General features: G+C 63.9%; 58 protein-coding genes (2 of these 58 only partly in view). 39 read left to right on the top strand and 19 right to left on the bottom strand.

Annotated features, from left to right (window positions below):
- The 4 genes in view from hslU to hslV are tightly spaced (at most 4 nt apart) and all read right to left on the bottom strand, a layout consistent with a single transcriptional unit that may run on beyond the window.
- Positions 1–341, bottom strand: partial view of an ATP-dependent protease ATPase subunit HslU gene (gene hslU / locus NKH35_RS06950; RefSeq protein ID WP_023672325.1) — the start only. It extends 973 nt beyond the left edge of the window; the window shows 341 of its 1314 coding nt (coding positions 1–341); it begins with the start codon at positions 339–341; its stop codon lies beyond the left edge, outside the window.
- A gap of 4 nt (positions 342–345) precedes the next feature.
- Entirely contained in the window at positions 346–945 is a 600-nt protein-coding gene (locus NKH35_RS06945; protein ID WP_352913907.1) for a DUF2585 domain-containing protein, read from the bottom strand.
- A gap of 4 nt (positions 946–949) precedes the next feature.
- On the bottom strand, positions 950–1477 hold the full coding sequence (locus NKH35_RS06940; protein ID WP_352913905.1) for a GNAT family N-acetyltransferase: 528 nt from the start codon (positions 1475–1477) through the stop codon (positions 950–952).
- Positions 1467–2018 (bottom strand): ATP-dependent protease subunit HslV, encoded by a 552-nt coding sequence (hslV, locus tag NKH35_RS06935; protein ID WP_023672322.1) that lies wholly within the window; start codon positions 2016–2018, stop codon positions 1467–1469. The genes NKH35_RS06940 and hslV overlap by 11 nt, the downstream gene beginning before the upstream one ends.
- Positions 2019–2255: 237 nt before the next feature.
- On the opposite strand from hslV, the gene hisB reads away from it, so the two are divergent.
- The 12 genes from hisB to NKH35_RS06875 all read left to right on the top strand — a co-directional run bounded on the left by hisB (position 2256) and on the right by NKH35_RS06875 (position 11223).
- Positions 2256–2855: an imidazoleglycerol-phosphate dehydratase HisB gene (gene hisB / locus NKH35_RS06930; RefSeq protein WP_352913903.1), complete on the top strand. Its 600-nt coding sequence runs from the start codon at positions 2256–2258 to the stop codon at positions 2853–2855.
- A 4-nt stretch (positions 2856–2859) separates the two neighbouring features.
- Entirely contained in the window at positions 2860–3336 is a 477-nt protein-coding gene (locus NKH35_RS06925; protein ID WP_352913902.1) for a DUF2628 domain-containing protein, read from the top strand.
- A gap of 1 nt (position 3337) precedes the next feature.
- Positions 3338–3988 carry an imidazole glycerol phosphate synthase subunit HisH gene (gene hisH / locus NKH35_RS06920; RefSeq protein WP_023710436.1) on the top strand — a complete coding sequence of 217 codons (651 nt, stop codon included), beginning with the start codon at positions 3338–3340 and terminating at the stop codon, positions 3986–3988.
- Position 3989: 1 nt separating this feature from the next.
- The gene (locus tag NKH35_RS06915) at positions 3990–4280 is read left to right on the top strand and encodes a DUF1330 domain-containing protein (protein ID WP_023710435.1); all 291 of its coding nucleotides are present in this window, start codon (positions 3990–3992) and stop codon (positions 4278–4280) included.
- A gap of 3 nt (positions 4281–4283) precedes the next feature.
- The gene (gene hisA / locus NKH35_RS06910) at positions 4284–5030 is read left to right on the top strand and encodes a 1-(5-phosphoribosyl)-5-[(5-phosphoribosylamino)methylideneamino]imidazole-4-carboxamide isomerase (RefSeq protein WP_023694622.1); all 747 of its coding nucleotides are present in this window, start codon (positions 4284–4286) and stop codon (positions 5028–5030) included.
- Entirely contained in the window at positions 5027–5863 is an 837-nt protein-coding gene (locus NKH35_RS06905; RefSeq protein ID WP_023727856.1) for an arginase family protein, read from the top strand. Before hisA ends, NKH35_RS06905 begins: the two co-directional genes overlap by 4 nt.
- Positions 5860–6666, top strand: a complete 807-nt coding sequence (hisF, locus tag NKH35_RS06900) for an imidazole glycerol phosphate synthase subunit HisF (protein WP_023695992.1) — start codon at positions 5860–5862, stop codon at positions 6664–6666. Before NKH35_RS06905 ends, hisF begins: the two co-directional genes overlap by 4 nt.
- 8 nt (positions 6667–6674) lie before the next feature.
- Positions 6675–6998, top strand: a complete 324-nt coding sequence (locus NKH35_RS06895) for a phosphoribosyl-ATP diphosphatase (RefSeq protein ID WP_023672314.1) — start codon at positions 6675–6677, stop codon at positions 6996–6998.
- A 132-nt stretch (positions 6999–7130) separates the two neighbouring features.
- A complete protein-coding gene (gene coaA / locus NKH35_RS06890; protein WP_023672313.1) occupies positions 7131–8090 on the top strand; it encodes a type I pantothenate kinase in 960 nt (319 codons plus the stop codon).
- A 72-nt stretch (positions 8091–8162) separates the two neighbouring features.
- Positions 8163–9200, top strand: a complete 1038-nt coding sequence (locus tag NKH35_RS06885) for a glycosyltransferase family 2 protein (protein ID WP_156033673.1) — start codon at positions 8163–8165, stop codon at positions 9198–9200.
- A 2-nt stretch (positions 9201–9202) separates the two neighbouring features.
- Positions 9203–9652, top strand: a complete 450-nt coding sequence (locus tag NKH35_RS06880; RefSeq protein ID WP_050588916.1) for a GtrA family protein — start codon at positions 9203–9205, stop codon at positions 9650–9652.
- Positions 9649–11223, top strand: coding sequence for a hypothetical protein (locus NKH35_RS06875; protein ID WP_352913897.1), 1575 nt, complete (start codon positions 9649–9651; stop codon positions 11221–11223). The genes NKH35_RS06880 and NKH35_RS06875 overlap by 4 nt, the downstream gene beginning before the upstream one ends.
- On the opposite strand, the gene NKH35_RS06870 is transcribed toward NKH35_RS06875, so the two are convergent.
- From NKH35_RS06870 to NKH35_RS06860, 3 genes are all read right to left on the bottom strand, one after another.
- A complete protein-coding gene (locus NKH35_RS06870; protein WP_023710431.1) occupies positions 11186–11818 on the bottom strand; it encodes an alpha-ketoglutarate-dependent dioxygenase AlkB family protein in 633 nt (210 codons plus the stop codon). The genes NKH35_RS06875 and NKH35_RS06870 overlap by 38 nt on opposite strands.
- 150 nt (positions 11819–11968) lie before the next feature.
- Positions 11969–12403, bottom strand: coding sequence for an alternative ribosome rescue aminoacyl-tRNA hydrolase ArfB (gene arfB / locus NKH35_RS06865; protein WP_023672309.1), 435 nt, complete (start codon positions 12401–12403; stop codon positions 11969–11971).
- Between the two features lie 86 nt (positions 12404–12489).
- Positions 12490–14100 (bottom strand): phosphoenolpyruvate carboxykinase, encoded by a 1611-nt coding sequence (locus NKH35_RS06860; protein WP_023710430.1) that lies wholly within the window; start codon positions 14098–14100, stop codon positions 12490–12492.
- Between the two features lie 346 nt (positions 14101–14446).
- On the opposite strand from NKH35_RS06860, the gene NKH35_RS06855 reads away from it, so the two are divergent.
- From NKH35_RS06855 to NKH35_RS06790, 14 genes are all read left to right on the top strand, one after another.
- Complete coding sequence (locus tag NKH35_RS06855) at positions 14447–15148, top strand: response regulator transcription factor (protein WP_010912942.1); 702 nt, start codon at positions 14447–14449, stop codon at positions 15146–15148.
- 85 nt (positions 15149–15233) lie between these two features.
- On the top strand, positions 15234–17015 hold the full coding sequence (locus NKH35_RS06850; protein WP_352913895.1) for a sensor histidine kinase: 1782 nt from the start codon (positions 15234–15236) through the stop codon (positions 17013–17015).
- 12 nt (positions 17016–17027) lie between these two features.
- On the top strand, positions 17028–17489 hold the full coding sequence (locus NKH35_RS06845) for an HPr kinase/phosphorylase (protein WP_352913892.1): 462 nt from the start codon (positions 17028–17030) through the stop codon (positions 17487–17489).
- A gap of 164 nt (positions 17490–17653) precedes the next feature.
- A complete protein-coding gene (locus tag NKH35_RS06840) occupies positions 17654–18055 on the top strand; it encodes a PTS sugar transporter subunit IIA (protein ID WP_023672304.1) in 402 nt (133 codons plus the stop codon).
- On the top strand, positions 18052–18342 hold the full coding sequence (locus tag NKH35_RS06835; RefSeq protein WP_023672303.1) for an HPr family phosphocarrier protein: 291 nt from the start codon (positions 18052–18054) through the stop codon (positions 18340–18342). Before NKH35_RS06840 ends, NKH35_RS06835 begins: the two co-directional genes overlap by 4 nt.
- 206 nt (positions 18343–18548) lie before the next feature.
- Positions 18549–19949, top strand: coding sequence for an adenosylhomocysteinase (ahcY, locus tag NKH35_RS06830; RefSeq protein ID WP_023681401.1), 1401 nt, complete (start codon positions 18549–18551; stop codon positions 19947–19949).
- A gap of 308 nt (positions 19950–20257) precedes the next feature.
- Positions 20258–22822, top strand: a complete 2565-nt coding sequence (locus tag NKH35_RS06825) for a sensor histidine kinase (RefSeq protein ID WP_023672300.1) — start codon at positions 20258–20260, stop codon at positions 22820–22822.
- 8 nt (positions 22823–22830) lie between these two features.
- Positions 22831–24342: a tRNA (adenosine(37)-N6)-threonylcarbamoyltransferase complex ATPase subunit type 1 TsaE gene (gene tsaE / locus NKH35_RS06820; RefSeq protein ID WP_352913890.1), complete on the top strand. Its 1512-nt coding sequence runs from the start codon at positions 22831–22833 to the stop codon at positions 24340–24342.
- Between the two features lie 14 nt (positions 24343–24356).
- Positions 24357–25061: a nucleotidyltransferase family protein gene (locus tag NKH35_RS06815; RefSeq protein ID WP_352514454.1), complete on the top strand. Its 705-nt coding sequence runs from the start codon at positions 24357–24359 to the stop codon at positions 25059–25061.
- Positions 25058–28195 (top strand): double-strand break repair protein AddB, encoded by a 3138-nt coding sequence (gene addB, locus NKH35_RS06810; RefSeq protein ID WP_352913887.1) that lies wholly within the window; start codon positions 25058–25060, stop codon positions 28193–28195. Before NKH35_RS06815 ends, addB begins: the two co-directional genes overlap by 4 nt.
- Positions 28192–31710, top strand: coding sequence for a double-strand break repair helicase AddA (addA, locus tag NKH35_RS06805; RefSeq protein WP_352913884.1), 3519 nt, complete (start codon positions 28192–28194; stop codon positions 31708–31710). Before addB ends, addA begins: the two co-directional genes overlap by 4 nt.
- Before the next feature lie 72 nt (positions 31711–31782).
- On the top strand, positions 31783–32106 hold the full coding sequence (gene trxA, locus NKH35_RS06800) for a thioredoxin (RefSeq protein WP_023672297.1): 324 nt from the start codon (positions 31783–31785) through the stop codon (positions 32104–32106).
- Positions 32107–32238: 132 nt separating this feature from the next.
- Complete coding sequence (locus tag NKH35_RS06795) at positions 32239–32520, top strand: cupin domain-containing protein (RefSeq protein WP_023696001.1); 282 nt, start codon at positions 32239–32241, stop codon at positions 32518–32520.
- 73 nt (positions 32521–32593) lie between these two features.
- A complete protein-coding gene (locus NKH35_RS06790) occupies positions 32594–32842 on the top strand; it encodes a hypothetical protein (protein ID WP_023696002.1) in 249 nt (82 codons plus the stop codon).
- Between the two features lie 22 nt (positions 32843–32864).
- Here NKH35_RS06790 and NKH35_RS06785 read toward each other — a convergent pair whose 3' ends face one another.
- The 6 genes from NKH35_RS06785 to NKH35_RS06760 form a co-directional block, all read right to left on the bottom strand.
- Positions 32865–33284 (bottom strand): VOC family protein, encoded by a 420-nt coding sequence (locus NKH35_RS06785; RefSeq protein ID WP_352759368.1) that lies wholly within the window; start codon positions 33282–33284, stop codon positions 32865–32867.
- A 25-nt stretch (positions 33285–33309) separates the two neighbouring features.
- A complete protein-coding gene (locus NKH35_RS06780) occupies positions 33310–34635 on the bottom strand; it encodes a bifunctional folylpolyglutamate synthase/dihydrofolate synthase (RefSeq protein WP_352913881.1) in 1326 nt (441 codons plus the stop codon).
- Positions 34636–34697: 62 nt separating this feature from the next.
- Positions 34698–35624 (bottom strand): acetyl-CoA carboxylase, carboxyltransferase subunit beta, encoded by a 927-nt coding sequence (gene accD, locus NKH35_RS06775; protein ID WP_023687437.1) that lies wholly within the window; start codon positions 35622–35624, stop codon positions 34698–34700.
- A gap of 101 nt (positions 35625–35725) precedes the next feature.
- The gene (gene trpA / locus NKH35_RS06770; protein WP_352659063.1) at positions 35726–36565 is read right to left on the bottom strand and encodes a tryptophan synthase subunit alpha; all 840 of its coding nucleotides are present in this window, start codon (positions 36563–36565) and stop codon (positions 35726–35728) included.
- Between the two features lie 2 nt (positions 36566–36567).
- A complete protein-coding gene (gene trpB, locus NKH35_RS06765) occupies positions 36568–37818 on the bottom strand; it encodes a tryptophan synthase subunit beta (RefSeq protein WP_352913879.1) in 1251 nt (416 codons plus the stop codon).
- 90 nt (positions 37819–37908) lie between these two features.
- Positions 37909–38568 carry a phosphoribosylanthranilate isomerase gene (locus NKH35_RS06760; RefSeq protein ID WP_352913877.1) on the bottom strand — a complete coding sequence of 220 codons (660 nt, stop codon included), beginning with the start codon at positions 38566–38568 and terminating at the stop codon, positions 37909–37911.
- A gap of 109 nt (positions 38569–38677) precedes the next feature.
- On the opposite strand from NKH35_RS06760, the gene NKH35_RS06755 reads away from it, so the two are divergent.
- Entirely contained in the window at positions 38678–38896 is a 219-nt protein-coding gene (locus NKH35_RS06755; RefSeq protein ID WP_023672288.1) for a hypothetical protein, read from the top strand.
- A gap of 18 nt (positions 38897–38914) precedes the next feature.
- Here the strand turns inward: NKH35_RS06755 and NKH35_RS06750 are convergent, their stop codons facing one another.
- From NKH35_RS06750 to NKH35_RS06735, 4 genes are all read right to left on the bottom strand, one after another.
- Positions 38915–39673 carry a M48 family metallopeptidase gene (locus NKH35_RS06750; protein WP_023693065.1) on the bottom strand — a complete coding sequence of 253 codons (759 nt, stop codon included), beginning with the start codon at positions 39671–39673 and terminating at the stop codon, positions 38915–38917.
- A 198-nt stretch (positions 39674–39871) separates the two neighbouring features.
- Positions 39872–40357, bottom strand: coding sequence for a DUF2852 domain-containing protein (locus NKH35_RS06745; RefSeq protein WP_023672286.1), 486 nt, complete (start codon positions 40355–40357; stop codon positions 39872–39874).
- A 117-nt stretch (positions 40358–40474) separates the two neighbouring features.
- Complete coding sequence (locus tag NKH35_RS06740; protein WP_352913874.1) at positions 40475–41617, bottom strand: benzoate/H(+) symporter BenE family transporter; 1143 nt, start codon at positions 41615–41617, stop codon at positions 40475–40477.
- A 6-nt stretch (positions 41618–41623) separates the two neighbouring features.
- Positions 41624–42394: an alpha/beta hydrolase gene (locus NKH35_RS06735; RefSeq protein ID WP_023710422.1), complete on the bottom strand. Its 771-nt coding sequence runs from the start codon at positions 42392–42394 to the stop codon at positions 41624–41626.
- A 246-nt stretch (positions 42395–42640) separates the two neighbouring features.
- Between NKH35_RS06735 and infC the strand changes: the two genes are divergently transcribed.
- The 8 genes from infC to NKH35_RS06695 all read left to right on the top strand — a co-directional run bounded on the left by infC (position 42641) and on the right by NKH35_RS06695 (position 49727).
- Complete coding sequence (gene infC, locus NKH35_RS06730; RefSeq protein ID WP_023744911.1) at positions 42641–43177, top strand: translation initiation factor IF-3; 537 nt, start codon at positions 42641–42643, stop codon at positions 43175–43177.
- Between the two features lie 132 nt (positions 43178–43309).
- Positions 43310–43948 carry a methyltransferase family protein gene (locus tag NKH35_RS06725; protein ID WP_023755491.1) on the top strand — a complete coding sequence of 213 codons (639 nt, stop codon included), beginning with the start codon at positions 43310–43312 and terminating at the stop codon, positions 43946–43948.
- A gap of 184 nt (positions 43949–44132) precedes the next feature.
- Positions 44133–44336 (top strand): 50S ribosomal protein L35, encoded by a 204-nt coding sequence (rpmI, locus tag NKH35_RS06720; protein ID WP_006201248.1) that lies wholly within the window; start codon positions 44133–44135, stop codon positions 44334–44336.
- Positions 44337–44375: 39 nt separating this feature from the next.
- Positions 44376–44777, top strand: coding sequence for a 50S ribosomal protein L20 (gene rplT, locus NKH35_RS06715; protein ID WP_023672281.1), 402 nt, complete (start codon positions 44376–44378; stop codon positions 44775–44777).
- Between the two features lie 296 nt (positions 44778–45073).
- Positions 45074–46126 carry a phenylalanine--tRNA ligase subunit alpha gene (pheS, locus tag NKH35_RS06710; RefSeq protein ID WP_032891898.1) on the top strand — a complete coding sequence of 351 codons (1053 nt, stop codon included), beginning with the start codon at positions 45074–45076 and terminating at the stop codon, positions 46124–46126.
- Complete coding sequence (locus NKH35_RS06705; protein ID WP_023696009.1) at positions 46123–46569, top strand: GFA family protein; 447 nt, start codon at positions 46123–46125, stop codon at positions 46567–46569. The genes pheS and NKH35_RS06705 overlap by 4 nt, the downstream gene beginning before the upstream one ends.
- A gap of 2 nt (positions 46570–46571) precedes the next feature.
- Positions 46572–48980, top strand: coding sequence for a phenylalanine--tRNA ligase subunit beta (gene pheT, locus NKH35_RS06700; protein WP_352913871.1), 2409 nt, complete (start codon positions 46572–46574; stop codon positions 48978–48980).
- Between the two features lie 144 nt (positions 48981–49124).
- A complete protein-coding gene (locus NKH35_RS06695; protein ID WP_352913869.1) occupies positions 49125–49727 on the top strand; it encodes a nucleotidyltransferase family protein in 603 nt (200 codons plus the stop codon).
- A 219-nt stretch (positions 49728–49946) separates the two neighbouring features.
- On the opposite strand, the gene NKH35_RS06690 is transcribed toward NKH35_RS06695, so the two are convergent.
- Positions 49947–50942, bottom strand: coding sequence for an aldo/keto reductase (locus NKH35_RS06690; protein ID WP_352710590.1), 996 nt, complete (start codon positions 50940–50942; stop codon positions 49947–49949).
- A gap of 95 nt (positions 50943–51037) precedes the next feature.
- Between NKH35_RS06690 and NKH35_RS06685 the strand changes: the two genes are divergently transcribed.
- From NKH35_RS06685 to NKH35_RS06670, 4 genes are all read left to right on the top strand, one after another.
- Positions 51038–51928: a LysR family transcriptional regulator gene (locus NKH35_RS06685; protein WP_023687444.1), complete on the top strand. Its 891-nt coding sequence runs from the start codon at positions 51038–51040 to the stop codon at positions 51926–51928.
- A gap of 150 nt (positions 51929–52078) precedes the next feature.
- Entirely contained in the window at positions 52079–52657 is a 579-nt protein-coding gene (locus tag NKH35_RS06680; RefSeq protein WP_023687445.1) for a cytochrome b, read from the top strand.
- Between the two features lie 68 nt (positions 52658–52725).
- The gene (locus tag NKH35_RS06675; RefSeq protein ID WP_023681381.1) at positions 52726–53301 is read left to right on the top strand and encodes a YceI family protein; all 576 of its coding nucleotides are present in this window, start codon (positions 52726–52728) and stop codon (positions 53299–53301) included.
- A 78-nt stretch (positions 53302–53379) separates the two neighbouring features.
- Positions 53380–54366 carry a Gfo/Idh/MocA family protein gene (locus NKH35_RS06670; RefSeq protein WP_023687446.1) on the top strand — a complete coding sequence of 329 codons (987 nt, stop codon included), beginning with the start codon at positions 53380–53382 and terminating at the stop codon, positions 54364–54366.
- Positions 54367–54451: 85 nt separating this feature from the next.
- On the opposite strand, the gene NKH35_RS06665 is transcribed toward NKH35_RS06670, so the two are convergent.
- Positions 54452–55259: the 3' portion of an alpha/beta hydrolase gene (locus tag NKH35_RS06665; protein WP_352913865.1), read on the bottom strand. 38 nt of this gene lie beyond the right edge of the window; the window shows 808 of its 846 coding nt (coding positions 39–846); the start codon falls outside the window, past its right edge — the gene reads right to left on this strand; the stop codon is at positions 54452–54454.

Raw genomic sequence — 55259 nt, 5'->3', positions numbered from 1 at the left:
TTCTCGCGCACCAGGCCGATGGCGATCTCGACCAGGTCGCGGATGATCTGCTCGACATCGCGGCCGACATAGCCGACTTCGGTGAACTTGGTGGCCTCGACCTTGACGAAAGGCGCACCGGCGAGCCGCGCCAGGCGGCGCGAGATCTCGGTCTTGCCGACGCCGGTCGGGCCGATCATCAGGATGTTCTTCGGCATCACCTCTTCGCGCATCTGGCCTTCCAACTGCTGGCGGCGCCAGCGGTTGCGCAAGGCAATGGCCACGGCGCGCTTGGCGTCCTTCTGGCCGATGATGAAGCGGTCGAGTTCCGAAACGATTTCACGGGGAGAGAAGGTGGTCATATCACTAGATTCCACTTTGCCACTGCTTGATGGACTCGAACGGATGCAGCAGCATGATCACGTTGAGCGTCAGATTGTCCCGGATGAGGTAGCCGACACCCAGTTCGAAGATGAGGGCGAGGCCGACGATGCTCCATATAGGTAGCTTTCGCGCCATCACAAATCCCAGCATCATGGCCAGTGTGTCGGATACCGAATTGATGATGCTATCGCCATAGTAATCCAGCGAGATGGTGCCGGCGCGGTAGCGCTCGATGATGAACGGGCTGTTTTCCAGGAGTTCCCAGCCGCCCTCGATGACGACGGCGAAAGCCAGGCGCAGACCGATTGGCGAGCGCGGGAACAGGAACCAGGCCAAGGCGTAGAACAGGAAGCCGTGGATGATGTGCGAGAACGTGTACCAGTCGGAAATATGCTGGGAATTCTCCGAACTGTTCACCACACCGTGCCAGAGTTTGACGTACCCGCAGGTGCAGATCGGCGTGCGGCCCATGCCGTAAAGGGCGCCGGCCTGGAAGATGAGCAGAGCGAGCGCGAGCAGAAGCCCCATCCGCCAGCTGTCTTCGTAGGCCGAGTAATTTTTGGCAGTTCCCGGTGTCGCCATCAACTCATTCCCCTTCTTCCGCGTCGCCGTCTTCGGCATCGGCAGCCATCAGCACGACGTCCCCATATCTAGAGTGCCTGCGATCGATAGCCCTGAAGCCCGCTTTTTCATAGGCGCGGATGGCGCGGCCATTGTCGGGATGCGGATCGATGATGATGCGCGGCGCGCCTTCATCGAACAGTTGCTCGACGAATTGCCTGACGATCGCCGAGCCATGACCTTTGCCAACCAGGTCCGGCACGCCGATCGACAGGTCGATGCCGAGCGTGCCGAACGGCTGGTCGGCATAGGGATGGCCATCTTCCAGATGCGGATCGTAGCTCTGCAGATAGGCGATCGGCCTGCCGTCGAGCTCGACGATCAGCGGCTCTACAGAAATTGAGTCAATGTGCTCCCGGATTTCGGCGATTTCCGTCTCCGGATCGTCCCACCATTCGGCGACATGCGGCTCGGCCAGCCAGCCGGCGATCATCGGCAGGTCTTTTTCGGTAACCGGTCGAAAATCATAGAGCACCGGCGGGTTAGCCGGCATCGAGCGTTTCGACAACAAAGTTGTTGTTGGTGTAGACGCAAATGTCGGAGGCGATCTGCATCGCCTTGCGGGCGATCTCCTCGGCATCCTTGTCGCTGTCCATCAGCGCGCGGGCAGCGGCCAGCGCATAGTTGCCGCCGGAACCGATGGCCATGACGCCGAATTCGGGCTCCAGCACGTCGCCGGTGCCGGTGAGCGCCAGCGAAACCGACTTGTCGGCCACCAGCATCATCGCTTCCAGCCGGCGCAGATAACGGTCGGTGCGCCAGTCCTTGGCGAGCTCGACGCAGGCGCGCGTCAACTGGTCGGGATATTGTTCGAGCTTGGCTTCGAGCCGCTCCAGAAGGGTGAAAGCATCCGCCGTGGCGCCGGCGAAACCGGCAATGACATTGCCGCCCTTGCCGATGCGGCGCACCTTTTTGGCGTTGCCTTTCATGATGGTCTGGCCAAGGCTGACCTGGCCGTCGCCGGCGATCACCACCTTGTTGCCCTTGCGCACCGTCACGATGGTCGTGGCGTGCATGCTCAGTTCATTCGACATTTTTAGCTCCGATTCGCGCGATCCCGATAAGGCGATTGGCGCGCGGTACGAGTGATTTCGATCGGCCATATGTATGCATGGGGCGGGTGATTGCAAACGGCGTCCGCCATGGCCGGTGGCTGTCCGCATCGCAACTGGCAATCGCCGGATCATGCTGCTAGAAGGCTTTCGTTTTCAAGCAAATGACAGCTTGGAACCCCGTCTTGAGTTTCGAACCCCTCAGCCAAGGACAAGGTCATGGCGTCCCGTTCCGCCGAAGTCAGCCGCAAGACCAAGGAAACCGAGATCAGTGTCTGGGTCCATGTCGACGGCACCGGAAAATCCGACATGTCGAGCGGCGTCGGCTTCTTCGACCATATGCTGGACCAGCTGTCGCGCCACTCGCTGATCGACATGACGGTGAAGGCGAAGGGCGACCTGCACATTGACGACCACCACACGGTCGAGGACACCGGCATTGCGATCGGCCAGGCGCTGGCCAAGGCGCTGGGCGAGCGGCGCGGCATTATGCGCTATGCCTCTGTCGACCTTGCCATGGACGAGACGCTGACGCGGGCCGCGATCGACGTGTCGGGCCGTCCGTTCCTGGTCTGGAATGTCGCCTTCTCGTCGCCCAAGATCGGCACGTTCGACACCGAACTGGTGCGTGAATTCTTCCAGGCGCTGGCGCAGAATGCCGGCATCACGCTGCATGTCACCAACCATTACGGCGCCAACAATCACCATATTGCCGAGACCTGCTTCAAGGCGGTGGCGCGCGCGCTGCGTTTCGCACTGGAGCGCGACCCGCGCCAGCCGGAAGCGGTTCCCTCCACCAAGGGATCTCTGAAAGGGTAGGCTGATGGCCATCTATGTCGTGATGGAACCGCCAGGCCGCACCGAGGCGGCCGACGCACCCATTTTTGTCCGCGACGGTTTTTCCTGGCTGGCTTTCCTGGTGGCGCCGCTGTGGCTCGCCTGGCACCGGCTTTGGATCGAGGCCGCGCTCGCCTTCGTCGCCATGGGGTTTATCTCGGTGCTCGGCCAATGGCTGGGACTGGACTGGGCCGGCTCCGCATTGTCTTTACTGGTCTTGCTCTATATCGGGCTGGAAGGCCAAGGGTTGCGGCTCGCAGCCCTTCGCCGCCGCGGCTGGCATGCATGGGGCGTCGTCGAAGCCGACAATCCTGACGATGCCGACATCCGCCAGACACTGGACGCCGAGGCGCTTGCCGACGAGCCGGCGCCGCTGCCGCGCATCGTGCCGGACGCCAGCCTGGCCCGGCCGACGCAGACCGGGCTGACGCTGGGCCTGAGCCATACGCCGGGAAAAGCCTGAGATGCGGGTTGCCATCATCGATTACGGGTCGGGCAATCTGCGCTCGGCCACCAAGGCCTTCGAGCGCGCCGCGCATGAAGCCGGCATTGCCGCTGCCATCGAGCTGACCGCCGATGCCGAGCGTGTGCGCAGCGCCGACCGCATCGTTTTGCCCGGCGTCGGCGCCTATGCCGATTGTGCGGCGGGCCTGCGCGGCGTCGCCGGCATGTGGGAAGCGGTGGAAGAGGTAGCGATCGCCAAGGCGCGGCCGTTCCTCGGCATCTGCGTCGGCATGCAGCTGATGTCGGAGCGCGGCCTGGAAAAGACCGTGACCAAGGGCTTCGGCTGGATTGCCGGCGACGTCACGGAGATCACGCCCGCCGATCCGGCACTGAAGATCCCGCAAATCGGCTGGAACACCATCGATCTGGAGCGCAAGCACCCGCTGTTTTCCGGCATTGCAACCGGACCCAAGGGTCTGCACGCCTATTTCGTTCATTCCTATCATCTCGACGCGACAAAGCCGGACGAGGTGCTGGCCGTCGCCGATTATGGCGGCCCGGTAACGGCGGCGGTCGCGCGCGGCAACCTTGCCGGCACGCAATTCCATCCGGAAAAGAGCCAGGCGCTCGGCCTGGCACTGATCACCAACTTCCTGCGCTGGAGGCCTTGAGATGAGCAAGAAGGGTTACTGGATGGCGATGGTCGATGTGACCGATCCGGAAAACTATCCGAAATACATCGCCGCCAACAAAGCGGCGTTCGACAAATACGGCGCGAAATTCCTGACGCGAGGCGGTCAGTCGTCATGCCCGGAAGGGCCATCCGGCAATCGCCATGTGATCGTCGAGTTCGAAAGCTACGAGATCGCGCTGGCTTGCTTCCATTCCCCCGAATACCAGGCAGCGCTGAAATTCCGGCGCGCTTATTCGACCTCGCATTTCGCCATTGTGGAAGGGGTCTGAACGGTGATCCTGTTTCCGGCCATCGACCTCAAGGACGGCAAGTGCGTGCGGCTGAAGCACGGCGATATGGCGACCGCGACCATCTACAATGACGACCCTGCGGCCCAGGCCAAGGCCTTCGAAGAGCAAGGGTTTGAATGGCTGCATGTCGTCGACCTCAACGGCGCCTTCAAGGGCCAGAGCGTCAACAGCGCGGCGGTCGGCGCCATCCTCAAGGCGACGAAAAACCCGGTGCAGCTCGGCGGCGGCATCCGCACGCTGGCGCAGATCGAGGACTGGCTCGACCGCGGGCTGGCCCGCGTCATCCTCGGCACGGTGGCGGTGCGCGATCCCGACCTGGTCCGGGAAGCCTGCAAGGAATTTCCTGGAAAGATCGCCGTGGGCATCGATGCCAAGGGCGGCAAGGTGGCGGTCGAAGGCTGGGCCGAGGCCTCCAGCCTCGGCGTCATCGAACTGGCGCGGAAATTCGAGGGCGCCGGCGTTGCCGCCATCATCTACACCGATATCGACCGCGACGGCGTTCTGACCGGCATCAACTGGGATGCCACGATCGATCTCGCCGACGCGGTCTCGATCCCGGTCATCGCCTCGGGCGGGCTGGCTTCGATCGCCGACATCGTGCGCATGACCATGCCCGATGCGAAGAAACTGGAAGGCGCCATCTCCGGCCGCGCGCTCTATGACGGGCGCATCGACCCGGCCGAGGCGCTTGCGGTGCTGCAGGGCAAGGCGATGGAGACCCGGCCGTGAAAATTTCCATCATCCTGGCCTCCTATGACAGCGGCCACTATCACGGCGGCATGGGCCGAGGCCCGGATGCACTCGTCGCCGGCGGGCTGGTCGACGCGCTGACGCTCTCCGGGCATGACGTCGTCGTCACCGATATCGGCAGGGTTGGCGACGAACAGCAGCGCGAGATCGCCACCGGCTTTGCCGTGTGCGGCGCCGTCTCCGGCGAGGTCCGCATCGCCATAGACCGCGGCCGGCTTCCCATCGTGCTGGCCGGCAATTGTCTGACATCGGCCGGTGCGGTTGCCGGCGAGGATGCCGATGCGATCATCTGGGCCGACCAGCATGGCGATCTCAACACGCCGGAGACGTCCATCTTCGGCTTTCTCGACGGCATGGCGCTGGCCACGGTTCTCGGCCTGTGCTGGAAGCCGATGGCCTCGGCCATCCCCGGCTTCAAGCCGATCGATCCGGCGCGCTGCGTGCTGGTCAACGCGCGCGATCTCGATCCGGCCGAAACAGAGCTGTTGAAGACGTTGCCGGTCATCCGCACCGAATGCCCGGACTGGGCGACGGCGAGCGGCAGGCTGAAGGCGCCGGATGCGAAGCGGGTGCACCTGCATCTCGATCTCGACGTGCACGACCCCGGGGCGCTGCAGGTCAACCGCTACACCACGCCCGGCGGCCCGGAGCCGAAACAGCTGCGTCAGGCTGTCTGCGGCATGGCCGGCCTGCTGCCGATTTCCGGCATCACCATTTCCGCCTACGATCCGGCGTTCGATGCGCAGGCCGAGGTTCCGCCGCTGGTCGGCGAACTGCTCAGCGAGTTGCTGGCGACGATGGAGAAGGGCTGATGCTGAAGGCCCGAGTCATCCCTTGCCTCGACGTCAAGAACGGCCGCGTCGTCAAGGGCGTCAATTTCGTCGACCTCATCGATGCCGGTGATCCGGTCGAGGCGGCCAAAGCCTATGACGCGGCCGGCGCTGACGAGCTTTGCTTTCTCGATATCACCGCGTCGTCCGACAACCGTGAAACCATCTTCGACGTCGTCGCCCGCACCGCCGAACAGTGCTTCATGCCGCTGACCGTCGGCGGCGGCGTGCGCCAGGTGGCCGATATTCGCAAACTGTTGCTGGCCGGCGCCGACAAGGTGTCGATCAACACTGCGGCGGTGAAGAACCCCGATTTCGTCGCGGAAGCCGCCGACAAGTTCGGCAACCAGTGCATTGTCGTCGCCATCGACGCCAAGAAGGTGTCGGCACCCAATGAAGCCGACCGCTGGGAGATCTTCACCCATGGCGGCCGTGAAAAGACCGGCATCGATGCGGTCGAGTTTGCGCGAAAAATGGTCGATCGCGGCGCCGGCGAGATTCTTTTGACCTCGATGGACCGTGACGGCACCAAGGCCGGTTACGACATTGCGCTGACCCGCGCGATAGCGGATGCGGTGCGCGCGCCGGTCATCGCGTCGGGCGGCGTCGGCACGCTCGACCATCTGGTCGAGGGCATTCGCGACGGCCACGCCGGCGCCGTGCTCGCGGCCTCGATCTTCCATTTCGGCACTTACACGATTGCGGAAGCCAAGGCGCATATGGCCGAGGCCGGGCTGCCGATGCGGCTGGACTACCCGGTTCAATCCACTCCACAAAGGCTGTAGGTTGCGCCATGGCTGAATTTTCGCTGTCCGATCTGGAAACGATCATTGGCGAACGCGCCCGTTCCGGCGACCCGGACTCGTGGACGGCAAAACTGTTCGCCAAAGGCATCGACAAGGCGGCGCAGAAGCTTGGTGAAGAGGCAGTCGAGACGGTGATTGCCGCCGTCAAAGGCGACAAAAATGCCCTCGTTTCCGAAAGTGCCGATCTCATATATCATTGGCTCGTCGTGCTTGGCATGGCCGGCGTTTCGCTGGGCGAGGTGCTGAAGGAGCTTGAGGGCCGTACCGGCCGTTCGGGCGTCACTGAAAAGGCATCCCGGCCGAAAGGCTGACCGCGAGAGCCGGATGATTTCGGGCCGAGGCCTTAAATCTGAATCCGTCTCTAAATTGATAGAGGGAGCATGTTGTCGCCCGAAAACCGCTTCACACTTTTCGGCCTCATGCTCTAGAGGGCAGGAAACTCGATGGACCAGCTCGCTCCGACCGAGAAATATTCCCCCTATCGTTTCTTCTCGGCCGAGCAATGGTCGAACTTCCGCGCCGACACGCCGATGACGCTGGGCGAAGACGAGATCAACCGTCTGCGCTCACTGAACGATCCGGTCGACCTGGAAGAAGTCAAGCGCATCTATCTGTCGCTCTCGCGGCTGCTTTCGGCGCATGTCGAGGCCAGCCAGTTGCTGTTTCGCCAGCGCCAGGCCTTCTTCAACGCGCTGGATGTGGTCAAGACACCGTTCATCATCGGCATTGCCGGTTCGGTTGCGGTCGGCAAATCGACCACGGCGCGCGTGCTGAAGGAGCTTCTGGCGCGCTGGCCGTCGAGCCCCAAGGTCGATCTCATCACTACCGACGGGTTCCTGTTGCCCAACAAGGTGTTGCGACGCGACAATCTGATGGAGCGCAAGGGCTTTCCCGACAGCTACGATGTCGGTGCGCTGCTGCGTTTCCTCTCGGGCATCAAGTCGGCGCAGCGCAATGTCCGCGCGCCCGTCTATTCGCATTTGACCTATGACGTCATTCCCGGCGAGTTCGTCACCATCGACCGGCCCGACATTCTGATCTTCGAAGGCATCAACGTTCTGCAGCCCGGCAAATTGCCGAAGGACGGCAAGATCGTGCCGTTCCTGTCGGATTTCTTCGATTTCGCCATTTATATCGACGCCGACGAAAAGCTGATCCACCAATGGTACATCGCCCGCTTCATGCGGCTGCGCGAGACGGCCTTCCGCAATCCGGACTCCTTCTTCCACCGCTATTCGCAGCTTTCGGAAGACGCCGCGCGCGCCATTGCGGAAGGCTTGTGGGCCAACATCAACCTGAAAAACCTGCGCGAGAACATCGTGCCGACACGGGCGCGCGCCGACCTCATCCTGCGCAAGGGCGCCAATCATTTGGTCGAGGAAGTGGCGCTCAGGAAACTGTGACGACTGGGTTAACGGCGCCTTAGGCAATCCCGGCTAGTTTTTGCTGCAATTCCAGCGGGTCGGGAGCAAGCGGTGATCAATGCGAGCGATGCCGGGGGCCGCCAAGCCCCGGTCTATTCCCTGGTCATTCCGATCTTTAACGAGGAAGCGGTGCTACCGCTGCTGGTGCGGCGGATCCGCATGCTGCTGGACGCGCTGGACGGCCGTGCCGAAGCGATTTTCATCGACGATGGCAGCCGCGACACCAGCCTCATCTTCCTGCGCGGCATGGTTGCCGAGGACGATCGCTTCCGGCTGATTGAGCTGTCGCGCAATTTCGGCCACCAGATCGCCATCACGGCCGGCATGGATGCTGCCGCCGGGGACGCCGTCATCGTCATGGATGCCGACCTGCAGGACCCGCCGGAGGTGGTGCTCGATCTCGTCGCCAAGTGGAAAGAAGGCTACGAGATCGTCTATGCGCAGCGCATCCGGCGCGAGGGCGAAACCTGGTTCAAGCGGGTCAGCGCCAATCTGTTCTATCGCGCGCTCGAGCAGATGACCTCCGTCAGCATTCCGCGCGATGTCGGCGATTTCCGCCTCGTCGGCCGCAAGGCGCTCGAGACTTTCAAACGCATGCCCGAGCGTGACCGCTTCGTGCGCGGCATGTTCGGCTGGATGGGTTTCAAGCAGACCGCCGTGCCGTTCGAGAGGCCGACGCGGGCAGCAGGCGAAACCAAATATCCGTTCTGGAAGATGGTCCGGCTGGCCGTGCACGGTATCATCAGCTTTTCCGACAAGCCGCTGCGGCTGGCGCTATGGGCGGGTCTGGCCATTTCCGGTCTCGCCGCCCTGCTTGGGCTCTACGCGGTGTTTTCCTGGCTTTTTGTCAGCGGCGTCGTCCATGGCTGGACATCGACGGTGGTGATCATTTCCTTCCTGTCGGGCATCAATCTGCTGATGACCGGCGTCATCGGCCTTTATGTTGGCGGCATTCATGCCGAGGTGAAACGGCGGCCGCTTTACGTCGTCGACCGGCTGACCGGCTTCGAGGAAGCGATCGCCGCCATCAGCAATTCCCAGACGTCGAAAAAGACGCCGCCCGCGACGCACGAACGCCGGTTCGGTTGACTGTGCGCCAGGCGGTCAACGATCCTTTGCCCGGCTACCGGTTCTGGTCATGGGCCATGGGCCGTTCGGAGCCGGCGCGAATCCTGCGGTTTGCTGCAATCGGCGGCGTATCGACCCTGATCTACGCCGTGCTGACCTTGGCCCTTTCGGCTCTGCATGGCTTTGGCAGGCCTGCGACAATCGCCTCGGTCGCTGGCTATGGCGCCGGCGCGGTGTTCTCCTATTGCGGGCATCGCTTCGTGACGTTCATGTCGGACGGCTCGATTGGCTTCGAGATCGTCCGCTTCGCCTGCGCCACGGCGATCGGGTTTCTGCTCTCGGTCGGGCTGGCTATGATCCTTACCGACGTAGCTGGACTGCCGCCATTGGTGCCAGTGGCAATCGCTTCCATCCTGGTTCCGGTCCTGAACTTCATTATCCTGCGCAAATTCGTCTTCGTGGCGGCCCGATGAGTACGGAGACCCGCACTTCGCTCATCGAGAGATCCGCCCTGACTTCGGCCCAGGGCAGCTCGCGAACGCTGCCACCGACCAGGGTCATCTGCCTGCTCGTGCTGGTGGCGGCCGTGCCCTGGCAGATGCGCTGGGGCGTCATACCCGACACCAGTTGGGCAATCACCATGTCCGAGAAGGTGCTTGCCGGCTCACGGCTCTATGTGGATCTCTTCGAGGTCAATCCGCCGTTCACGCCGTGGATGTTCATGCCGGCCGTGGCCTTGGCGCACGCTCTCGGCATTTCGCCGGAAGTCGTCATTCATCTCTATGCCTATACGATCTGCCTGCTGGGTCTCGGCATTGCCGCGCGGATCGCTAGATTGGCCGGCTTTGCCGAGAACCATGTGCTGTTCTCGATGCTGCCGCTGTTTCTGGCACTGCTGATCATTCTTCCGGGCAACGCTTTCAGCGAGCGGGAACATCTGGGCATCGCCCTGTTTCTGCCGTTACTGGTGTTGATGGCTTGGCGCGCCGCGCCGACGGAAGGGCGCACCCCGAGCTTGTCGATAGCGGCATTGGCCGGCCTTTGTGGCAGCGTCCTGGTGCTGGTGAAACCCTATTATGCGCTGATGGTGCTGGTTCCGGCGCTGTACGTGGCCTTTCAGCGCCGGTCGATCTGGTCGCTCTTCCGCATCGAATACTGGGTAATCGGCTTGGTCTGCGTCGCCTATCTCGTCGCCGTGCTGTACTTTTATCCAGAGTTCCTCAACACCATCTATCCGGTGCTGACCGACACTTATATGCGGCTGCGGGTGGTGCAAGCGCTGTTGGTCAAGTATGCACCAGCCTATCTCATCGCTCTCTACATGTTGCGCTCGCTTCGGCCGGGCCTCGCCCTGTCGCCGATGATCGTGGTGTTCGTCCTGGCGTCATTGGCCGCCACCGTGCCTCTCGTCTACCAGGCCAAGGGCTGGCCCTATCATGCATTCCCGGCGATCAGCCTGATAGCGGCGGCGTTGCTACTCAGAGCCATCCAGATTGACCCGGCGAGGCAATCGCTATCGGGCATGGGGCTGGCGCGGATGCTTTTGCTTGCCGCCACCATTTTGGCCAATGCTGTCCCCTTCTGGCCCAGCCAGAAGCCCAGCGCCGATTTCGTCGCGACGATAAATGCCGCGGTAGACCATCCGAAGGTCGCGCTCATAGGTTCGGACATTGCGGCGGGCCATCCGCTGACGCGAATGGTCGGCGGGAGCTGGATCTCGACGTACTGCAGCGATTGGCTCGGGGGATTTGCTACCTATTTCGCGAAGGTCGAGGCGCAAAGCGGCAACGAGGCGGGGGCCGAACACTACAAGCGGATCACCGATCGCTACATCGATGACAAGGTTGCCCAACTCGAAACCAACCAGCCATCGCTGGTCATTGTGCAGAAGGAGGACATCTTGTGGCTGACCGAGCTTTCCGGCCGGCAGGATTTCGTCCGCTTCATGCAACACTATCGCCAGATCGCGGAGGACGATACGTTGAGGGTCCTTGTTCGCGACGACTTTAGCCGGGCTCCGTCACCCGCCGCAGCGTCAGATTGATCCGGCCGCCTTTTTTCAGCAGCGCCGAGGTCGACGGATAGATGCGGTCGACGCCGTGGAAGCAGAGCCGGCCTTCGCCGCCGAGCACGACGACGTCGCCGCTTTTCAGGCGGAACGATTTGGTACCGCCGTCGCGTGTGGCCCCCCTGCCCGTCACTTGGCCGACCCGGAACAGGCAATCGTCGCCAAGTGACACCGAGACCACTGGGGCCGAGAAATCGGCTTCGTCGCGATCCTGGTGCAGACCCATTTTGGCGTCCTGCGTATAGAAATTGACCAGGCAGGCCTCCGGCGGATTCGGATAGGCGGCGACCTCCCGCCACAATTGCAGCAGCGCGTCCGGGATCGGCGGCCATGGCTCTCCGGTGAGTGGGTGCGTTGGCTGGTAGCGATAGCCCAGCTCCTTGTCGGTGACCCAGCCGAGCGTGCCGCAATTGGTCATGCGCACGCTCATCTCCTTGCCGGTCCGCGGCATCGCCGGCACGTACAGCGGCGCCCGCTGTACAATTGTCCTCACCTCTTCGACCAGCGCTTCCTGCGCCGCGCGGGACAGATAACCAGGCAAGTGGCGGACGCCTTTGGGCAGAACGAGCATGACTTCGCCTCCGGTTGATACTGAAACCATGCCACCGCCAATCAGAAACGGCGACCCGAAGCCACCGTTGTCGGCCTCCCTTTCTGTGGCAATGGCGAAACCTTGCGGCTGCGGCAGGGGAGGCCGCTTTATGCGCAGTCGGCGCGGTCCTTAGTCGTTCTCTACCCGGCCGCGCAGCTTTTTGATCGTGCCGCGCCCTGCCTTGCTTTGCAGCCGCCGCTCCACCGAGCCTTTCGACGGCCTGGTCTTCTTGCGCGGCGGCGGCGGCGGTTCCGCGGCCTTGGCGACCAGCGCCGTCAGCCTTGCCCGGGCATCGGCCCGGTTCTGCTCCTGGGTGCGGAAGCGGCCGGCCTCGATGACGATGACGCCGTCCTTGGTGGCGCGCTGGCCGGCGAGCTTGATCGTGCGCGCGCGCACGCGTTCGGACAGGCCAGCTGCATTGGCGGCGTCGAAGCGCAATTGGACGGCGGTCGCCACCTTGTTGACGTTCTGGCCGCCGGGACCCGACGAGCGGATGAAATCCTCGTGCAGGTCGCCCGGATGGATTACGGCTTCGTCTGATATGATGATGTCGTCGATAGGCATGCCGCAGTCATGGCGCGGCGGACCAAAAAAGAAAAGGCCCGATCGAGACCGCGCCTTTCAAGGATGCTTCGGTGAAGATGCCTGGACTATTCCGCAGCTTCCTGCAGGCGGGGTGCTGCGCCGAGCACGACGGCATCGACATGGCTCTCGAATTTCTCGAAGTTGACGGCGAACATGCCGACCAATCGCGCTGCCTGCCGGTCATAGGCTGCCTTGTCGGCCCAGGTCGAACGCGGGTCGAGAATGGCGCTCTCGACGCCAGGCACCGCAACCGGCACCTCGAAGCCGAAATTGGCGTCAGTGCGGAAACCGGACGCCTTCAGCGAACCGTCAAGCGCTGCGGCCAGCAAGGCGCGCGTCGCCTTGATCGGCATGCGCTTGCCGGTGCCGTAGGCGCCGCCGGTCCAGCCGGTGTTGACCAGCCAGCAATCGGCGCCGTGGCGGGCGATCAGCTCGCGCAGCAGATTGCCGTATTCCTTGGGGTGGCGCGGCATGAACGGGGCGCCGAAGCAGGTCGAGAAGGTCGCTTCCGGCTCGGTAACGCCCTTCTCGGTGCCGGCCACCTTGGCGGTGTAGCCGGAGAGGAAGTGATACATCGCCTGCGCCGGGGTCAGCCGTGCGATCGGCGGCATGATGCCGAAGGCATCGGCGGTCAGCATGATGATGTTTTTCGGGTGGCTGGCCCGTCCGCTCTTCGAGGCATTGGGGATGAAATCCAGCGGATAGGCGCAGCGCGTGTTTTCGGTGAGCCGGCCGTCGTTGAAGTCCGGCACGCGGTCGGCGTCGAGCACGACATTTTCCAGCACCGTGCCGAAGCGCTGCGTGGTGGCGAAAATCTCCGGCTCGGCCTCGGCCGACAGCCGGATCGTCTTGGCGTAGCAGCCGCCTTCGAAGTTGAAGATGCCGTGCGGTCCCCAGCCGTGCTCGTCGTCGCCGATGAGCGTACGTGACGGATCGGCCGACAGCGTCGTCTTGCCCGTCCCGGAAAGCCCGAAGAAGATCGCCGCGTCGCCGGCCGGGCCCTCATTGGCCGAGCAGTGCATCGGCATGACGCCCTTTTCCGGCAGCAGATAGTTGAGCATGGTGAACACCGATTTCTTCATCTCGCCGGCATAGGAAGTGCCGCCGATGAGCACGATCTTGCGGGTGAGATCGACCGCAATCACCGTTTCGGTGCGGCTGCCGTGGCGGGCCGGATCGGCGCGGAAGGACGGCAGGTCGATGATCGTCATCTCCGGCACGAAATCCTCAAGCTCGGCGGCCTGCGGGCGGATCAAAAGATTGCGGATGAACAGCGAGTGCCAGGCGAATTCGGTGATGACCCGCGTCGGCAGCTTCAGCTCGGCATCGGCGCCGCCGACGAGGTCCTGCACATAGAGATCGCTATTCGCGGCGTGGACAAGGAAATCGGCGAGCAGCATTTCGAACTGGCCCGCCGAAATCGCCTTGTTGTTGTCCCACCAGACATGGGGCTCGGTGGCGCCATCGCGGACGACAAACTTGTCCTTGGGCGAGCGGCCAGTGTGCTGGCCGGTCTCGGCAAGCAGCGCGCCGCCGGCGGTCAACCGGGCCTCGCCACGACGGATCGCTGCCTCATAAAGGGCGGCCGCACCAAAATTATAATGCACCGTGCCGGTGGTTTTCAGGCCGATACGATCGATCGCGCAAGCAGAATTGCGTTTGCCGACTTCCGACATCAAGGGTCCCTTCTTCTGGATTCGCCGCACTTTGCCGGCGCGTTTCCGGCGAGCCCGCGTTAGGGGCTGAGACGGTGAGGACCAGAAAACTCGAATGATATCAAATCATTAATCGATTTAAAAATTTTGAAAGTTGTTTAAATCGTTTATATGTGCAAAAAATCACGGTGGTTGCCCAAAGGATTGGCACACAGTGTTCGTCCAACCCGTGTAGAGGTTCCGATGGGGCCGCCGGCAAGCCGTCCGCGACAGCGGGTGGAGCCTGTGCCACATTTTGTACCTAATTTGTCCTGCAAAAGCCCCTTCTCTAAGACAGAAGGGACAGCTCATGAGGGAGCCGCTTGAAATGGCAACAATCGCGCTTGTCGATGACGACCGCAACATTCTGACATCGGTGTCGATCGCCCTCGAGTCCGAGGGGTATCGCGTCGAGACCTACACGGATGGTGCGTCGGCGCTGGAAGGCCTGGCGGCGCGGCCGCCGAATCTCGCCATCCTCGACATCAAGATGCCGCGCATGGACGGCATGGAGCTGTTGCGCCGGATGCGGCAGAAGTCCGACCTGCCGGTGATCTTCCTGACCTCGAAGGACGATGAGATCGATGAGCTTTTCGGCCTCAAGATGGGCGCCGACGATTTCATCCGCAAACCGTTCTCGCAGCGCCTGCTGGTCGAGCGGGTGCGCGCCGTGCTGCGCCGCGCCAGCGCCCGCGAAGCTGCGGCAAAGGCGCCCAGCCAGCAGGCCCGTTCGCTGGAACGCGGCCAGCTCGTCATGGACCAGGAACGCCATACCTGCACCTGGAAGGGCGAGCCGGTGACGCTGACGGTCACCGAATTTCTCATCCTGCACTCGTTGGCGCAGCGCCCCGGCGTGGTAAAAAGCCGTGATGCGCTGATGGATTCCGCCTATGATGAGCAGGTCTATGTCGACGACCGCACCATCGACAGCCACATCAAGCGGCTGCGCAAGAAGTTCAAGGCCGTCGATGACGACTTCGAAATGATCGAAACCCTTTACGGAGTCGGATACCGGTTCCGCGAAGCTTGAGTTGATGCATGTCGCCCAAAAGTGGTCGCGGTTTTTGGGACGACGACATGCATAAAACCAAAGACTAGGCGGGAGCTGCTATTCGATGGCAGTGGATGTACAGCGGAGCAGACGAACGAGCGCTGTCAGGCGGTCGCGGATTCTGCCCGCATTCCTGTCGAGGTTGACGGTGCCGATGCGCCGCTTCCTCGGCCACCACATCTTTTCCAGCCTGACCCGGCGCATCCTGTTCCTCAACCTGGCCGGTCTCGCCGTGCTGGTCACCGGCATCCTCTATCTCAACACCTTCCGCGACGGGCTGATCGACGCCCGCGTCGAAAGCCTGATGACGCAGGGCGAGATCATCGCCGGCGCCATTGCCGCGTCGGCGACGGTCGAGACCGATTCGATCAGCATCGATCCAGAAAAACTGCTTGAACTGCAGGCCGGCGAAAGCCTGGGGCCGGGCTCCGACCAGCTCGACAATCTGGATTTCCCGATCAATCCCGAGCGCGTCGCGCCGGTGCTGCGGCGGCTGATTTCGCCGACGCGCACCCGGGCCCGCATCTATGACCGCGACGCCAATCTGCTGCTCGATTCGCGCCATCTCTATTCGCGCGGCCAAATCCTGCGCTACGACCTGCCGCCGGTCGAGGACGAGCAGCCGGATATGCTGGAGCGCGTGCAGAAATTCGTCTTCGACTTCTTCCGCAACAAGGACCTGCCCGTCTACCATGAGCAGCCCGGCGGCAACGGTGCGGCCTTCCCGGAAGTGGTCAAGGCGCTGACCGGCAGTCCATCGACGATCGTGCGGGTGAGCGAACAGGGCGAGCAGATCGTTTCGGTGGCGGTGCCGATCCAGCGCTTCCGTGCCGTCCTCGGCGTGCTGATGCTGTCGACGGAAGGCGGCGACATCGACAAGATCGTCGCCGCCGAACGCAAGGCTATTTTGCGCGTGTTCGGCATCGCCGCCCTGGTCACCGCCATCCTGTCGATGCTGCTCGCATCCACCATCGCCAATCCGCTGCGCCGCCTATCGGCGGCGGCAGTGCGGGTGCGGCGCGGCGTCAAGAGCCGCGAGGAGATCCCCGACTTTTCCGACCGCCAGGACGAGATCGGCAATTTGTCGGTCGCGGTGCGCGACATGACCAATGCGCTCTATGCCCGCATCGAGGCGATCGAAAGCTTCGCCGCCGATGTCTCGCACGAGCTGAAGAACCCGCTGACCTCGCTGCGCAGCGCGGTGGAGACCTTGCCGCTGGCCAAGAACGACAATTCACGCGGCAGGCTGATGGAGATCATCCAGCACGATGTCCGGCGTCTCGACCGGCTGATCACCGACATTTCCGATGCCTCGCGCCTAGACGCCGAACTGGCGCGTGAGGATGCCGCCACGGTCGATTTGAAGAAATTGATCACCGATCTCGTCGCCGTGTCGCGCGAAGCGACGCGCAACAAAAAGGCTGTCGAGATCGAATTCAAGGCCGCCAAGCTGCCGCAAGGCGTCAAAGGCTATTTCGTCACCGGCCATGATCTCAGGATCGGCCAGGTCATCACCAATCTGATCGAGAATGCCCGCTCCTTCGTGCCGGAGGACCACGGTCACATCGCCATTTCCCTGGCACGCTCGGGCAAGGTCAACATCGTCACCGTCGACGACAACGGCCCCGGAATCCGCGCCGACGCCATCGACCGCATCTTCGAGCGCTTCTACACCGACCGCCCGGCCGGCGAGGCGTTCGGCCAGAATTCAGGGCTTGGCCTGTCGATATCCAGGCAGATCGTCGAAGCCCATGGCGGCACGCTGACCGCCGAGAACATCCCCGGCACCAAGCCCGGCGACATCAAGGGCGCGCGCTTCGTCGTTACGCTGCCGGCCGAAGGCTGATCGCGGCTGCGCATGCCCGATCCCACCGCGAAACCCGAGAACATCCATGCCACCGCAATCCTGATTGGCGAGCGGGGCGTCCTGATCACCGGGCCGTCCGGCTCGGGCAAGACAACGCTGGCGCTGGCGCTCATCGACCATTTCAGCCGGCTCGGGCTGTTTGCGCGGCTGATCGGCGACGACCAGCTGTTTGTCGCGGCGCGTTTCGGGCGGCTGGTCTGCCATGCGCCCGCCAGCATCGCCGGCCTCACAGAGGTGCCCGGACTTGGTCCGAAGCCGCTTTTGTTCCAACCTGTTGGGGTCATCGACCTTACGATCCAGCTGGTTGCCGCAAACGCTGTGGAGCGTTTCCAGGAAGAGTCGAGCGCGACCATTGCCGGCTGTGTGGTGCCGCGCATCGACCTCGTTCAGCGCAACGTCACTGCGGCTTTGCCGGCGGTAATGGCGCGGCTGGCGATTGCGTCTTTCGTATGATCCGCCGCCGGTTTTTTGCTGCAATGCGTCAAATTGGCCATGGCCGACGCAATTTTGGGCTTGTCAACGCGCCGCGCGTCGACAAGATAGCGCTCCCGCCGCCTGGGATGGCCGGCGAGCATAAAAAGCGCCTGTGAAGCGGCGATGACGGGAGCCACCATAGAATGATCGGACTCGTGCTTGTAACGCACGGTCAACTGGCCGCCGAGTTCCGCCATGCCGTGGAACATGTCGTGGGGCCACAAGACAATTTCGAAACCGTGGCAATCGGCGCCGATGACGATATGGAGCAGCGTCGGCGCGATATCGTCGACGCCGTCGGCCGCGTCGACACCGGGACCGGCGTCATCGTTCTGACCGATATGTTCGGCGGCACGCCTTCCAACCTCGCCATTTCGGTGATGGAATCCGGTCGCACCGAGGTCATCGCCGGCATGAACCTGCCGATGCTGATCAAGCTGTCGTCGATCCGCAAGGGCGACAACATGGCGACCGCGCTCGACGAGGCGCAGGCCGCGGGGCGCAAATACATCAACGTCGCAAGTCAGCTGCTGAGCAGCAAATGAACGCGCTGTCGCCCGGTGAGATCGTGCGCGAGTTCCCGATCGTCAACCAGCGCGGCCTGCATGCGCGCGCCTCGGCGAAGTTCGTCCAGGTCGCCAGCGGCTTCGACGCCACCGTCCATGTCGAGAAGGATGGTCTCAAGGTCGGCGGCACCTCGATCATGGGGCTGATGATGCTGGCGGCGAGCCCCGGTTATTCGATCCGCGTCACCGCCAGCGGCGCTGAAGCCGCAGCGGCGATGGACGCGCTGGAGCAGCTGGTCGCCTCGCGCTTCGGCGAAGAGTGCTGAAGTTTTTGCTTTGAACGCCGTTGTCCCAAAACCGCGGGATACTTTTGGGCGGCATGCATCCCCGTAAAACACATACGCGCATAAAGATTTCTTTATATCCATTGTCGTCTTGGCGGCGATCTGCTAGTCAGGCCGGCATTCCGCGCCCTTCGACGCGCCGTGTGGCGCAGGCGCATTCTGAAGACAAATCACACCGGAGCACTGCCATGACAGGTAGCAAGGACTATGTGGTCGCCGACATCTCGCTTGCCGGCTGGGGCCGCAAGGAACTCGATATCGCCGAAACCGAAATGCCGGGCCTGATGGCCTGCCGCGAGGAATTCGGCGACAAGAAGCCGTTGAAAGGTGCGCGCATCACCGGCTCGCTGCACATGACCATCCAGACTGCGGTGCTGATCGAGACGCTGAAGGCGCTTGGCGCCGATATCCGCTGGGCCTCGTGCAACATCTTCTCGACCCAGGACCATGCGGCCGCAGCCATCGCCGAGGCCGGCATCCCGGTGTTCGCCGTCAAGGGCGAGTCGCTCGAGGAGTATTGGGACTACACCGACAGGATCTTCCAGTGGGCCGATGGCGGCCTCTCCAACATGATCCTCGACGATGGCGGCGACGCCACCATGTACATACTGATCGGCGCCCGCGCCGAGGCCGGCGAGGACGTGCTGTCCAACCCGCAGAGCGAGGAAGAGGAATACTTCTACGCCCAGGTCAAGAAGCGCCTGAAGGCCTCACCCGGCTTCTTCACCAAGCAGAAGGAAGCCATTCGCGGCGTCACCGAAGAGACGACGACGGGCGTCAACCGTCTCTACCAGCTGCAGAAGAAGGGCCTGCTGCCGTTCCCCGCGATCAACGTCAACGACTCGGTCACCAAGTCGAAGTTCGACAACAAATATGGCTGCAAGGAATCGCTGGTCGACGGCATCCGCCGCGGCACCGACACCATGATGGCCGGCAAGGTTGCGGTCGTCTGCGGCTATGGCGACGTCGGCAAGGGCTCGTCGGCTTCGCTCAAGGGCGCCGGCGCCCGCGTCAAGGTCACCGAAGTCGATCCGATCTGCGCGCTGCAGGCGGCGATGGACGGCTTTGAAGTCGTCACGCTGGAAGATGCCGCACCAACCGCCGACATCGTCATCACCACCACCGGCAACAAGGATGTCGTCACCCTCGACCACATGCGCTCGATGAAGGACATGGTGATCGTCGGCAATATCGGCCACTTCGACAATGAGATCCAGGTCGCGTCGCTGCGCAACCTGCAATGGACCAACGTCAAGCCGCAGGTCGACATGATAACCTTCCCGGACGGCAAGCGGATGATCCTGCTGTCCGAGGGGCGCCTGCTCAACCTCGGCAACGCGACCGGTCATCCGAGCTTCGTGATGTCGGCTTCGTTCACCAATCAGGTGCTGGCGCAGATCGAGCTCTACACCAAGCCCGGCCAGTACCAGAACCAGGTCTATGTGCTGCCCAAGCACCTCGACGAGAAGGTGGCGCGTCTGCATCTCGACAAGCTTGGAGCCCGCTTGACCGAACTTTCCGGCGAACAGGCCGCCTATATCGGCGTGACCCCGCAGGGTCCGTTCAAGCCGGAACACTACCGCTATTAGCCAAAGCGGCGTTTACCACTAGATATTGAAGCCGGGCGATTGACTTTTCGCCCGGCTTCTTTTTTGCGCGGATGATTCTTCACGCCGATTCCAGCACGCGCTATTGTGCTGATTCGTGGGCCGGGGACGAGGCCGGCGTACGCATCGAGAGCATGATTCGAACCGAAGGACCGCGTCAGCGAAAAGTGGGAAGCGGTTTTCGGAAAAGATCATGCTCTTTAGAAAAGAGTTAGGTCAGAAGGGCGTTTCCATCAAACGTGATCCTGATCTAGGCGGTCTTGCATTCAGGCGGCGAAGAGGACCAAGGCATGCCGGGGGAAAACCCGCCTCGCGCGGGATCGGCCGTTTCCGGCGGCCATGACGATTCCGATAGCAATGGCTCCGTCACTACAGGCGGTGGCCTGAAGAGGCGCGTTGGCGCCCGCACCGCCGGCTTTCTTGCCACCTCAGCTCTTGCCGGCCCGCTCACCTCGTTTGCCGCCCATGCCGAGCCGGCCATTGCGCAGAAGGCCGGACTGTCGGTCAGCGCGGTCGAAGTCATCCAGCTCGCCATGTTCGTCGGCGTCATGGGCGCGGCACTGGTCTCGGCCATCTTCCTGATCCGCGAAAGAGCCCGCACCTCGGCGCAGAATGTCGAACTCAGAGCCCGCATTGCCGACATCAATGCGGCGCTGCAGCGCTCCGAGGCGCTGCTCAATCTGCGTGACCAGCGCGTCATCGTCTGGGCGTCCGAGAACAAGAAGCCGGAGCTGATCGGCACGCTGCCGCTGGAAAGCGGTGCGCCGGACGACCGTGCAGCCTTCCTCGCCTTCGGCCGCTGGCTGATGCCGCGCTCGGCGGCGGCGCTCGAAAATGCCGTCGCTGGTCTGCGCGAGAAAGCGAAACCCTTTGATCTCGTGATCGAATCGCAGGCCGGGGCGCCGCTTGAAGTGCATGGCCGCAAGAGCGCCGCGCATGTGCTGGTGCGCTTCGTCTCGCTGTCGGAGACGCAGCGAAGCCAGGCCAGGCTGAAGATCGAGAACCAGCGGCTGGCCGCCGACTACGAGACCATGATCGGCCTGCTCGACGCCTTGCCGATGCCGGCCTGGCTGCGCGCCACCGACGGGCGGCTGAAATGGGTCAACCGTGCCTATGCCGGAGCGGTCGAGGCACCGAACGCCGAGACCGCGGTGCGCGAAGCCAAGGAATTCCTCGGCGCCCAGGCGCGCGAACAGATCGCCGCGCAGCACAAATCGCGCCCGATCTTCGAACAGACGCTGTCGACGGTGATCGAGGGCGACCGCCGCGTGTTCGCCGTCACCGACTTCGCCGGTGCCGACGGCTCGGCCGGCCTTGCCTGCGACACCAGCGCCACCGAAACCATTCGCGGCGAATATGAGCGCACGGTGCGCAGCCATGCCGACACGCTCGACCAGCTCAACACGGCGGTGGCGATCTTCGATGCCAACGAGAAGTTGCGCTTCTTCAACCAGGCGTTCCAGAAACTGTGGGGGCTGGACCCGGGCTTCCTGCACAGCGCGCCCGACAATGCCCTGCTGCTCGACCGGCTGCGCAGCGAAGGCAAGATCGCCGAGCAGCCGGAATGGCGGCGCTGGAAAGAAGGCCTGCTTGGCGCCTACCGCGCGGTGGAATCGCAAGAGCATTGGTGGCATCTGCCCGACGGCAAGACCATCCGCGTGGTGGCCAACCCGCAGCCGAAGGGCGGCGTGACCTGGGTGTTCGAGAACCTGACCGAGAAGATGGACCTGGAAAGCCGCTACCAGACGGCGGTGCGGGTCCAGGGCGAAACGCTCGACAATCTGGCCGAAGGCGTCGCGGTGTTCGGCCCCGATGGGCGGCTGCGCCTGTCGAACCCGGCCTTTGTCGCGCTGTGGGGACTGAGCCAGGATGTGATCAAGCCCAACGTCCATGTCTCGGCGATCCGCGATCTCAGCGACCAGCGCGCCGTCGACAGCCCGTGGGGCGGGTTCGTCGCCGCCATCACCGGTTTCGACGACGAGCGCCGCGACCGCCATGGCCAGACCGAACTGAAGAACGGCACAGTGCTCAGCTACGCCGTCATCCCGCTGCCCAACGGCCAGGTGATGATGACCTTTGTGGACGTCACCGACAGCGTCAATGTCGAGCGCGCGCTGAAGGACAAGAACGAAGCGCTGCAGAAATCCGACCAGCTGAAGAACGAGTTCGTGCAGCACGTCTCCTACGAGCTGCGCTCGCCGCTGACCAACATTATCGGCTTTACCGAGCTTCTGTCGCTGCCGGCGACCGGGCCGCTCAGCCCAAAGCAGCGCGAATATGTCGAGCATGTCGGCTCGTCATCCTCGGTGCTACTCACCATCGTCAACGACATACTCGACCTCGCCACCGTCGACGCCGGCATCATGCAGCTCGACATTTCGGAAGTAAGCGTCGAGCGCACCATCGAGGCCGCGGCCGAACTGGTCGCCGACCGGCTGCAAGAACATTCGATCAAGCTCCGGATCGACGCCGCTGCGGCGCCGAAGAGTTTTCACGGCGACGAGACCCGGGTTCGCCAGATCCTCTACAATCTGCTCAGCAACGCCGCCAATTACGCGCCGGAGGCGAGCACTATCACGCTTGCCTGCCGGCATTTGGAGCAAGGTGTGGAATTCTCCGTCCATGACAACGGCCCCGGCATGCCGCCGGACCTGCTCGATTCGGTGTTCCGCCGCTTCGAGCCGCGCACCAATGGCGGGCGCCGGCGCGGTGCGGGCTTAGGCCTGTCGATCGTCAAGAGCTTTGTCGAGCTGCACGGCGGCAGCGTGCGCATCGAGACCGGCAAGGACAAGGGCACCACCGTCATCTGCACCTTCCCCGATGCACCGTCGGGCATCCGCGCCGCGGCCGAGTAGCGCGCTCGATGACTGTTGTTGTGCTGGAGCGTTTTCTCGCCGACGAGGCTGCGACCGCAAGGCTCGGCGAGGACCTGGCCATGGCGCTGCGGCCGGGCGACGTGCTGGCGCTCAAGGGCGATCTCGGCGCCGGCAAGTCGACGCTGGCGCGGGCCCTGATCAGGGCGCTGGCCGATGATGCCGGCCTCGATGTGCCGAGCCCTACCTTCACCTTGGTGCAAAGCTACGACACGCGCATCCCCGTGCACCATTTCGATCTCTATCGCCTGTCCTCGGCCGGCGAGATGGACGAGCTGGGTTTCGACGAGGCGCTGCTGCAGGGCGCTGCCCTTGTCGAGTGGCCGGAACGGGCGGAGGCCGCTCTTCCGAGAACGTCGATCTGGATCGAACTCGTCCATCAGGACGAAGGACGATTGGCGAAACTATCGGGCCAAGGCGTTGCCTTCGAACGCGTGGCGCGATCGCTGGCGATGCGCGATTTCCTCAAAACGGCCGGTTGGGGCGACGCCGCGCGGCGCCATTTCGTCGGCGACGCCTCGGCGCGCTCTTACGAGATTGTTTCGCTCGCCGGCCTTGCGCCGCGCGTGCTGATGAATTCGCCGTGGCTGGTGCTGGGGCCGCCGGTGCGCGACGGCAAGCCCTATGCCGTGATCGCCCACACGGCGCAGTCGGTCACCGCTTTCGTCGCCATCGACAAGGCGCTGCTGGCGCAAGGTGTCAGTGTCCCAAGAATCCATGCCGAGGATCTCGAACGGGGCTTTCTGCTGCTGGAGCATCTGGGCTCGGAAGGTTTTCTCGACGGCAATGATGAGCCGGTGGCCGAGCGCTACGCGGCAGCGGCCGAATTGCTGGCGATGATGCATGGGAAGACCTGGCCGCAGCGCATGGAGGCCGTGCCGGGCGTCTTCCACGAGGTGCCGCCCTTCGATCGCGCCGCCATGCTGATCGAAGCCGATCTCTTGGTCGATTGGTATGTGCCGATGGTGACCGGCAGCCCGGCAAGCGAGGCTTTACGCGCCGGCTATCACAGGGAATGGAACGCGGTTCTCGACCGGCTGGACACACAGGAATACACGCTGATGCTGCGCGACTTCCATTCGCCCAACATCATCTGGCGCGGTGACCGCAAAGGCCACGACCGCCTCGGCATCGTCGACGTCCAGGACGCGCTGATGGGTCCGGCGGCCTATGATGTTGCGTCGCTGGCCATGGATGCCCGCGTCACCGTTTCGCCCGATATCGAGCAGCGGACCGTGGACGCCTATGTCGCTGCGCGCCACGCCGCCGTCGGCTTCGATGAGGACGCCTTCCGCGCGGCCTATGCGATCATGGCGGCGCAGCGCAATTCAAAGATCCTCGGCATTTTCGTGCGGCTCGAAAAGCGCGACGGCAAGCCCTATTATCTCCGACACCTGCCGCGCATCCGCGATTATCTCAGGCGGGCGCTGGCGCACCCGGCGCTGGCTCAGCTGAAGGAGTTTTACATGGCACATGGCCTGCTGGAGGAACGGCTCCCGTGACCTTGACCACAGCGATGGTGCTGGCGGCTGGTCTTGGCAAGCGCATGCGGCCGATCACCGACACCATGCCGAAGCCGCTGGTGCGGATAGCCGGCAGGACCTTGCTCGACTGGGGGCTGGACAGTCTCGAAGCGGCCGGCGTCGAGAAAGCCATCGTCAACGTGCACTATCTGCCGGACCAGATCGTCGCCCATATCGCCCACAGGCGGGCGCCAAAGATCGTCATTTCCGACGAGCGCGACGCACTGCTGAATTCGGCGGGTGGCATCGTCAAGGCATTGCCGCTGCTGGGCAGCGACCCCTTCTACATCATCAACGCCGATACGTTCTGGATCGACAGCGGCCAGCCCAGCCTCGAGCGCCTTGCCCTTGCATGGGACGGCGCGAAAATGGATATTCTGCTGATGCTTACCGATCTCGACTCGGCCACCGGACACGGTGTCGGCACGGATTTCCTGATGGCGCCGGATGGCGGCCTGCGGCGCTCGAAAGGCGATCCGGCCGGGTTGATCTATGCCGGAGCGGCAATCGTCAATCCCGCCATCTTCAGGGATGCGCCGGCCGGGGCGCATTCGCTCAACACCTATTTCGACAAGGCAATCGCCTCTGGCCGTCTGTTCGGCATGCAGATGCGCGGAAGCTGGATCACCGTCGGCACTCCCGACGCCATTCCGCAGGCGGAAGCGGCGGTCGCCGACGCTCTCGCGAAGGTGGTATGAGCGGCGCGCGCCGCGTTCTTTCGATCCCGCCCGGAGCGCCATTCCTGCCGACTCTGGCCGAGGCCTTGCTGGCCGGACGGCTGGTGCCCGGCTTCCGGTTCGACGGCGATCCGCTGGCGCTGGCTGATGTCACCATCTATGTGCCGACACGGCGCGCGGCCCGTGCGCTGCGCGGCGCTTTTGTCGACGCGCTTTCGGGACCGGGGGGGAGCCGCCGTTCGGCGATCCTGCCGGTCATCCGCCCGCTCGGAGAGTTCGACGAGGACGAAGCCGCCTTCGACGCCGGCACGCCGACCGAGCTTGAAATGGCGCCGCCGATCGCAGCCATCGAACGCCTGCTGCTACTGGCGCCGCTGGTGCGGGCCTGGAAGCGCACCTTGCCGGCGCATGTCCTTGATATGTTCAACGAAGAGATCGTCGTGCCGGCCTCCGCCGCCGATGCGATCTGGCTAGCGCGTGACCTCGCCCGGCTGATGGACGAGATCGAAACCGAAGGCACGGACTGGACCAGGCTTGCCGATCTGGTCACCGGCAATCTTGCCGGATGGTGGCTTGTGACGCTCGATTTCCTCCGTATCGTCACCGAGGCCTGGCCGAAATTACTGGAGGAGCGCGACCGCTCCAACCCGGCCGCGCACCGCAATGCGCTGATCCGGCGCGAGGCGAAGCGGCTGGAACGCAACCCGCCCAAAGGCCCGGTGATCGCCGCCGGCTCGACGGGCTCTATTCCCGCCACGGCCGAACTGCTTGCCACGGTCGCCAGCCTGCCCAACGGCGCCGTGGTGCTGCCCGGGCTCGATGGGATGCTGGACGAACCGTCTTTTGCCGCGATTGGGGCGCCCGGTGCGCGGCCGGCACTGCTTGGCCACCCGCAATACGGCATGGCCAAGCTGATCGGCAAGATTGGCGTGCTGCGTGGCGATGTCGAGGAAGTGGTCTCCGCCGAGCCCGCACTGGCGCTCCGCGCGGCCCTTGTCGGCGAGGCGCTGCGGCCGGCCGAGACCACGGAATCATGGGCCGAGACCCGCATATGCTTCAACGCCGTAGACATCGCCGAGGCCTTCGCCGACGTGACGCTGGTCGAAGCCGCCAGCGAACGCGACGAGGCGGCGGCGATCGCCATCGCGCTGAAAACCGCCGTGGAACAGCCGGGGCACAGGGCAGCGCTCGTTACCGGCGACCGCGGGCTGGCGCGGCGCGTCTCGGCCGAGCTGTTGCGCTTCGGTGTGATCGCTGACGATTCCGGCGGCACGCCGCTCGCCAACACGCCTGCAGCCAGCCTGCTGCGGCTCACACTTCACGCGGTATTCCGGCCCGGCGATCCCGTCGGCCTTTTGTCGCTGCTCAAGCATCCGCTGCTCGGGCTCGGACTTGAGCGCACCGGCGTGAGCCATGCCGCCGAGCTCATCGAACTCGTGGCGCTGCGCGGCGGCACCGGACGCCCCGACATCGCCGCCTTGCCAGCACTGTTCGAGGAGCGTCTCGCCGGGCTGAGCGGGGACAAGCGCCAGCCCTTCTGGTTTTCGCGACTGAGCGTGCGCGGCATCGACGATGCCCGCGATATGCTGAGCCGGCTTGTGGCGGCGCTGGCGCCGCTGACTGCCTTTCGCGGTAAAGAGAATGCCGATCTCGTCGCGTTGACCAGAGCGAGCGTCGCCGCGCTGGAAAATCTCGGCCGCACGGCGGAGGGCAGCCTGGCTGAATTTTATGCCGGCGACGCCGGCGAGAAACTCGCCGAGCTGCTGCGCGGTGTGGTCGCCGCGTCTGCATCGTTCGACTTCCCGGCCGACGAATGGCCTGATGTGATGGACGCGCTGGTAGCACCGGAAACGGTCAAGCCGGGGCAAGGCACAGACCGCAACATCGCGATATGGGGCGCGCTGGAGGCACGGCTGCAGAGCGTCGACACGCTTGTCATTGGCGGGCTGAACGAAGGCGTGTGGCCACGCAAGCCGGAAAGCGATCGCTTCATGTCGCGGTTGATGAAGACCGGCATCGATCTCGAGCCGCCGGAGCGGCGCATCGGCCTTGCCGCCCACGACTTCCAGATGGCGATGGGGGCGAAAAAGGTGGTGCTGACGCGCTCCGCCCGCGCCAGCGACGCACCGGCGGTGCCGTCGCGCTGGTTGCAGCGCATCCTCACCTTCATCGGCAAGGATCCTGCAGCCGCACTGCGCGGACGCGGCGACGAATTGCTTGCCTGGGCGCGCGCGCTCGATGCCGGCGAGCGGCAGCATTTCGCGCCGCGACCGCAGCCGAAACCGCCGCTGAGCATGCGGCCCACCCACTTCTCGGTGACCGAGATCGAGACGCTGCGCCGCGACCCCTATGCGGTCTATGCAAGGCGTATTCTGAGCCTTCTGCCGCTCGAACCGGTGATCCGCGATCCCGGTGCGGCCGAGCGCGGCACGCTGTTTCATGACATCCTGCATCTGTTCTCGACAGAGGTTGCCGACCCGCGCGCGCCGGAAGCTCTGGAGAGACTCATCTCGGCTGGCCGCAGGTGCTTTGCCGACATTGCCCTACCCGCCGATGTCGAGGCGGTGTGGTGGCCGCGCTTCGAAAAGCTCGCCGCCAACATCATCGAATGGGAGCGCGGCCGCGCCCCTGCCGTCGCCCGGCGGCATGCCGAGGAGCGCGCCGAAAAGACGGCTGTCGGCCGTACCGGTGTGACGCTGTCCGGCTATGCCGACCGCGTCGACCTTTTGGCCGGTGGCATGGCCGACATTCTCGATTACAAGACCGGCTCCTCGCCATCCAAGGCGCAGGCGCACACGCTGCTGGCGCCACAGCTGGCGCTCGAAGGGGCGCTGCTCCGGCGCGGCGCCTTCAAGGGGCTTGGCGCGCGCGAACCCTCGCAGCTTGCATTCGTGCGGCTGAAGCCGAATGGCGAAGTGTTCGAGGAATCCATCCTCGACTACAACCGCCAGCCCCGGACCGCCGAAGACCTCGCCGAGGAGGCCTGGGCGCGGCTGGAAAAGCTGCTGGTCCATTATGCCGATCCGACGACCGGCTACCTGTCGCGGGCGCTGCCGTTTCGCGAGGGCGAGAGCGATGGCGATTACGACCATCTGGCGCGCGTGCTCGAATGGTCGGCCGGTGGCGACAGCGATGACGAGGCGGGGGAGGCATGAAAAAAGCCTATCCCGTCCCGAGCGAAACCGCCGCCAACCAGGCGCGCGCTTCCGACCCGAAGAACTCGGCCTGGGTGTCGGCCAATGCCGGCTCGGGCAAGACGCATGTGCTGGCCCAGCGCGTCGTCCGGCTGCTGCTCAACGGCACCGATCCGTCGAAGATCCTGTGCCTGACCTATACGCGGGCGGCCGCCGCCAACATGTCGAACCGCGTGTTCTCGACCCTGTCGGAATGGACAGCGCTCGGCGATGCCGAGCTTGCCACAAAGATTGAGGCGGTGGACGGCCGCCGGCCCGACCGCGACACGATGCGGCGGGCGCGCCGGCTGTTTGCCGAAGCGCTGGAAACGCCGGGCGGGCTGAAAATCCAGACCATCCACGCCTTTTGCGAATCGGTGTTGCACCAGTTCCCGCTGGAGGCCAACATCCCGGCGCATTTCGAAATGCTCGATCCGCAGATGGAGGCCTCGCTGTTCGCCGCGGCGCGACGCGACATGATTTCGGGCACGTCAGCCGGAGACACCGGACTGGCCGAGGCCTTTGCCACCGTGCTGGAGCGCGGCGGCGAACACGGGCTCGACGCGCTGCTCGCCGAAATCGTGCGCAAGCGCGACGGCTTACGCGGCTTCATCGATGCGGTCCGGCGCGACGGCGCCGGCTTTCGGGCCCTGTTCGACGAATTCCATTTTCGCCCCGGGCAGAACGCCGAAGACATAGCGGCATCGGTATGGCCGCTGCCGGGTTTCCTGCTGGACTTCTTTGCAGTGTTCGCCAGTGCCGCCGAGGCCGCCGACGCCCGCACCGTGCTCAACAATCTCTTGCCCTATGCCCGCTTGGCCTTTGCCGAGACGGACCCGACCCGCCGGCTGCAGATGCTCGGCAAAGCCTTTCTCAAGGCCGATGGCGACCCCTATGATCCCTCAAAGTTGTTCAAGAAGGCGCTGCTCGGCCGGCTGCCCGACCTTCCCGAGCGCTATCTGGCGGCCGTCAAGGCGATAACAGAGGTCTCCGACCGGCTGGCGCTGTTCCGGATGCTGGAAGGCACGGTCGCGGCGTTGACCATAGCCGACTGGCTGATCGTGCGGTACGAGCGCCTGAAGCGCAGCCGCGGCTTTCTCGACTTCAACGACCTCATCACCCGCACCGTCAACCTTCTGGCGCGGCCGGATGCCGGACCCTGGGTGCAGTACAAGCTCGACCAGGGTATCGACCACATCCTGCTGGACGAGGCGCAGGACACCAGCCCCGACCAATGGGAGGTGGTGAAGCGGCTGGCGGAGGAGTTCTTTGCCGGCCACGGCCAGCGCGGCACGACCAATCGCACGGTGTTCGCCGTCGGCGACGAAAAGCAGTCGATCTATTCCTTTCAGGGTGCCGCGCCGGATTCCTTCGCCGACAGCCGGCTCTTGTTTTCCGGACGCGTGAACGCCGCCAATGCTTCGTTTGCCGACCTGAAACTGACCTGGTCGTTCCGGTCGACCGACGACGTGCTTGCCGCCGTCGACCGCGTCTTTGCCGATCCGGGCGTGCGGCGCGGCATCAGCCATGACCCCGATCCGCTCGACCATAAGGCGATCCGCAACGACGCGCCTGGCTATGTCGAGGTCTGGCCGTCGCTCGGCTCTGACGCCGTCGAGGAGCCCGACGACTGGACGTTGCCGGTCAACCATGCCAGCGCGCCGGCTGTGCGGGTGGCCGAGCACGTGGCTGCGACCATCCAGGCCTGGCTCAAGGACCGCGAGATCATCGAGGGCAAGGGACGCAGGCTGAGGGCCGGCGACATTCTTGTGCTGGTGCGCAAGCGCGACCGCTTCGTCCATGCGCTGTCGCGCGCGCTGAAGGACCGCGATCTTCCCGTCGCCGGCGCCGACCGGCTGAGCCTGCCCGGCCACATCGCGGTCAAGGACCTGATCGCACTCGGCCATTTCCTCATCCAGCCGCAGGATGACCTGTCGCTCGCCGCCGTGCTGCGCAGCCCGGTTTTCGACGTGTCGGAGGAGACGCTTTTTACGCTTGGCGCCGGACGGCCAGCCGGAACATCGCTGATCGCCTCATTACGCCAGCATGCTGGCGACAATACCGCGCTGACCGATGTCGTTGCCCGGCTCGACGGCTGGGCCAACGAGGCGGCGTTCCGGCCGGTGTTCGAATTCTACGCCGGGGTGCTGGCGCGCGACGGCCTGCGCAAGAAGATGATCGCCCGGCTTGGACCGGAAGCCGGCGATATTCTCGACGAGTTCCTGAGTTTCTGTCTGGCCGAAGAACGCACCGGCTTGCCGGGGCTGGAGGCTTTCCTGGCGACGCTGGAAAACACCGGCCCGGAGATCAAGCGCGAGATGGACCAGACGCGCGACGAGGTCCGCGTCATGACCGTGCATGCCGCCAAGGGCCTGGAAGCGCCTGTTGTCTTCCTGGTCGATGGCGGTTCGGCGCCGTTCAGCGACCAGCATCTGCCGCGGCTCATGCCGTTCGACGCTTCGGGCCGCAATTTCGACGGCAAGGGCTATCTCTGGCGCTCGGCCGCCGATGTCGCCAACGGCTTCTCCAAGGCGGCCTCGGCCAGGGCGCGGGAGCTTGCCGACGACGAATACCGGCGGCTGCTCTATGTCGGCATGACGCGCGCCGAGGACCGGCTGATCGTCTGCGGCTATCACGGCAAGCGTCAGCCCAGCACCGGCACCTGGCATTCGATCGTCAGCCGCGCGCTGACAGGTGCACCCGAAAGCACCGAGCGCCGCCACCCCGCCAGCAGCGAGCCGGTGCACCGTTTCGTCATGACCAAGCTTCCGCCGGTGGCGCAAGCGGCAGCCGACGAGTCGCGACTGCCGCAACAGGTGCCGCCGCTGCCGGTGGGCTTGTTCCGGCCCTTGCCGCCTTATGAGGAGCTGCCGCGCCCGCTGTCGCCTTCCGGCGCGTCGGCGCTGATCGACGAGGGCAAGGAGGCGGTCGTCGATACGCGTTCGCCGGTGCTGGACAGCGAAGCGGAGCCCGGTTTTGCCGTGATGCGCGGGCTGGCGCTGCACAAGCTGCTGCAGATGCTGCCCGGTTTTGCCGAAGACGAACGGCAAGGCGCGGCGGCGCAGTATCTCATTCGAGCCGGCGCCGACTGGCCGGAGGCCGAGCGCAACAAGGCGCTGGCTTCGGTGATGGCGATCCTCAGAGATTCGCGTTTTGCCGGGCTGTTTTCGCGCTCGTCCCGCGCCGAAGTGGCCGTCATGGGCAGTATCGAGGTCAAGGGCAGGCTGCGCTCGATCTCCGGCAAGATCGACCGGCTGGCGGTGACGCCCGGGCGCGTATCGATCGTCGACTACAAGACCAACCGGCCGGCGCCCGCAGGCCTGGCCCAGGTGCCGCCGGCCTATATACTGCAGCTGGCGCTCTACCGCGCGCTGCTCAAGCCGCTTTACCCCGGCCGCGCAGTGACGGCGGCGCTGCTGTTTACCGAGGCGCCGAGGCTGATCGAACTGCCGGCGCAGGCGATGGATGACGCCCTTGCCCGACTCACGGGAGCGTGACACAAGTTCTGCTTGAAGAAGGGCTGCTCAACCACCACATTTGGTGCGAGATAAATTTCGAAAGGATTTCGCATGGCCACCGTCAAGGTCGACAAGAGCAATTTCCAGGCCGATGTGCTCAACGCCTCGCAGCCCGTCGTCGTGGATTTCTGGGCCGAATGGTGCGGCCCCTGCAAGATGATCGGTCCGTCGCTGGAAGAGATCGCCAACGAACTCGGCGACAAGATCAAGATCGCCAAGCTGAACATCGACGAGAACCCCGAGCTTGCCGCCCAGTTCGGCGTGCGCTCGATCCCGACGCTGATGATCTTCAAGGGCGGCGAAGTCGCCGACATGAAGGTCGGCGCCGCCCCGAAGACCGCGCTGTCGCATTGGATCAACGGCAGCCTCGCCTGAGCTGACTGATTTCCGAGATCCGAAGCCCGGCCCTCGCGCCGGGCTTTTTCTTTGGCGTCATCGCCCGACCGCCTCTGGCCCTCGCATCGGCGCACTCCATGTCATCTGCTTGTTGCAGGACAGGAGAGACAAATGACCGGATCCGCCAAGGCCACCGTCTTCATCGACAATGAGCGCGTCATCGTCACCGAATATCGCTTCCAGCCCGGCGACAACACCGGCTGGCACCGGCATGGCCATGACTACGTCGTGGTGCCGCTGATGGACGGCAAGGTGAAGCTGGTGACCAAGGACGGCGAGAGTTTTGCTGAAATGAAGAAGGGCGCGCCCTACTTCCGCAAGGAAGGCGTCGAGCACGACGTCATCAGCGCCAATGACGGCGAGTATGCCTTCATCGAGATTGAGCTAAGGTGATGGCTTGCCATCCTCTGCCATCTTGATGGCTCGTCCTAAATGGGGGATATATTTTCTCGAAGGCATTTTTGAAATGGCCGAACCCCGGCTTTCCGTCCGCAGCGCAAAAGCACGAGATCTTGCGCATCGTCTTGCTCATCGCGAAAACCGCTCGATAGCGGATATCGTCGAACGCGCGCTTGAATCCTATGAGATTCGGGAGGCGGGGCGAGAACCGGCGTCCACCTTCTACTCCCGCCTGACGGCAAGCAGTGGCGCGGATATCGATCTGGAAGAAATCATCCGGAAAAGCCGCAAGGTCCATACAGGGCCGGAGCTTTGATCCTCGTCGACACCAACACAGCTCACCAGTCGGCGATGCGGTCGCCTCCGGTAAATTGCGCGCTTTTGGCGGTGTATTCGAACAGCTCTATCTTCACGCCGTTGGGATCGCGGATCCAGGCCTGAAAAGTGTCGTCGCAGGCGTGCTTCTTGGCGGTAACGTCGATGCTCTTCGATTTGATGTGGGCGATCGCCGCGTCTAGATCTTCGACCTCAAGGCAGAAATGATTGATCTGGTTCTGCTCGCTATATGCAGTGCCGTCCTTCTGGAACACCTCGACATGGCTGCGGCCGCCGCAATTGAGGTAGAAGCCGAAGATCTTGCCGTCGCGCAGGAAATTGAACCGGGTGTCGAGGCCAAGCACGTCGCGGTAGAAGCTTCGCGTCGCTTCGAGGTCGTGCGCAAAGATGCAGACATGGGCGAGCTGCTTGACCTTGATCATGTTCGGCTCCTCGCAGTGAATAGCTTCAGGTCGGCGGCGTGCCGTTTTCGGCCAGCACCGCACCGGCGAGATACAGCGAACCACCGATCAGGATGCGCGGCGCCGGGCCGTCCCAGGTGTCGCGCAACAGCATCAGCGCGCTGGCGACGGAGCTGACCGGCTCGGCGGTGAGGCCGGCCTCGGTCGCCCGGATCGCCAGTTCGTCATTCGGCACACCGGCGTCGCTCATGCTCACCGGCACGGTGTAGACATGGCGGACCAGGCCCTTGAAGGCGTGGAAATAGCCGCTCTGGTCCTTGGTGTTGATCATGCCGGCAATCAAAAACAGCGGCCGCGGGTTCTTTTCCTCCTGCTCGGCCAAGGCTTCCGCCACCACCACGCCGGCGCCCGGATTGTGACCGCCATCGAGCCAGATGTCGGCGCCCTTGGGAGCGAGGTCCGCCAGCCGGCCCTGTGCCAATTTCTGCATGCGGCCCGGCCATGCGACGCTCGCCATCGCCTTCTCAGTGGCGCGATGACTGATTTCGAAACCGGCTGCCTTGACGGCGGCAATCGCTGCCGCCGCATTGGCGAACTGGTGGCGCCCGGGCAGGCGCGGTGGCGGCAGGTCCATCAGCCCGTCCTCATCCTGATAGACCATGCGGCCGCTTTCCTCGAAGGCGAGAAAATCCTGGCCGTAGACGAAGGTCGGGCAATCCAGCCGCTCGGCGGTTTCGATCAGCACTTGCAGCGCCGTCTCGCTCTCCTGCGCGCCGATGACCACCGGGCAGCCGCGCTTCATGATGCCGGCCTTTTCGGCGGCGATCAGTTCGACCCGGTCGCCGAGATAGGCTTCGTGATCCATCGACACCGGCATGATCACCGACACCGCCGGCCGGGCAACGACATTGGTGGCGTCGAAGCGGCCGCCAAGGCCGACCTCGATGATGGCGGCGGCAGCCGGATGTTCGGAAAACAGGATGAAGGTGACGGCGGTTAGGATTTCGAAGACGGTGATCTTCTGGCCTTGATTGGCCCGGGCGACGCGGGCGATGGCCTCGGCGAAGGTCTCGTCGTCGACCAGCCGGCCGCCGCCCTCGGCCGCCAGTCGGTAGCGCTCGGCCCAGTTCACCAGATGCGGCGAAGTGTGGACATGGACAAGGTGGCCGCCGGCTTCGAGCAGCGCGCGCGAAAAGGCCGCGCACGAGCCCTTACCGTTGGTGCCGGCGATATGGATGACCGGCGGCAGCCGCTCCTGCGGATTGCCGAGGCGTTCGAGCAGCCTTGTGATGCGGTCGAGCGAAAGGTCGAAGCCTTTCGGATGCAGCGCCATCAGGGCTTCGATTTCACGATCTGCGGCAAGCGTTGTCATGAGCGAATCCTACGCATGCGCGCAGGTGCACGCAATCGCGGTTTGCGGCCAGAAATGTCGCGTCAGGCCTGCGGGCGGGCTTCCGTCGGGATGACCGACGGCGGCAGGATTTCCGGCTCCAGCGGCTTTTGCTCCTGCGGCAGTTTGAGCAGGATTTTCAACAGCCGTGAAATCGTCTCGCGCAGTTCCAGCCGCGACACCACCATGTCGACCATGCCGTGCTCCATCAGATATTCGGAGCGCTGGAAACCGTCCGGCAGTTTCTCCCGGATAGTCTGCTCGATGACGCGCGGGCCGGCGAAGCCGATCAGCGCGCCGGGCTCGGCGATATGCACGTCGCCCAGCATGGCGTAGGAGGCGGTGACGCCGCCGGTGGTCGGGTTGGTCAAGACGACGATGTATGGGAGGCCGGCTTCCTTCAGCCGATCGACGCCGATCGTGGTGCGCGGCAACTGCATCAGCGACAAGATGCCTTCCTGCATACGCGCGCCGCCGGAGGCGGCAAACAGGATCAGCGGCCGCTTGCGCTGCAAGGCGACCTCGAAACCGTGCACAATGGCGTCACCCGCGGCCATGCCGAGCGAGCCGCCCATGAAGGCGAAATCCTGCACCGTCACTACAACCGGCAGGCCCTCGACCGTGCCCAGCGCATTGATGATGGCGTCTTCCAGGCCGGTCTTGGCCTTGGCGTCCTTCAAGCGGTCGGTGTAGCGCTTCTCGTCGCGGAACTTGAGCGGGTCCTGCATGACCTTGGGGTTCTCAAGCTGCTCGTATTTGCCGTCGTCGAGGAAGAATTTCAGCCGTTCCTTGGCCGAAATCTTCATGTGATGGCCCGATGACGGGATGACGAACTGGTTGGATTCCAGGTCCTTGTGAAACACCATCTCGCCGGTCTCGGGATCCTTGATCCAGAGATTCTCGGGCATGTCGGTGCGCCGGCCGAGCATCGAATTGATCCTCGGGCGAACGTAATTGGTGATCCAGTTCATCGCTTCGGCTCCTGTCCTGACGAAGAGTTGGCTCGTGCATGTCGCCCAAAAGTGGGAACCGGTTTTGGGATAACGACTTGCACAAGGCCTAAGTAGGGAAACTATTCGGCAGCAGCAAGGCGGGCCGAACGCACGCCCTGAGACAGTCCGCTGACCAGGGTGGCGACGGCCTCGGCCGGGTCGGCGGTCTTCTCGCCCTTCGGTCCCAACACATTGGCGACCGCGTTGACGATCGCGGTGCCGACGACGACGCCATCGGCATTGGCGCCGATAATGCGCGCCTGCTCGGCGGTCTTGACGCCGAAGCCGACGCAGACTGGCAAGTTGGTGTGGCCCTTGATGCGCTTGACCGCGGCGGCAACCTTGCCGGTGTCGGCCAAAGCCGAGCCGGTGATGCCGGTCATCGACACGTAATAGACGAAGCCCGACGTATTCTGCAGCACCTTGGGCAGGCGCTTGTCGTCGGTGGTCGGCGTTGCCAAGCGGATGAAGTTGATGCCGGCCTTCAGCGCAGGGATGCAGAGTTCTTCGTCCATCTCCGGTGGCAGGTCGACGACGATCAGCCCGTCAATGCCGCTGGCGATGGCGTCCTTGAGGAAGCGATCGACACCGTAGATGTAGATCGGGTTGTAGTAGCCCATCAGCACGATCGGCGTTTCATTGTCGGTGGCGCGGAAATCAGCCGCCGTCTTCAGCGTCTTGACCAGGGTCTGGCCACCTTTCAGCGCCCGCAGGCCAGCGGCCTGGATCGCCGGTCCATCGGCCATCGGATCGGAAAACGGCATGCCCATTTCAATGATGTCGGCGCCGGCCCTGGGCAGCGCCTTCATGATCGACAAAGCGGTGTCATAGTCGGGGTCGCCGCTCATGAAATAGGTAACGAGCGCCGGGCGTCCCTCGGCTTTCAGTTTTGCCATGCGGCGGTCGATGCGGGTCACCATGATCAGATCTCCATGCCCAGCATCGAGGCCACTGTGTGCACATCCTTGTCGCCGCGTCCCGACAGGTTGACGATGACGATCTGGTCCTTGTCCATATCCGGCACGATCTTGACCGCATGCGCGATGGCGTGCGCGGATTCCAGCGCCGGGATGATGCCTTCAACGCGTGTCGTCAGCTTGAAGGCTTCCAGCGCCTCGTCGTCGAGGATCGGCACGTATTCGACGCGGCCGGAATCGCGCAGCCAGGAATGTTCGGGGCCGACGCCGGGATAGTCGAGGCCGGCTGAGATCGAATGGCCGTCGAGGATCTGGCCGTCGGCGTTCTGCAAGAGATAGGTGCGGTTGCCGTGCAGCACGCCGGGCGCGCCGGCATTCATCGAGGCGCAATGCTCGATGCCGTCAAGGCCGCGGCCGCCGGCTTCGATGCCGATGATGCGGACTTCTTTGTCATCCAGGAACGGATGGAACAGGCCGATGGCGTTCGAGCCGCCGCCGACAGCCGCGATGATGGTGTCGGGTAGCCGGCCTTCCTGTTCGAGGATCTGGGCGCGCGCCTCGATGCCGATCACCGACTGGAAGTCGCGCACCAGCTCCGGATAGGGATGCGGGCCGGCGGCAGTGCCGATCAGGTAATAAGTGTCCTCGACATTGGTGACCCAGTCGCGCAACGCTTCGTTCATGGCGTCCTTCAGCGTGCCGTGACCGGCGGTCACCGGCCGCACTTCGGCGCCGAGCAGCTTCATGCGGAAGACGTTGGGGCTTTGGCGGGCGACATCGGTGGCGCCCATATAAACGACGCAGGGAAAGCCGAATCGCGCCGCAACCGTGGCCGCCGCCACGCCGTGCTGGCCGGCGCCCGTCTCGGCGATGATGCGCTTCTTGCCCATGCGCTTGGCGAGCAGAATCTGACCGAGGCAATTGTTGATCTTGTGCGAACCGGTGTGGTTCAGGTCCTCGCGCTTGAAATAGACCTTGGCGCCGCCCCCGAGGCCCTTCGCCGAGGAAACCTCACGAAGATGTCTGGTCAGGCCTTCGGCGAAATACAGCTTTGACGGCCGCCCGGCATAGTGGGTCGAGAGGTTGGTCAACTCAGCCTTGAAGTCCGGATCGTTCTTGACCTCGTTCCAGTGCCGCTCGAGGTCGAGGATCAGCGGCATCAGCGTCTCGGCCACGAAGCGGCCCCCGAAGATGCCGAACATGCCCTGTTCGTCGGGTCCCGTGCGGAAGGAATTGGGTGTCGCCGGCTTGTTCATCGCCGATCTCCTGGTCTTGGTTCTGAGCATGTCTTATCGGAAAACCGGTTCCCACTTCTCCGGAACATGCTCGGGTTCGAAAGAAGTGCCTCAGGCAGCGCGGTCGTCGCGCGCGGCCCTGACGGCCCGGAAGAACTGCTCGATCAGCGCCGGATCCTTGACGCCCGGGCCGCTTTCCACCCCCGACGAAATGTCTATCGCGGGCGGATTGGCTGATATCAGGGCGTCGCCGATATTGGCGGCGTTGAGCCCACCGGAAAGCATGTAATCGAGCCCGGCGTCAAGGCCGGCCAGGATGCGCCAGTCAAAGGCGACGCCATTGCCGCCCGGAAGTTGCGAGCCCTTTGGTGGCTTGGCATCGAACATGAAGCGATCGGCAACGCCGATGAACGGCTTTAGCCGCTCGAGATCGGCTACCTCACTGACGGAGAACACCTTCATGACAGGCAGGCCGTAGCGAGCTTTCACCTCGGCCACCCGCTCGGGCGTCTCCGTGCCGTGCAACTGCAGCATGTCGGGGCGCATCTTTGCGACGATCTCATCCAGGAACGCGTCATCGGCATCGACCGTCACGGCGGCCGCCCTGGCCTTGCCGATTGCCGCCTCGCGCAGGCGGCCGGCTGCCGCAGGCTCGACATAGCGCGGGCTTTTAGCAAAGAAGATGAAGCCGACATGGCTGGCGCCGCCGGCCAGGGCCGCGGCCATTGCCTCATCGGTCTTCAATCCACAGATCTTGATATCGAGCGCCATGGCGCGGGGATTGGCACGAAACCGGCCAAGAGTCGAGAAAAAGCATGCTGTTTGCCGGCAACGCCAAAGGCGCTAGCTATTGATGGGAGAAGCAAGGCGGAGCAGACGAATGGCCGACCAGAGCATAGCCGAACTCAGGCAGAAGATTGCGCAAGCCCGCGACGTCATCGCCCATCTGATGCAAAAGGCCGCCTTCGACGGGGCAGAAGCGCACCGGGTCCTGGATTATTTCGGCAGCGATGCGTTCGAGCAGAATTTCTTGCCATGGCCGCGCCATGGCGACGAAGGGCTGCGGCCTGAAGAGCTTAATGCGGCCAATGATGATTGAGCGCGGCGCTGGCGCAGGCTAATCGAACACGATCGCCTGCAACGCCCCACCATTCCTCTTCAGCCAGTCCTTGCAGCGGTCGGTGTCGGGGCAGAGCTGCTCGCACAGTTTCCAGAATTTCGGGCCGTGGTTCATCTCCTTGAGATGCGCCACTTCATGCGCGACCAGGTAGTTTATCACCGGCGTCGGCGCCATCATGATGCGCCATGAGAAGGACAAATTGCCGTCGGAAGTGCAGGAGCCCCAGCGGCTCGACGTGTCCTTGAAGCGGATCGCCTTGGCGCGCTTGCCGATGGCTTCGGTATGCTTGACCACCAGCTTCTCGATGTCCTTCTTGGCCTCGCGCTTGAGGAAATCGGCGATGCGGCGCGGCAAATGTATGCGCTCGCCATGGACGATCAGCAGCGGACCGCGCTCGTCGCGCGACACGGTGACGGTGCCGCGTTTCGACGGTTCGTGGACGATGCGATGCGCGACGCCGCGTATCGGGATCTTGATGCCGGGGCGCACTTGCGGCCGTGTCGGGACCTTGGCCAGACGCTGCTCCAGCCAGCCCTGATGGCGGTGAAGGAATTTCTCCACCTCGCCGCGGCGCAGGCCCGGCGGCACGGTGATGCGCAGCCCCTGGCCGCCCGAATCGATGCGCAGCGTCAGCCGCCGTGCGCGGGCGCTCTCGACGATCCTGAGCGGCAGTGTGCGGCCGGCAACGACGTGCTCTCGCTCTTCGACAGGCGAGGGTTTTGGTTTGGTCAGGTTGCGGAAAAAGCCGAAGGACATGGCTGAACGATACGCGATTCGAGGAAAACGACCAGAACAAAAAAGAAACGGCGCCGCTCGCGCGACGCCGTCCATCATGCCAAGGCCTGTCTTACAGCGCCGCGCGTCTCTGACGCGCACAGGACGCTGTAGCACTCTAATTTGCCGCATGAACCTTTCCGAAAATCGGTTCCGATTTTCGGGGTCATGCGCGCAGCCTCAGTCGTCAAGCAGGTTCGGGCCCTTGCGCTTGGGGGTCGCGGGCTTGGCCGTTTCGGCCGAGCCTGTTTTCGCAGGCGCCGTCGACTTGTTGCGGTTGGCCATGAAGCGGTCGAACTCGTCCTGGTCCTTGGCGCGGCGCAATTCGCGGGCGTACTCATCGAACTCGCTCAGCATCTCGTCGAGCTTGCGACGCTCTTCGGCGAGGCGTTCGAGTTCCTTCTCGCGCCAGTCGTCGAAAGCGACATTGCCGGTGCGAGCCGAACCGTGGCCCCAGCGCGCGGCCTTGTCGGAACCGCGGCGGCAGCCGGCGAAGATGCCGTCCGTGGCGCGGTTGACGTCGCGCTTGAAGCCGTCAAGCCGGTCGCCCCAGATGATGTAGGCGAGCATGGCGAAGCCAAGCGGCCAGAACACCATGAAGCCGATCACCATCAGCGCGATGGTCGCCGGCGTCCAGGCCGGGCGGATCAATGCGGATGTGTTCATTTTCTCCCATTCCTTCGGTTGGAGACAGCCAAGAGCGGCTGCGTGGATTCGAAATGGGATGAGAAAAACGGCGATTCAAGACAACGCCCGCCAAAACCGGACAACAGCCTGAAATGATTATTGCTTTTTGAGCGCTTCGAGGAAAAGCACGACCAGGCCAGCGACCAGGCCCCAGAAGGCGGCGCCAACGCCGAACAAAGTCAGCCCCGACGCGGTGACAACGAAGGTGACCGTGGCGGCCATGCGCTGGTCCTCGTCCTTGAGGGCGATCGACAGCGCGTTGGCGAGCGATCCCATCAGCGCCAGGCCGGCTACCAGAACGATCAGGCTCTGCGGCAGGACGGCGAAGATCGCCACCAGCGAGGCGCCGAAAACCGCGAAGATCAGATAGGCAAGTGCATAGAAGGGTCCGGTCTTCCAGCGCTCGGCCGGGTCGGGATGGACGTCCGGCCCGGTGCAGATCGCCGCAGAGATCGCGGCCAGATTGGTGGTCGAGCCGCCAAACGGCGCCGACAGCAGCGAGAACAGGCCGGTGACGCCGATCAGCGGGCCGGGTTCGGGGTGAAAGCCGGCGGCGCGCAGGACGGCGAGACCCGACAGGTTCTGCGACGCCATGGTGACGAGGTAGAGCGGCAGCGCCAGGCCGATGACAGCTGCGGCGCTGAAATGCGGGGCAATCAGCGTCAGCGTCGACAGTTCCGGCGCCGGCAGTCCGCCGACGCGGCCTGTCAGGAAGGCGGCGATGCCGCCGCCGATCAGCACCGCCAGCACCGACAGCGCCGGGTTGAACAGGCGAATGACGAAGAAGGCCGCGATCAGCGGCAGGATCAACCAGGGGTCGACCGGAATGGTCTTGACGGCATTGAGCGCGAAGGTGACGACGATGCCGGCCAGCATGCCGGACGCGACCGACGCCGGTATCCTTGATATAAGCTGGGTCAGCGGCTTGAACAGGCCGGTGGCGATCAACATTAGGCCGGTGACGATGAAGGCGCCGACCGCATCGGCCATGGTAAAGCCGCTCGATGCCGCCATCAGCGCCAGGCCTGGTGTCGACCAGGCGGTGATGATGGGCATTTTCGTGCGCCAGGACAGCCACAGGCATTCGATCGCCATCGCCACGCACACTGCCGTCACCCAGCTCGCGGTTTCGGCTTGCGTGGCGCCAACCGCCTTGGCGGCGGCAATGACGACGGCGAGCGTGCCGCCGAAGCCGACGATTGCCGCGACAAAGGCGGATATCGGGATGGAAATGCGCATTCTTGCCTACCCCGCCCGCTGAACCATGTCGCCCACCGCCCTCAGCAGCATGTCGAGATCCTGCGGCCGCGACAGCCGGTGGTCGCCGTCGGGAATGAGCGACAAGGTGACGTCGTCGGCCGGCAGCAGCGAGACCAGCTTCAGCGCATGGCTTGCCGGCACGTCGGCGTCGGCCAGGCCCTGCAGGATGTGGACGGGGCAGTGGGTATCGATCGGCCCGGTCATGACCCGGTTCGCCCTGCCGTCCTCGATCAGCGCGCTTGTGTAGATGTAAGGCTCGTCGGAATAGTCCGAAGGTTCTTCGAAAAAGCCTTTCTCCCGGAGGTCGCGCCTCTGTTCCTCCGTCAGAGCCGGCTCGACCAGCTCGGCGGTGAAATCCGGCGCCGGCGCGAGCAGCACCAGGCCAACCACATTGCTGTCGCCCGCCTTGCGCAGTTCCTGCACCATGCGCAGCGCGATCCAGGCGCCCATCGACGAGCCGACCAGGATTTGCTTGCCCTCGGTGAAACGCCGGAAGACGGCGAGGCTCTCGCCAAGCCATTTCGAAATGGTGCCGTCGGCAAAGGCGCCGCCGGATTCGCCATGGCCGGAATAATCGTGGCGCAGATATGCGCGGCCTTCCCTTGCCGCCCAATCCGACAACGTCTGCGCCTTCGTGCCCAGCATGTCGGATTTATAGCCGCCGAGCCAGACGATGCCGGGCGTTGCGCCCGAGGAATGGCGAACCGCGATATCAATGCCGTCGACATCCAGCAGGGTTGGGGTGGTCGCGGTCATGGCTGTGGATCAATCCTGGTTCTGGGGCCTGATTGCGGGAGCCTGATTTTACTCGCCGGTCTTTTGACACAGGCACAGGCGAGGCGGAAAGTGCTCGCGACATCCTTTGTTTGGTGCAGGCCTGCGATCAGGGTGATTTTCTGTCAGCGCTGTGCTATTGACTCCGCCCGCGCGCTCACCACATTGGCGCGTCCCGAACATTTCTAGATTTGAACCCTGAACGAAACGGCCAAGGAGACCACGACCATTCGCAGACCTTTCAAAGCAGCGGCGCCCACCAAGGATGGCCCGCGCTCAAACCGTGATATCCGGGTTCCCCGGGTCCAACTGATCGACGCCGATGGCCAGAACCGCGGCGATATTTCCATCAACGACGCATTGCTGCTCGCCGAAGAGGCAGGGCTCGATCTGGTCGAGATCTCGCCCAATGCGGTGCCGCCTGTCGTCAAAATTCTCGATCTCGGAAAATTGAAATACGCCAACCAGAAGAAGGCGGCCGAGGCGCGCAAGAACCAGAAGGTCATCGAGATCAAGGAGATCAAGATGCGCCCGAACATCGACAGCCATGACTACGAAACCAAGATGAAGGCCGTGCGGCGCTTCTTCGAGGAAGGTGACAAGGTCAAGCTGACGCTGCGCTTCCGCGGCCGCGAGATGGCGCATATGGAACTCGGCATGCAGCTCCTGAACAAGGTGCGCGAGGAGACGGCTACCATCGCCAAGGTCGAAGCCGAGCCGAAGCTGGAAGGCCGCCAGATGATGATGGTGCTGGCCCCGCGCTAGATCAGTTCGGGCGTTGCGCTCTAAATCCGCCTGAATCCTGTCTCATGGCGTCCCGGCGATCGGCGGGACGCCGATTCTCCTGTCCAGACGCCGCGATCGCCGGCAAAGCTTCTCGACGATCGGATTCCCGACATGGCCAATGAAATCAACCCTGCGCCCATCAAGGAGCTGGGCGGCTACCAGCACATGCGCCGGATGGTGCTTGCGGTGCTGGTGGTGGTGCTGTTTGCGGCACTGCTGTTCGGCCAGTCGACCTTCCCGCCCGATACCCCGGTGCATGAAACGATCGAGATGGTCGGCGTGCTGCTGATCTTCCTTGGCGTCGTCGGCCGCTTGTGGTCGACACTCTATATCGGGGGGCGCAAATCCTCCGAAGTGGTCACCGGCGGACCCTATTCGATCACCCGCAATCCTCTCTACGTGTTCTCGACCGTTGCCGCCGCCGGCGTCGGGGCGCAGATCGGCTCGTTCTCCGGCATCGTCCTGTTTGCGCTTTTGTGCGCCGGCGCCTTCCACATCGTCATCCTGCGCGAGGAACGGTATCTCAAGGAGGTTCTCGGCGCGCCCTACACAGCCTATCTGGCGCGGGTGCCGCGTTTCTTCCCCAAGCTGTCGCTCTACCAGGAAGGCGACACCGGCAGCTTCAAGCCGCGCCTCTTGCTGACCACCTTGCTCGACGGGCTGGTGTTTCTGGTGGCGTTGCCGGTGTTCGAGACCATCGATGGCGCCCAGCAATCGGGCATTCTGCCGGTGCTGTTCAGGCTGCCCTGATCGCGGACAGAGCGTCGCAGCCGCTCGGGTGTTGCGCGCCAGCCCGCTTTGACGTATAGGACCGCCGTTCCAAGAAAACCGCCCGGCAGGGCATGCCGTGGCGGTTTCATTTGCTTTTCGGGCTTTTGGTCCGCCCGAAGCGAACAAGAAGCGCGATTGTGCGCCACCAATACGGAGTAGCAAAATGCCCAAGATGAAGACCAAATCGGCCGCCAAGAAGCGGTTCAAGATCACAGGTACGGGTAAAGTCCTGTCGGCTGCGGCCGGCAAGCGTCACGGCATGATCAAGCGTTCCAACAAGTTCATTCGAAATGCCCGCGGCACGATGGTTCTGGCTGAACCGGATGGCAAGAAGGTCATCAAGAATTTTCTGCCGAACGGCCTCTGAGCATTCGGTTTCAGGAACAGCGTTTAAGGAGATCATGACATGGCACGCGTAAAAAGAGGCGTCACCTCGCACGCCAAGCACAAGAAGGTCCTGAAAGCCGCGAAAGGCTTCTACGGCCGCCGCAAGAACACCATTCGCATCGCCAAGCAGGCGGTCGAAAAGTCGATGCAGTACGCGTATCGCGACCGCAAGAACCGCAAGCGCTCGTTCCGCGCGCTGTGGATCCAGCGCATCAACGCCGCGACGCACGAGCATGGCCTGACCTATGGCCGCTTCATCGACGGCCTCAACAAGTCCGGTATCGAGATCGATCGCAAGATCCTGTCCGACATGGCCATCCATGAACCGCAGGCGTTCGCCGCACTCGTGGCCAAGGCCAAGGTCGCGCTCGAATATCTGAAGAACACCACCCCGAATGCTTTTGAAAGCGCTGTCGCCTAGAGCATGATGCCAAAAAGTTGCTGACTTTTTGGACAACATCATGCTCAGGGAAATTTAGCGAGGAGCGCGATCTTTCCGAAAAGTCTGCAACTTTTCGGGATCGGGCTCCGAGCCCAGCGCTTCCCAGCATTCGCAATTCTGATTGGGGAACCCGCGCTGGCACGGCTGGCGCGGGTTTTTCTTATGGCTGAACTTTCAACTTGAAAGTGACTTTCACCTCAAAGTTGACTCCCAACACAGCGAGTTTGACCGTGAACGACATAGCTACCGGCTTGGATACTCTCGAAAACTCCCTGATGGCCGACGTCGCGTCGGCCGCCGATGAGGCTGCTATCGAAGCCGTGCGCGTCGCGGCTCTCGGCAAGAAGGGGTCGATCTCGGAATTGCTGAAGACACTGGGCGCGATGAGCGCCGAGGAGCGCCAGGTCAAGGGCCCCGCGATCAACGGCCTGAAGAACCGCGTCACCGAAGCGCTGACGACACGCAAGGCCGAGCTGAAGGATGTTGCTGTCACTGCGCGCCTCGCCGCCGAGACGGTCGACGTGACGCTGCCGGTGCGGCAATCGCCGGCCGAGCGCGGCCGCATCCATCCGATCAGCCAGGTCATCGACGAGATCGCGGCGATCTTCGGCGATCTCGGCTTTGCCATCGCAGAAGGTCCCGATGTCGAGAGCGACTATTACAATTTCACCGCGCTGAATTTCCCCGAAGGGCATCCGGCGCGCGAGATGCACGATACCTTCTTTTTCCAGCCGGACGAAAAGGGCGAGCGCAAGCTGTTGCGCACGCACACCTCGCCGGTACAGATCCGCACCATGGAGAAGCAGAAGCCGCCGATCCGCATCGTCATTCCCGGCAAGACCTACCGGCAGGATTCCGACGCTACCCACTCGCCGATGTTCCATCAGGTCGAGGGGCTGGTGATCGACAAATCGGCCAATGTCGCCAACATGAAGTGGGTGCTGGAAGAATTCTGCAAGGCTTTCTTCGAGGTGCCGCAGGTCAAGATGCGCTTCCGGCCGTCCTTCTTCCCGTTCACCGAGCCCAGCCTCGAGGTCGACATCCAGTGCGACCGCTCGCGGCCCGGCGAAGTGCGATTCGGCGAAGGCTCCGACTGGATGGAGATCCTCGGCTGCGGCATGGTCCACCCCAATGTGCTGCGCGCCGGCGGGCTCGATCCCGACGAATATCAGGGCTTTGCCTGGGGCATGGGCATCGACCGCATCGCCATGCTGAAATACGGCATGCCGGACCTGCGCGCCTTCTTCGACGCCGATGTGCGCTGGCTGTCGCATTACGGTTTCAGGCCGCTCGACATGCCGACGCTGTTCGGAGGTCTTTCCGCATGACGGCGCCGCACACGGGTGGCTGCCGCTGCGGCGCGGTACGGTTCGAGGCATCAGTCGAACCGCACCATATCAGCTATTGCCATTGCGGCGATTGCCGGCGCGCCAGCGGCGCGCCGGTGTCGGCCTTTGTCGGCTTCCTGACCGAGCAGGTGGCTTTCACCGGCAAGGCGCTGAAGATGTACGAGAACGGGCCGGTGACGCGCTCGTTCTGCGGCATTTGCGGCTCGCCTATCGCCTATGTCGACGAGCGGCTGGAAGACCACATCTATTTCATGCTGGGCGCCATGGACATGCCGGCCTATTTCCGGCCGACGCACCATGCCTATGTGCGCGAGCAGCTGCCCTTCGTGCATATGCCCGACGACTTGCCGCGCCATTTGAAGACAAGCGTGCCCAGACCCGATGGACAGGGTCCGGGCGGGTACAGACAAAACGGAACATAGTGATGAAACTCACCCTTTCCTGGCTCAAGGATCATCTCGACACCGACGCCACGCTCGACGAGATCGTCGAGAGGCTGACCTCGATCGGCCTCGAAGTCGAGCATGTCGACGACAAGGCCGGCCTGAAGCCGTTCGTCATCGCCAAGGTGCTGACGGCGGTGCAGCATCCCGACGCCGACCGGCTGCGGGTGCTGACCGTCGACACCGGCAATGGCGCAGCCCCTGTCCAGGTGGTGTGCGGTGCGCCGAATGCCCGCGCCGGCCTGATCGGCGCCTTCGCCGCGCCCGGCGCCTATGTGCCCGGTATCGACGTGACGCTGACCGTCGGCAAGATCCGCGGCGTCGAGAGCCATGGGATGATGTGTTCCGAGCGCGAGCTGGAGCTGTCGGATGAGCACAATGGCATTATCGACCTGCCGGCCGATGCGCCTGTCGGCACCAGCTTCGCGGCTTACGCGCATCTCGACGATCCGGTGATCGAGATCAATCTGACGCCGAACCGGCCGGATGCGACCAGCATTTACGGCGTCGCCCGGGACCTGGCGGCAAGCGGGCTTGGCCGGCTCAAGACCGCGCCGGTCGAAGCGGTCCTTGGCAAAGGTGAAACGCCGGTCAAGGTGACCATCGAGGCGCCGGAGCTCTGCCCCGGTTTCGCGCTGCGCCTGGTGAAAGGCGTGAAGAACGGGCCGTCGCCGAAATGGCTGCAGCAAAGGCTGATCGCCATCGGCTTGCGCCCGATCAGCGCGCTGGTCGACATCACCAACTACGTCACCTTCGACCGTGGCCGGCCACTGCATGTGTTCGATGCCAAGAAGGTCGCCGGCAATCTCGTCGTGCGCCGCGCACGCGACGGCGAGAAGGTGCTGGCGCTTGACGGGCGCGAATACACGCTGACGGCGCAGATGTGCGTGATCGCCGACGACAATGGCGTCGAATCGATCGCCGGTGTCATGGGCGGCGAGCATTCCGGCTGCGACGAGAACACCACGGACGTGCTGATCGAATCCGCTCTTTGGGATCCGATCACCACGGCCCGCACCGGCCGTACGCTCGGCATCATCACCGATGCCCGTTACCGTTTCGAGCGTGGCGTCGACCCGGAATTCATGGTGCCCGGCGTCGAGCTGGCGACAAAGCTGGTGCTGGAGTTCTGCGGCGGAGAGCCGACCGAGACGGAGGTGGTCGGCTATGCCGGCTACAAGCCGAAGATCGTTTCCTTCCCGATCTCGGAAGTGAAGCGGCTGACCGGCATCGAGGTGCCGAAGGCGGAAAGCCTCGACATCCTGACCCGCCTCGGCTTCAAGCCGTCAGGCTCGGGCGACGTAGTCGATGTCGCTGTGCCGTCCTGGCGTCCTGACGTCGACGGCAAGGCCGACCTGGTCGAGGAAGTGATGCGCATCCACGGCGTCGACAACATCGCGCCGCAGCCGCTCGGCGCGCATGACGCGGTCAACTCCAAGATACTGACGACGCTGCAGGTTCGCACCCGCACTGCCAAGCGCTCGCTCGCCGTGCGGGGCATGCTGGAGGTTCTCACCTGGTCGTTCATCCCGGCCAAACACGCCGAACTGTTCGGCGGCGGCCAGACGGCGCTGAAGCTCGCCAATCCGATTGCAGCCGACATGTCCGATATGCGGCCCTCGCTGTTGCCCGGCCTGATCGTCGCCGCGCAGCGCAATGCCGACAAGGGCATCGGCGATGTCGCGCTGTTCGAGGTCTCCGGTACCTATGAGGGCGACGGCCCCGACCAGCAGCGGCGCGTTGCCGCCGGTGTGCGCCGCGGCACCGCCAAGCTCGACGGTTCCGGCCGCAGTTGGGCCGGCAATTCCGGCCCGGTCGGCGTGTTCGACGCCAAAGCCGACGCGATTGCAGCGCTGGAAGCCTGCGGCGCGCCGGTCGACAGGCTGCAGATCGAGCCAGGCGGTCCGGCCTGGTATCATCCCGGCCGCTCCGGCACGATCAAGCTCGGCCCGAAGACCGTGCTCGGCACCTTCGGCGAGTTCCACCCGAAGACGCTGGAGGGGTTGGACGTTTCCGGACCGATCTGCGGCTTCGAGGTCTATATCGACGCCGTGCCGGAGCCGAAGGCCAAGCCGACGAAAACCAAGCCGAAGCTGGAGCTTTCCGCATTCCAGGCAGTGAAGCGTGATTTCGCCTTCGTGGTCGACAAGACGATAGAAGCCGGCACGCTGGTGCGCGCGGCACTCGCCGCCGACAAGAAGCTCATCACCGGCGTTTCGGTGTTCGACGTCTTCGAAGGAACTTCGCTTGGCACCGCCAAGAAGTCGATCGCCATCGAAGTATCTATCCAGCCGGTTGAAAAGACGCTCACCGACGAAGATTTCGAGGCGCTGGCCAAGCGCGTCGTCGACAATGTCGGCAAGCAAACGGGCGGCGTGTTGAGGACGTAGAGCGGCTAACGCCGCCCTACGTATTTCGAGTTCACGCAATTCTTAGGGAAAGCGCGGCGCGCTTTCCCGGGAAAACCGCTACACACTTTCCTGGAATTGCTTCTGAGGATTGCCGGCAGGTGGCGAATCGCTCTCCAAAGGGTGATGGACCATCTGCGCTATTCCGGTCTGCCGTTCGAAGCCCAGCGCGAAGCGTTTCTCGCCATCGTGTTGGCGGATGCGCTCGTCAGCGACGCGCTGGAGCGGGCCCGCACGCTGGCGTTGCCGGATTGGCTGGTGGTGTCCGGCGCGCTCTACAACAGCATCTGGAACCATCTGACCGGCAAGCCGCCGGGCTACGGCATCAAGGATGTCGATCTCTTCTACTTCGATGACAGCGACCTGTCCTACGAGGCCGAGGACGCGGTCATCCGCCGGGCCGCGCAGCATTTCGAGGGGCTGGCTCTGCCGGCCGAGGTGCGCAACCAGGCACGGGTGCATCTGTGGTATCCGCAGAAATTCGGCCAGCCCTGCCCTCGCTATACGAGTTCCAGCGAGTCGGTGAGCTATTTTGCTTCGAAGACGCATGCGGTCGGGGTGCGATACGATGCCGATGGGCAGCTTGAGGTCGTGGCGCCGTTCGGGCTGGATGACCTCTTCGCGTTTCGCATCACGCCCAACCGGCTGATGGATAACAGGCGCACGCATGAGGCCAAGGGGGCGAGGGCGAAGGCGTGCTGGCCGGAGATTACGGTGGTGCCTTGGTAATACGAAATGGCGGCGCGAGGCACCCCCCTCTGGCCTGCCGGCCATCTCCCCCGCAAGGAGGGAGATTGGCAGCTTCATCGTTGGCGCACTTTCTGCAACGTTGGTGATTGGCGAAAACAGCGACGACAGCCGATCTCCCCCCTTGCGGGGGAGATGTCCGGCAGGACAGAGGGGGGTGCCGCGCGCTGACTTCTCAGGGCGCCAAGCTCCCCCGCTTGTTCACCCATTCACCAGCGCCAACAGCTCCTCCGTATAGCGCTTGCCAACCACCTTGTCCGGCGACAGCGCATCGCCGATCGCCGCCACTTCAGCCGCGCTCAGCTCGATCCCGGCCGCCGCTGTGTTCTGCTCGAGATGGCGTATCTTTCTTGCGCCGGGGATCGGCACGATGAAGTCGCCCTGGTGCAGCACCCAAGCCAGCGCCAGCTGCGCCGATGCGACGCCTTTTTCCACCGCCAGCTTTTCCAGCGTCGCAATGACCTTGGCGTTTGCCGCCATGGCGTCGGCCTGGAAACGCGGCAAGGTGCGGCGCCAATCGTCGTCGCTGAGGGCCTCGGGCTTGGCGATGGTGCCGGTGAGCAGGCCGCGACCGAGCGGGCTGTAGGGGACGAAGCCGATGCCGAGTTCGCGGCAGACATCGAACACTTCGTCTTCGGGGTCGCGGCTCCAAAGCGAGTACTCACTCTGCACGGCAGCGATCGGATGCACGGCGTGCGCCCGGCGGATGGTGGCGGCACTGACCTCCGACAGGCCCAGCGCCCGCACCTTGCCATCGCGCACCAGCTCGGCCATGGCACCGACCGTGTCCTCTATCGGCACGCCGGGATCGACGCGGTGCTGGTAGTAGAGGTCGATAACATCGGTATCGAGCCGCTTCAGCGAGGCTTCGGCCACCGCCTTGACGTGCTCCGGGCGGCTATCGACGCCGACCATGCGTTCGAGGCCTGAGCCTTCCTCGGAAATCTTGAAGCCGAATTTGGTGGCGATCGTCACCCTGTCGCGCACCGGCTTCAACGCCTTGCCGAGAAGGATCTCGTTCTCAAAGGGACCATAGACTTCGGCGGTGTCGAAAAACGTCACGCCGATCTCGACAGCGCGGCGCAGCGTGGCGATTGCATCCGCCTCGGCCTGACCGCCATATGCGAAGCTCATGCCCATGCAGCCGAGGCCGACGGGGAAGACTTCGAGTTCAGTACCAAGTTTGCGGGTTTTCATGGCCCATCTCCTTGTTGCGATGAACAGAGATAGCGCCTAGCTTTACGTTCGATAATTGGCTGTCATTCGCACGGGCTGTTCTATAAAATAGAGCAATGAACCGAGCGCATCTTTCTCAACTCGCTGTACTGGCAACAGTCGCCCAATGCGGTAGTTTTCGCGGCGCGGCGCGCGAACTGGCCATCGCGCCCTCGGCAGTTAGCCATGCCGTGTCCAGCCTGGAGGCGCGGCTGGGCGTGCGGCTTTTGGCGCGCAGCACCCGCAGCGTGGCACCAACGGAGGAGGGCGCGCAGCTGCTCGAACGGCTGCGGCCGGCGCTGTCCGAGATCGATCTGGCGCTGGAAACGGCGATCGAGGCGCGCGACCGGCCGGCCGGGAACCTGCGGCTGACCGTGCCGCGCACCGCGGCCCACCTGGCATTGACGCCCAGGCTCGGCGGCTTTGCCGCGGCCTATCCTGACATCGTCCTGGAAATCGTCATCGAGGATCGCTTCACCGACGTCGTCGAAGGCGGCTTCGATGCCGGCGTGCGGCTCGGTGAGAGCCTGCAGCGCGACATGATCGCGGTGCGCATCGGACCGGACCTTCGCGGCGCCGTGGTCGGCGCGCCATCCTATTTCGCGACCATGCCAAGACCCCGCCATCCGCGCGATCTTGCCGACCACCGCTGCATCCGCTTCCGTTTTTCCAGCGGCATTCTTTACCGCTGGGAATTCGAGAAGGATGGCGAAGAGATCGAGATCGCGGCGCAAGGGCCGCTGATCCTCGACGAAGACCATCTGATCGCCCAGGCGGCGGTCGACGGCGCTGGGCTCGCCTTCGTCTTCGACGATTATGTGCGCGCGCCGCTCGCCGACGGTCGCTTGATCCGCGTGCTGGAAGACTGGTGTCCGCCCTTCGACGGTTTCTTCGTCTACTACCCCAGCCGCCGCCAGATGCGCCCGGCGCTGCGGGCGTTTGTGGATTTCTTCAAGGTCGGTGCTTAGCCACCTCCCCCTAGTGGGGAGGGTCGATCCGCGTAGCGGATCGGGGTGGGAGTCTTCGTAGGGCGCTACCCCCCACCCCGTCGCTTCGCGCCGACCCTCCCCACAAGGGGGAGGGTGGAAGAAAGCCCAGCTGCCATTCGTTCACCAGCCATGCCGGCATTCATCACCAACAACTCAACCCGCTACGGCTGGGCGGCGATCGTCCTCCACTGGCTGATCGGCATCCTGTTCATCGGCCAGTTCATGCTCGGCTTCATCATGGTGCGGTTGACCAGCCAGCGCACCGCCTTCGAGCTGATCCAGCTGCACAAATCCTTCGGCTTCCTGCTGCTCGGCCTCCTCATCCTGCGCATTGCCTGGCGGCTCGGCAATGCGGCCCCGGCCTTGCCGGCCTCGGTCGGAGGCCTGGAGCGTCGGACGGCGCCGCTGGCGCATCTGGCACTTTATGGCTTCCAGCTCGCGGTGCCGCTGTCCGGCTGGGCACTGGTTTCGGTGTCGATGCTGGAGATCCCCAGCATGCCGTTCAACCTTTTCGTGATGCCGAACCTGCCGCTCGGCGTGTCCGATGCGGCGGAAAACTTCTGGGCGGTAGCACACTGGTATCTCGCCTATGCCGGCATTGCCTTGGTTGCGCTGCATGCGCTGGCGGCGCTGCGGCATCATTTCTGGCTGCGCGACAGCGTGCTCACGCGCATGATCACGCCTTCGTCAGATCAGGACATGGAATAGCGCGCGCCGCGCATTCGTTCATTGGAGTGAGGGCGCAACACTTCGCCTGCCCCAGAAGGACAAAACCCATGTATGCGCGCATCTTCGGATTGGCGGCTGTTGCCGCTTGCCTTGCCATGCCTGTCTCCGCCGCTGTGGACCTCGGCGACGCTGCCGGCAGCTACACGGTCAACCCGGCCAGCTCCAGCATTCGCTTCTCCATCGGCAAGGTCGGTGGCGGCGGCCTCGACGGCGCCTTTGGCCGCTTCAAGGGCTCCATCCGCATCGACAACAGCGATGTCGGCCGTTCCGCGGTCAACTTCACCATCTATCCCGAAAGCGTCGGCACCGGCCAGGGCCGCATCGACGCCTTCCTGCGCTCCGATGCGGTGTTCGACGTGGCCAACAGCCCCGAAATCCAGTTCCGCTCGACCAGCGTAACCCGAACCAGCGACACCACGGCGCTGGTCAGCGGCCGGCTGACGGCGCGCGGCAAGACGTTTGCGGAAAAGTTCACTGCCGAGCTCGGCGGGCTGAAGGGCGGCGTCATTAAATTCCACGTCACCGGCAAGGTGCTGCGCTCCCGGTACGGCATGGATGTCGGCACGCCGATCTATTCGAATATCGTCAATTTCGACATGACGCTGACGGGCAAGCGAGGCTAGCAGGACCAACGATCCGCATTGGCTTTTCTCGCAATTTCGGGCAAACCTCCTCGCCTGTAAATCGATAGGAGAAGCCTGATGTTCCGATGGGGTGTTTTGTCGACGGCCAAGATCGGCCGCGAGCAATTGTTGCCGGCAATCGTCGAGGCCGAGAATGGCGTTTTGTCCGCGATCGCCAGCCGCGGCCTGTCGAAGGCCGAGGCCCTGGGCGAGCGGTTCGGCGCCAGGCATGCCTTTGGTTCGTATGAGGAGCTGCTCGCTTCGAAAGACGTCGACGGCGTCTACATCCCGCTGCCGACCTCGCAGCATGTCGAATGGACGGCCAAGGCCATCGAAGCGGGAAAACATGTGCTGGTGGAGAAGCCGCTGGCGCTCGACGCCAAGGACATCGCGCCGCTGATCAAGCTGCGCGACAGCAAGAAGGTGCTGGTCTGCGAGGCCTTCATGGTCATCTACCACCCGCAATGGATCAAGGTGCGCGATCTCATCGCCGATGGCGCCATCGGCCGGCTGCGCCATGTGCAGGGCGCCTTCTCCTATTACAATGTCGATCCCACCAACATGCGCAACCAGCTCGATCTCGGCGGCGGCGCGCTGCCTGATATCGGCGTCTATCCGACGGTGTCGACGCGGTTTTCGAGCGGCAAGGAGCCGCTGCGCGTGCAGGCGACGATCGAGCGCGACAAGAAATTCGGCACCGACATCTATTCCTCGATCCGCGCCGATTTCGGCGATTTCGAACTGTCCTTCTATCTGTCGACGCAGATGGCGGCGCGGCAGGTGATGGTGTTCCACGGCGAGAAGGGTTTCATCGAGGTGTTCTCGCCGTTCAATGCCGGGCTCTACGACCATCACCGCATCGAATTGCACAACCAGAACCACACCGAGGCGCAGGTGTTCCGCTTTCCCGGCACGCAACAGTACCGGCGCGAGGTCGAGACGTTTGCCAGGGCGGCACAGGGCGGCAAGGAGCGTATCTTCACGCTGGAGGAGTCCGTACTCAACCAGAAGGTCATCGACGCCATCTTCCGCGCCGGTGCCAAGGAAGGCTGGGAGGCCGTCTGATACACCAATCTTAGCCGGTAATTTCATGGGAGAAGGGCGTCCGCATTGTGCATGCGGACGCTCCTTTCCTATTGGACTGACGATCTCACGCGCCTCTGAGCGTCAGGTGCAAGGTCTCGGCGAAGCGATCGGGATAGGGCGCAAAGCCCATATGGTCGCCGGGGAAGGCGGCGCGCTTGCTGCCGAGCCTGTCGGCCAGCGCCTTGCCCATGCCGTCGATCGGCTGGCCGATGGACTCTTCGCCGATGCCGACCACGACCGGGCGGCCGCGCAGCGCCTCGATATCAGGACGGTAGAGCGACAGCGGCATGACGCCATGCGCCAGCCAGTATTCGAAATTGCCGCTGACCCTGGCAGAGGTCTCGGCCTCCTCGGGCGACGGTTCGAACGAAGGCGGTCCGTCCTGCGGCCCGGCTTCATCCTGACCCGGCCCTTCCGACAGGCTGTTCTCGCTGAAGAATTTCTGCATCGCCGCCTCGACACCCTGGCTGCGATAGGTGTCGTGCAGGTCGCGCATGCCGGCCAGTGACGGCGACGGGTCGTCGAGCAGCATCATGCTGGGCGGCTCATGCGCCACCAGTGCACGAACCCGGCCGGGATGGCGGGCGGCGAGGTTGAGCCCGATCTGGGCGCCGCCGCTGGTGCCGAACACATAGGCCGGTCCGGCGCCAAGCGCCTCGATCAATCGCGCGGCATCGTCGCCATGGACATCGAGGTCCTGCTCTTGCGGCTCTCCGTCGAAGGTGCTGCGCGAATTGCCGCGCGGATCATAGGCGACCACCGTGTAGCGGTCGGCGAGGTGGCCCGCGACATCGGCGAAGACGCCGGCGTCCTGCGGTCCGCCGGGGATCAACAGTACGGGGCCGGAACCGCGCATCTCATAATAGAGGCTG

Origin of the sequence: Mesorhizobium sp. M1143, assembly GCF_040318435.1 — a bacterium.
In the GTDB taxonomy this organism is placed as follows: Bacteria; Pseudomonadota; Alphaproteobacteria; order Rhizobiales; family Rhizobiaceae; genus Mesorhizobium.
The sequence above is the reverse complement of the archived record's forward strand: the minus strand, read 5'-3'. Positions and strand labels throughout refer to the sequence as shown.

What these genes read in the sequence shown, in the direction of transcription:
- NKH35_RS06945 (WP_352913907.1), bottom strand. Translation starts at nt 945, where the DNA reads ATGGCGACACCGGGAACTGCCAAAAATTACTCGGCCTACGAAGACAGC.
- NKH35_RS06940 (WP_352913905.1), bottom strand. Translation starts at nt 1,477, where the DNA reads ATGCCGGCTAACCCGCCGGTGCTCTATGATTTTCGACCGGTTACCGAA.
- hslV (WP_023672322.1), bottom strand. Translation starts at nt 2,018, where the DNA reads ATGTCGAATGAACTGAGCATGCACGCCACGACCATCGTGACGGTGCGC.
- hisB (WP_352913903.1), top strand. Translation starts at nt 2,256, where the DNA reads ATGGCGTCCCGTTCCGCCGAAGTCAGCCGCAAGACCAAGGAAACCGAG.
- NKH35_RS06925 (WP_352913902.1), top strand. Translation starts at nt 2,860, where the DNA reads ATGGCCATCTATGTCGTGATGGAACCGCCAGGCCGCACCGAGGCGGCC.
- hisH (WP_023710436.1), top strand. Translation starts at nt 3,338, where the DNA reads ATGCGGGTTGCCATCATCGATTACGGGTCGGGCAATCTGCGCTCGGCC.
- NKH35_RS06915 (WP_023710435.1), top strand. Translation starts at nt 3,990, where the DNA reads ATGAGCAAGAAGGGTTACTGGATGGCGATGGTCGATGTGACCGATCCG.
- NKH35_RS06895 (WP_023672314.1), top strand. Translation starts at nt 6,675, where the DNA reads ATGGCTGAATTTTCGCTGTCCGATCTGGAAACGATCATTGGCGAACGC.
- coaA (WP_023672313.1), top strand. Translation starts at nt 7,131, where the DNA reads ATGGACCAGCTCGCTCCGACCGAGAAATATTCCCCCTATCGTTTCTTC.
- NKH35_RS06875 (WP_352913897.1), top strand. Translation starts at nt 9,649, where the DNA reads ATGAGTACGGAGACCCGCACTTCGCTCATCGAGAGATCCGCCCTGACT.
- NKH35_RS06870 (WP_023710431.1), bottom strand. Translation starts at nt 11,818, where the DNA reads ATGCTCGTTCTGCCCAAAGGCGTCCGCCACTTGCCTGGTTATCTGTCC.
- arfB (WP_023672309.1), bottom strand. Translation starts at nt 12,403, where the DNA reads ATGCCTATCGACGACATCATCATATCAGACGAAGCCGTAATCCATCCG.
- NKH35_RS06860 (WP_023710430.1), bottom strand. Translation starts at nt 14,100, where the DNA reads ATGTCGGAAGTCGGCAAACGCAATTCTGCTTGCGCGATCGATCGTATC.
- NKH35_RS06855 (WP_010912942.1), top strand. Translation starts at nt 14,447, where the DNA reads ATGGCAACAATCGCGCTTGTCGATGACGACCGCAACATTCTGACATCG.
- NKH35_RS06850 (WP_352913895.1), top strand. Translation starts at nt 15,234, where the DNA reads ATGGCAGTGGATGTACAGCGGAGCAGACGAACGAGCGCTGTCAGGCGG.
- NKH35_RS06845 (WP_352913892.1), top strand. Translation starts at nt 17,028, where the DNA reads ATGCCCGATCCCACCGCGAAACCCGAGAACATCCATGCCACCGCAATC.
- NKH35_RS06840 (WP_023672304.1), top strand. Translation starts at nt 17,654, where the DNA reads ATGATCGGACTCGTGCTTGTAACGCACGGTCAACTGGCCGCCGAGTTC.
- NKH35_RS06835 (WP_023672303.1), top strand. Translation starts at nt 18,052, where the DNA reads ATGAACGCGCTGTCGCCCGGTGAGATCGTGCGCGAGTTCCCGATCGTC.
- ahcY (WP_023681401.1), top strand. Translation starts at nt 18,549, where the DNA reads ATGACAGGTAGCAAGGACTATGTGGTCGCCGACATCTCGCTTGCCGGC.
- NKH35_RS06825 (WP_023672300.1), top strand. Translation starts at nt 20,258, where the DNA reads ATGCCGGGGGAAAACCCGCCTCGCGCGGGATCGGCCGTTTCCGGCGGC.
- tsaE (WP_352913890.1), top strand. Translation starts at nt 22,831, where the DNA reads ATGACTGTTGTTGTGCTGGAGCGTTTTCTCGCCGACGAGGCTGCGACC.
- NKH35_RS06815 (WP_352514454.1), top strand. Translation starts at nt 24,357, where the DNA reads ATGGTGCTGGCGGCTGGTCTTGGCAAGCGCATGCGGCCGATCACCGAC.
- addB (WP_352913887.1), top strand. Translation starts at nt 25,058, where the DNA reads ATGAGCGGCGCGCGCCGCGTTCTTTCGATCCCGCCCGGAGCGCCATTC.
- addA (WP_352913884.1), top strand. Translation starts at nt 28,192, where the DNA reads ATGAAAAAAGCCTATCCCGTCCCGAGCGAAACCGCCGCCAACCAGGCG.
- trxA (WP_023672297.1), top strand. Translation starts at nt 31,783, where the DNA reads ATGGCCACCGTCAAGGTCGACAAGAGCAATTTCCAGGCCGATGTGCTC.
- NKH35_RS06795 (WP_023696001.1), top strand. Translation starts at nt 32,239, where the DNA reads ATGACCGGATCCGCCAAGGCCACCGTCTTCATCGACAATGAGCGCGTC.
- NKH35_RS06790 (WP_023696002.1), top strand. Translation starts at nt 32,594, where the DNA reads ATGGCCGAACCCCGGCTTTCCGTCCGCAGCGCAAAAGCACGAGATCTT.
- NKH35_RS06785 (WP_352759368.1), bottom strand. Translation starts at nt 33,284, where the DNA reads ATGATCAAGGTCAAGCAGCTCGCCCATGTCTGCATCTTTGCGCACGAC.
- NKH35_RS06780 (WP_352913881.1), bottom strand. Translation starts at nt 34,635, where the DNA reads ATGACAACGCTTGCCGCAGATCGTGAAATCGAAGCCCTGATGGCGCTG.
- accD (WP_023687437.1), bottom strand. Translation starts at nt 35,624, where the DNA reads ATGAACTGGATCACCAATTACGTTCGCCCGAGGATCAATTCGATGCTC.
- trpA (WP_352659063.1), bottom strand. Translation starts at nt 36,565, where the DNA reads ATGGTGACCCGCATCGACCGCCGCATGGCAAAACTGAAAGCCGAGGGA.
- trpB (WP_352913879.1), bottom strand. Translation starts at nt 37,818, where the DNA reads ATGAACAAGCCGGCGACACCCAATTCCTTCCGCACGGGACCCGACGAA.
- NKH35_RS06760 (WP_352913877.1), bottom strand. Translation starts at nt 38,568, where the DNA reads ATGGCGCTCGATATCAAGATCTGTGGATTGAAGACCGATGAGGCAATG.
- NKH35_RS06755 (WP_023672288.1), top strand. Translation starts at nt 38,678, where the DNA reads ATGGCCGACCAGAGCATAGCCGAACTCAGGCAGAAGATTGCGCAAGCC.
- NKH35_RS06750 (WP_023693065.1), bottom strand. Translation starts at nt 39,673, where the DNA reads ATGTCCTTCGGCTTTTTCCGCAACCTGACCAAACCAAAACCCTCGCCT.
- NKH35_RS06745 (WP_023672286.1), bottom strand. Translation starts at nt 40,357, where the DNA reads ATGAACACATCCGCATTGATCCGCCCGGCCTGGACGCCGGCGACCATC.
- NKH35_RS06740 (WP_352913874.1), bottom strand. Translation starts at nt 41,617, where the DNA reads ATGCGCATTTCCATCCCGATATCCGCCTTTGTCGCGGCAATCGTCGGC.
- NKH35_RS06735 (WP_023710422.1), bottom strand. Translation starts at nt 42,394, where the DNA reads ATGACCGCGACCACCCCAACCCTGCTGGATGTCGACGGCATTGATATC.
- NKH35_RS06725 (WP_023755491.1), top strand. Translation starts at nt 43,310, where the DNA reads ATGGCCAATGAAATCAACCCTGCGCCCATCAAGGAGCTGGGCGGCTAC.
- rpmI (WP_006201248.1), top strand. Translation starts at nt 44,133, where the DNA reads ATGCCCAAGATGAAGACCAAATCGGCCGCCAAGAAGCGGTTCAAGATC.
- rplT (WP_023672281.1), top strand. Translation starts at nt 44,376, where the DNA reads ATGGCACGCGTAAAAAGAGGCGTCACCTCGCACGCCAAGCACAAGAAG.
- pheS (WP_032891898.1), top strand. Translation starts at nt 45,074, where the DNA reads ATGGCCGACGTCGCGTCGGCCGCCGATGAGGCTGCTATCGAAGCCGTG.
- NKH35_RS06705 (WP_023696009.1), top strand. Translation starts at nt 46,123, where the DNA reads ATGACGGCGCCGCACACGGGTGGCTGCCGCTGCGGCGCGGTACGGTTC.
- pheT (WP_352913871.1), top strand. Translation starts at nt 46,572, where the DNA reads ATGAAACTCACCCTTTCCTGGCTCAAGGATCATCTCGACACCGACGCC.
- NKH35_RS06695 (WP_352913869.1), top strand. Translation starts at nt 49,125, where the DNA reads ATGGACCATCTGCGCTATTCCGGTCTGCCGTTCGAAGCCCAGCGCGAA.
- NKH35_RS06690 (WP_352710590.1), bottom strand. Translation starts at nt 50,942, where the DNA reads ATGAAAACCCGCAAACTTGGTACTGAACTCGAAGTCTTCCCCGTCGGC.
- NKH35_RS06685 (WP_023687444.1), top strand. Translation starts at nt 51,038, where the DNA reads ATGAACCGAGCGCATCTTTCTCAACTCGCTGTACTGGCAACAGTCGCC.
- NKH35_RS06680 (WP_023687445.1), top strand. Translation starts at nt 52,079, where the DNA reads ATGCCGGCATTCATCACCAACAACTCAACCCGCTACGGCTGGGCGGCG.
- NKH35_RS06675 (WP_023681381.1), top strand. Translation starts at nt 52,726, where the DNA reads ATGTATGCGCGCATCTTCGGATTGGCGGCTGTTGCCGCTTGCCTTGCC.
- NKH35_RS06670 (WP_023687446.1), top strand. Translation starts at nt 53,380, where the DNA reads ATGTTCCGATGGGGTGTTTTGTCGACGGCCAAGATCGGCCGCGAGCAA.